The 46,135-nt window shown below is 61.6% G+C and carries 41 protein-coding genes, 2 tRNA genes, 1 pseudogene and 2 riboswitches (1 of these 46 running past the window's edge); of the genes and pseudogenes, 9 read left to right on the top strand and 35 right to left on the bottom strand.

The window, feature by feature from the left end:
- The 6 genes in view from ACR0LZ_RS17700 to ACR0LZ_RS17725 are tightly spaced (at most 7 nt apart) and all read right to left on the bottom strand, a layout consistent with a single transcriptional unit that may run on beyond the window.
- Positions 1–180, bottom strand: the 5' portion of a protein-coding gene (locus ACR0LZ_RS17700) for a Na+/H+ antiporter subunit G (RefSeq protein ID WP_480751259.1). The gene continues 207 nt to the left of window position 1, outside the view; 180 of the gene's 387 nt are visible here — the first part of the coding sequence; the start codon lies at positions 178–180; its stop codon lies off the left edge, out of view.
- Positions 181–187: 7 nt separating this feature from the next.
- Positions 188–457, bottom strand: coding sequence for a K+/H+ antiporter subunit F (locus ACR0LZ_RS17705; RefSeq protein ID WP_480751261.1), 270 nt, complete (start codon positions 455–457; stop codon positions 188–190).
- Complete coding sequence (locus ACR0LZ_RS17710) at positions 454–951, bottom strand: Na+/H+ antiporter subunit E (RefSeq protein WP_480751263.1); 498 nt, start codon at positions 949–951, stop codon at positions 454–456. The genes ACR0LZ_RS17705 and ACR0LZ_RS17710 overlap by 4 nt, the downstream gene beginning before the upstream one ends.
- Complete coding sequence (locus ACR0LZ_RS17715; RefSeq protein WP_480751265.1) at positions 948–2,489, bottom strand: monovalent cation/H+ antiporter subunit D; 1,542 nt, start codon at positions 2,487–2,489, stop codon at positions 948–950. The genes ACR0LZ_RS17710 and ACR0LZ_RS17715 overlap by 4 nt, the downstream gene beginning before the upstream one ends.
- Positions 2,486–2,845: a Na+/H+ antiporter subunit C gene (locus ACR0LZ_RS17720; RefSeq protein WP_480751267.1), complete on the bottom strand. Its 360-nt coding sequence runs from the start codon at positions 2,843–2,845 to the stop codon at positions 2,486–2,488. Before ACR0LZ_RS17720 ends, ACR0LZ_RS17715 begins: the two co-directional genes overlap by 4 nt.
- 1 nt (position 2,846) lies before the next feature.
- The gene (locus ACR0LZ_RS17725; protein ID WP_480751268.1) at positions 2,847–5,723 is read right to left on the bottom strand and encodes a monovalent cation/H+ antiporter subunit A; all 2,877 of its coding nucleotides are present in this window, start codon (positions 5,721–5,723) and stop codon (positions 2,847–2,849) included.
- A 251-nt stretch (positions 5,724–5,974) separates the two neighbouring features.
- Between ACR0LZ_RS17725 and ACR0LZ_RS17730 the strand changes: the two genes are divergently transcribed.
- Both ACR0LZ_RS17730 and ACR0LZ_RS17735 read left to right on the top strand, forming a co-directional pair.
- On the top strand, positions 5,975–6,427 hold the full coding sequence (locus ACR0LZ_RS17730) for a rhodanese-like domain-containing protein (RefSeq protein ID WP_480751270.1): 453 nt from the start codon (positions 5,975–5,977) through the stop codon (positions 6,425–6,427).
- Positions 6,424–7,248: a CE1 family esterase gene (locus ACR0LZ_RS17735; protein ID WP_480751271.1), complete on the top strand. Its 825-nt coding sequence runs from the start codon at positions 6,424–6,426 to the stop codon at positions 7,246–7,248. The genes ACR0LZ_RS17730 and ACR0LZ_RS17735 overlap by 4 nt, the downstream gene beginning before the upstream one ends.
- On the opposite strand, the gene mdoH is transcribed toward ACR0LZ_RS17735, so the two are convergent.
- The 7 genes from mdoH to ACR0LZ_RS17770 all read right to left on the bottom strand — a co-directional run bounded on the left by mdoH (position 7,249) and on the right by ACR0LZ_RS17770 (position 16,743).
- Positions 7,249–9,120: a glucans biosynthesis glucosyltransferase MdoH gene (gene mdoH, locus ACR0LZ_RS17740; protein ID WP_480751273.1), complete on the bottom strand. Its 1,872-nt coding sequence runs from the start codon at positions 9,118–9,120 to the stop codon at positions 7,249–7,251. It lies immediately after the preceding gene.
- A complete protein-coding gene (locus ACR0LZ_RS17745) occupies positions 9,117–10,616 on the bottom strand; it encodes an OpgD/OpgG family glucan biosynthesis protein (RefSeq protein WP_480751275.1) in 1,500 nt (499 codons plus the stop codon). The genes mdoH and ACR0LZ_RS17745 overlap by 4 nt, the downstream gene beginning before the upstream one ends.
- A complete protein-coding gene (locus ACR0LZ_RS17750; RefSeq protein ID WP_480751276.1) occupies positions 10,613–11,830 on the bottom strand; it encodes an OpgC family protein in 1,218 nt (405 codons plus the stop codon). Before ACR0LZ_RS17750 ends, ACR0LZ_RS17745 begins: the two co-directional genes overlap by 4 nt.
- Positions 11,831–11,859: 29 nt before the next feature.
- Complete coding sequence (locus ACR0LZ_RS17755; RefSeq protein ID WP_480751278.1) at positions 11,860–13,230, bottom strand: tetratricopeptide repeat protein; 1,371 nt, start codon at positions 13,228–13,230, stop codon at positions 11,860–11,862.
- A 180-nt stretch (positions 13,231–13,410) separates the two neighbouring features.
- On the bottom strand, positions 13,411–14,595 hold the full coding sequence (locus tag ACR0LZ_RS17760) for a CaiB/BaiF CoA transferase family protein (RefSeq protein ID WP_480751279.1): 1,185 nt from the start codon (positions 14,593–14,595) through the stop codon (positions 13,411–13,413).
- Positions 14,582–16,201 (bottom strand): thiamine pyrophosphate-binding protein, encoded by a 1,620-nt coding sequence (locus ACR0LZ_RS17765; protein WP_480751280.1) that lies wholly within the window; start codon positions 16,199–16,201, stop codon positions 14,582–14,584. Before ACR0LZ_RS17765 ends, ACR0LZ_RS17760 begins: the two co-directional genes overlap by 14 nt.
- 77 nt (positions 16,202–16,278) lie before the next feature.
- The gene (locus ACR0LZ_RS17770; RefSeq protein WP_480751282.1) at positions 16,279–16,743 is read right to left on the bottom strand and encodes a DUF302 domain-containing protein; all 465 of its coding nucleotides are present in this window, start codon (positions 16,741–16,743) and stop codon (positions 16,279–16,281) included.
- Positions 16,744–16,890: 147 nt separating this feature from the next.
- Between ACR0LZ_RS17770 and ACR0LZ_RS17775 the strand changes: the two genes are divergently transcribed.
- Complete coding sequence (locus tag ACR0LZ_RS17775; protein WP_480751284.1) at positions 16,891–17,250, top strand: DUF1636 family protein; 360 nt, start codon at positions 16,891–16,893, stop codon at positions 17,248–17,250.
- Here ACR0LZ_RS17775 and ACR0LZ_RS17780 read toward each other — a convergent pair.
- The 9 genes from ACR0LZ_RS17780 to cbiE form a co-directional block, all read right to left on the bottom strand.
- A complete protein-coding gene (locus ACR0LZ_RS17780; RefSeq protein ID WP_480751286.1) occupies positions 17,238–17,720 on the bottom strand; it encodes a hypothetical protein in 483 nt (160 codons plus the stop codon). The two genes, ACR0LZ_RS17775 and ACR0LZ_RS17780, sit on opposite strands and share 13 nt — an antisense overlap.
- Before the next feature lie 66 nt (positions 17,721–17,786).
- Positions 17,787–18,479 (bottom strand): CbtA family protein, encoded by a 693-nt coding sequence (locus ACR0LZ_RS17785; RefSeq protein ID WP_480751288.1) that lies wholly within the window; start codon positions 18,477–18,479, stop codon positions 17,787–17,789.
- A 3-nt stretch (positions 18,480–18,482) separates the two neighbouring features.
- Positions 18,483–18,653 (bottom strand): CbtB domain-containing protein, encoded by a 171-nt coding sequence (locus tag ACR0LZ_RS17790; protein ID WP_480751289.1) that lies wholly within the window; start codon positions 18,651–18,653, stop codon positions 18,483–18,485.
- A gap of 35 nt (positions 18,654–18,688) precedes the next feature.
- Positions 18,689–18,899, bottom strand: a riboswitch (cobalamin riboswitch).
- Positions 18,900–18,942: 43 nt separating this feature from the next.
- A complete protein-coding gene (gene cobF, locus ACR0LZ_RS17795; protein ID WP_480751290.1) occupies positions 18,943–19,686 on the bottom strand; it encodes a precorrin-6A synthase (deacetylating) in 744 nt (247 codons plus the stop codon).
- A complete protein-coding gene (gene cobA / locus ACR0LZ_RS17800) occupies positions 19,679–20,407 on the bottom strand; it encodes a uroporphyrinogen-III C-methyltransferase (RefSeq protein ID WP_480751291.1) in 729 nt (242 codons plus the stop codon). Before cobA ends, cobF begins: the two co-directional genes overlap by 8 nt.
- A complete protein-coding gene (locus tag ACR0LZ_RS17805) occupies positions 20,404–21,720 on the bottom strand; it encodes a cobyrinic acid a,c-diamide synthase CobB (RefSeq protein ID WP_480751293.1) in 1,317 nt (438 codons plus the stop codon). Before ACR0LZ_RS17805 ends, cobA begins: the two co-directional genes overlap by 4 nt.
- Entirely contained in the window at positions 21,713–22,507 is a 795-nt protein-coding gene (gene cobM / locus ACR0LZ_RS17810) for a precorrin-4 C(11)-methyltransferase (RefSeq protein WP_480751295.1), read from the bottom strand. The genes ACR0LZ_RS17805 and cobM overlap by 8 nt, the downstream gene beginning before the upstream one ends.
- The gene (locus ACR0LZ_RS17815) at positions 22,504–22,887 is read right to left on the bottom strand and encodes a cobalamin biosynthesis protein (RefSeq protein ID WP_480751296.1); all 384 of its coding nucleotides are present in this window, start codon (positions 22,885–22,887) and stop codon (positions 22,504–22,506) included. The genes cobM and ACR0LZ_RS17815 overlap by 4 nt, the downstream gene beginning before the upstream one ends.
- The gene (gene cbiE, locus ACR0LZ_RS17820; protein WP_480751298.1) at positions 22,869–24,068 is read right to left on the bottom strand and encodes a precorrin-6y C5,15-methyltransferase (decarboxylating) subunit CbiE; all 1,200 of its coding nucleotides are present in this window, start codon (positions 24,066–24,068) and stop codon (positions 22,869–22,871) included. Before cbiE ends, ACR0LZ_RS17815 begins: the two co-directional genes overlap by 19 nt.
- On the opposite strand from cbiE, the gene ACR0LZ_RS17825 reads away from it, so the two are divergent.
- Positions 24,067–24,816 carry a cobalt-precorrin-6A reductase gene (locus ACR0LZ_RS17825; RefSeq protein ID WP_480751299.1) on the top strand — a complete coding sequence of 250 codons (750 nt, stop codon included), beginning with the start codon at positions 24,067–24,069 and terminating at the stop codon, positions 24,814–24,816. The genes cbiE and ACR0LZ_RS17825 overlap by 2 nt on opposite strands.
- Here ACR0LZ_RS17825 and cobJ read toward each other — a convergent pair.
- The 8 genes from cobJ to ACR0LZ_RS17865 all read right to left on the bottom strand — a co-directional run bounded on the left by cobJ (position 24,789) and on the right by ACR0LZ_RS17865 (position 34,000).
- On the bottom strand, positions 24,789–25,541 hold the full coding sequence (gene cobJ / locus ACR0LZ_RS17830) for a precorrin-3B C(17)-methyltransferase (protein WP_480751300.1): 753 nt from the start codon (positions 25,539–25,541) through the stop codon (positions 24,789–24,791). The genes ACR0LZ_RS17825 and cobJ overlap by 28 nt on opposite strands.
- Positions 25,538–26,266: a precorrin-2 C(20)-methyltransferase gene (locus ACR0LZ_RS17835; RefSeq protein WP_480751302.1), complete on the bottom strand. Its 729-nt coding sequence runs from the start codon at positions 26,264–26,266 to the stop codon at positions 25,538–25,540. The genes cobJ and ACR0LZ_RS17835 overlap by 4 nt, the downstream gene beginning before the upstream one ends.
- A complete protein-coding gene (locus ACR0LZ_RS17840) occupies positions 26,263–26,892 on the bottom strand; it encodes a precorrin-8X methylmutase (protein WP_480751303.1) in 630 nt (209 codons plus the stop codon). Before ACR0LZ_RS17840 ends, ACR0LZ_RS17835 begins: the two co-directional genes overlap by 4 nt.
- The gene (cobG, locus tag ACR0LZ_RS17845; protein ID WP_480751305.1) at positions 26,892–28,019 is read right to left on the bottom strand and encodes a precorrin-3B synthase; all 1,128 of its coding nucleotides are present in this window, start codon (positions 28,017–28,019) and stop codon (positions 26,892–26,894) included. Before cobG ends, ACR0LZ_RS17840 begins: the two co-directional genes overlap by 1 nt.
- Complete coding sequence (gene cobN / locus ACR0LZ_RS17850) at positions 28,016–31,309, bottom strand: cobaltochelatase subunit CobN (protein WP_480751306.1); 3,294 nt, start codon at positions 31,307–31,309, stop codon at positions 28,016–28,018. The genes cobG and cobN overlap by 4 nt, the downstream gene beginning before the upstream one ends.
- Before the next feature lie 15 nt (positions 31,310–31,324).
- Complete coding sequence (gene cobW / locus ACR0LZ_RS17855) at positions 31,325–32,380, bottom strand: cobalamin biosynthesis protein CobW (protein WP_480751308.1); 1,056 nt, start codon at positions 32,378–32,380, stop codon at positions 31,325–31,327.
- A gap of 3 nt (positions 32,381–32,383) precedes the next feature.
- Positions 32,384–32,767 (bottom strand): DUF1636 family protein, encoded by a 384-nt coding sequence (locus ACR0LZ_RS17860; RefSeq protein WP_480751309.1) that lies wholly within the window; start codon positions 32,765–32,767, stop codon positions 32,384–32,386.
- 70 nt (positions 32,768–32,837) lie between these two features.
- A riboswitch (cobalamin riboswitch) is annotated at positions 32,838–33,044 on the bottom strand.
- Between the two features lie 71 nt (positions 33,045–33,115).
- Entirely contained in the window at positions 33,116–34,000 is an 885-nt protein-coding gene (locus tag ACR0LZ_RS17865; RefSeq protein WP_480751311.1) for a LysR family transcriptional regulator, read from the bottom strand.
- A 78-nt stretch (positions 34,001–34,078) separates the two neighbouring features.
- Between ACR0LZ_RS17865 and ACR0LZ_RS17870 the strand changes: the two genes are divergently transcribed.
- Positions 34,079–35,089 (top strand): NAD(P)-dependent oxidoreductase, encoded by a 1,011-nt coding sequence (locus ACR0LZ_RS17870; RefSeq protein ID WP_480751312.1) that lies wholly within the window; start codon positions 34,079–34,081, stop codon positions 35,087–35,089.
- A 71-nt stretch (positions 35,090–35,160) separates the two neighbouring features.
- On the opposite strand, the gene ACR0LZ_RS17875 is transcribed toward ACR0LZ_RS17870, so the two are convergent.
- Both ACR0LZ_RS17875 and ACR0LZ_RS17880 read right to left on the bottom strand, forming a co-directional pair.
- The gene (locus tag ACR0LZ_RS17875) at positions 35,161–37,050 is read right to left on the bottom strand and encodes a PhoX family protein (protein ID WP_480751314.1); all 1,890 of its coding nucleotides are present in this window, start codon (positions 37,048–37,050) and stop codon (positions 35,161–35,163) included.
- Positions 37,051–37,247: 197 nt separating this feature from the next.
- The gene (locus tag ACR0LZ_RS17880) at positions 37,248–38,891 is read right to left on the bottom strand and encodes a hypothetical protein (RefSeq protein ID WP_480751316.1); all 1,644 of its coding nucleotides are present in this window, start codon (positions 38,889–38,891) and stop codon (positions 37,248–37,250) included.
- Positions 38,892–39,410: 519 nt separating this feature from the next.
- On the opposite strand from ACR0LZ_RS17880, the gene ACR0LZ_RS17885 reads away from it, so the two are divergent.
- The 4 genes from ACR0LZ_RS17885 to ACR0LZ_RS17900 all read left to right on the top strand — a co-directional run bounded on the left by ACR0LZ_RS17885 (position 39,411) and on the right by ACR0LZ_RS17900 (position 44,415).
- Positions 39,411–39,484 (top strand) — tRNA-Gly (locus ACR0LZ_RS17885).
- Between the two features lie 135 nt (positions 39,485–39,619).
- Complete coding sequence (locus ACR0LZ_RS17890) at positions 39,620–41,440, top strand: ABC transporter transmembrane domain-containing protein (protein WP_480751318.1); 1,821 nt, start codon at positions 39,620–39,622, stop codon at positions 41,438–41,440.
- A 150-nt stretch (positions 41,441–41,590) separates the two neighbouring features.
- Positions 41,591–43,480 (top strand): acyl-CoA synthetase, encoded by a 1,890-nt coding sequence (locus tag ACR0LZ_RS17895; RefSeq protein ID WP_480751320.1) that lies wholly within the window; start codon positions 41,591–41,593, stop codon positions 43,478–43,480.
- Between the two features lie 11 nt (positions 43,481–43,491).
- Positions 43,492–44,415, top strand: a complete 924-nt coding sequence (locus ACR0LZ_RS17900; RefSeq protein ID WP_480751321.1) for an alpha/beta hydrolase — start codon at positions 43,492–43,494, stop codon at positions 44,413–44,415.
- Positions 44,416–44,851: 436 nt separating this feature from the next.
- On the opposite strand, the pseudogene ACR0LZ_RS17905 reads toward ACR0LZ_RS17900, so the two are convergent.
- From ACR0LZ_RS17905 to ACR0LZ_RS17915, 3 genes and pseudogenes are all read right to left on the bottom strand, one after another.
- Positions 44,852–45,174: pseudogene (locus ACR0LZ_RS17905) on the bottom strand (transposase); the annotation flags it as partial.
- Between the two features lie 127 nt (positions 45,175–45,301).
- Positions 45,302–45,377: transfer RNA gene (locus tag ACR0LZ_RS17910), tRNA-Thr, on the bottom strand.
- A 284-nt stretch (positions 45,378–45,661) separates the two neighbouring features.
- Positions 45,662–46,135 (bottom strand): hypothetical protein (locus ACR0LZ_RS17915; RefSeq protein WP_480751323.1); only part of this gene is annotated, 474 nt, incomplete at its 5' end.

Here is a 46,135-nt window from a genome sequence, read left to right on the forward strand (position 1 = left end):
GACGGAATGGCCTATCGAGGCAAGCAGAACGCCGCCAACCCCAAGCGTTGTTGCCTTGGTTGGGGCGTGCAGGCGCGACATCGGGTCCTTCAGCTTGATCATCCCGAACGAGCCGACAAAACCGAAAATACCCGAGACGATCAGAAAAAAGCTGATCAGGAGTTCGAACAGAATTTCCATGTCGCCCTCATTCGATGATGTTGCCGCGCAGCATGAAGCGCGCATAGGCCACGGTCGATACAAAGCCCAGCATGGCGATGATCATCGCGGCTTCGAAAAATATTTCGGTGCCGATGAACAGCCCGTAGAGTACCAGCAAGGCGATGGTGTTGATGACCATTGTGTCCAGCGCCAGAACCCGAGTTCCGACGCCGTCGGCGGTGATGATGCGCCATAGACACATGATGATGGCCGCTCCGAAACAGGCAAAGGTGAAATAGATCGCGTAGGTGATCATTCGAAAATCTCCTTCAGGCGGCGTTCGTACCGGTGCTTGATCTCGTCGCGCACAGCGTCCGGATCGGGCGCGTCAAGGCAGTGCACCAGCAAATAATGCCCCTGTGCCGACAGATCTGCGCTGACGGTGCCAGGGGTCATGGTAATGGTGCCGGCCAGAACAGTAATAGCTTCGGGCGTGCGCAGTTCCAGCGGAATGCTGATCCAGGCGGGCTGCCGGTCGGCATCGCGTTTGAACAGAACGATCCGGGCCACGGCGATATTGGCGACGATGATGTCGTATAGCGCGACCAGGATGTATTCCGCCACCATCGGCCAGTTCCGCAGCTTGGGACGGTCGGGCCAGTAGGGTTGGGTGACAAACGGGATGACAATCCCCAGGAACAAACCGAATACCAAAGAGTTCAGTGAAGGTGCGTTGGCCAGCAACAACCAGACGACAGTCAAAAGCACTGACATGTGAGGGTGCGGGAAAACCCGGCGTATCAGTTTCATCCCTGTCCTCCGCTCAGAACAGCATCAATATAGGTTTGCGGCGCAAAGAGTTGTGCCGCTGTGGCCGAAGCATACTCCAATGCCGGTCCCGAGAAGAGGGTCAGCAGGACCAGACCGGCCACAACCCCGAAGACGGCGGTGAAGGCCAGCCCGGATGGTGACGCGACCGGTGCAGGATCTTCCGGCTCAGCATCCGATGCAGGTTCCAAGGGGCTTTGCGCCTCGTAGCTTTTCCAGAAGATCAGCGACCCTGCCCGCGCCAGTCCCACGATGGTGACGAAGGAGCTGATCAGGATAACCGCCCAGATCAGCGCATAATCGGTGGCGTCGCGCACCGCATCCAGCACCAGAAGCTTACCCACGAAACCCGACAGCGGCGGCATCCCGGCAGCAGCAATTGCGCCGATAAAGAACAACGTGGCGATCAGGCCGTTTTGTGCCATCGGTGGTTTGCTCTCGATAGCGCCGCCGCGGCGCTCCATAACCAGATCGGCGACGAGGAAAAGCAGGGCGGTCGCAAAGGTCGAGTGCACGATATAATAAAGCGCCGAGGTCGCCGCCTCGACGTTGAACAGCGAAATCGCGATCAGCAACGTTCCCATGGACGCGATGGCCGCAAAAGCGACCAGACGGGCAATGTGCTGTGCGCCGAGAATGCCGATGGTGCCGACCGCCAGCGTCAGAACCGCCGCAGGCAACAGCCAATCCCCGACCAGCCCGTGCGATATCGCGACATCGGGACCAAAGACCAGCGTATACATCCGCAGGATCGAGTAGGCACCCACCTTGGTCATGATCGCAAAAAGTGCTGCAACCGGCAACGGCGCGTTGGCATAACTGGCGGGCAGCCAGAAATGCAGCGGCAGGACTGCGGCCTTGATGCAGAAAACCAGCAGCAGCAACACCGCGCCGACGCGCAACAAAGCGGTGTCCTCGGTAGGCAGTTCCGCAACTTTCACCGCCAGATCAGCCATGTTGAGCGTTCCGGTGATGGAATACAGCGTGCCCAGAGCAAAAAGGAACAGGGTGGATCCCAGCAGGTTATAGGTGACGTACTGCACGCCCGCCTTCAGCCGAACCGACCCACCACCGTGGATCATCAGGCCGTAGGAGGCGATCAGCAGAACCTCGAAAAACACAAACAGGTTGAAGGCATCCCCTGTCAGGAATGCGCCGCAGACCCCCATCAACTGGAATTGAAGCAATGGGTGGAAATGCCTGCCACGTTTGTCCCAGCCGGATCCGATGGCGTAAAGCAGGACCGGCAGCGCCAGAATCGCCGTCAGCAGCACCATCATGGCCGACATACGGTCGAGCACAAGAACAATGCCAAACGGTGCCGGCCAGTTTCCAAGTTCGTATATCTGTATGTCCCCGGTCGCGGCTTGCGCCGTCAGCGTCAGGGCGACGCCCAGCAAGCCGACCGCGCCTGCGACGGAAAAGATGCGCTGCAGGTCCAGATGATGGCGCAGGACCATGACGATGAACGGGGCCAGGATCGCGGGCAGAACGATCGGGGCGACGATCCAGTGGTTCATGCCTCTTCTCCTGCCTCATCCACGCTGTCGTGGGCGGTCATGTCTATGTGATCGTCCTTGGACGACAAATAGGCGCCGAGCGAGATGATCACGATCACCGCCGTCATCCCGAACGAGATCACGATGGCCGTCAACACCAGCGCCTGTGGTAGCGGATCGGTATAAGCGACCTCCTTGTACTTGTTCAGAACCGGAGGCGCGTTCGTGGCCAACCGCCCGGTGGCGAACAGAAACACGTTCACCGCATAGCTCAGGAACGACAACCCGAGGATCATGGGAAAGGTGCGGCGACGCAGGATCAGGAAAATCCCGGCGGCGGTCATGATGCCCACGGCGGATGCAACCAAAGCTTCCATATCAGGCCTCCTCCCTTTCGCCGGTTCCTTCGGCTTCATCCAGATAGTCGCGCATCGGGTTGATATCCATCGGGTATTTCTGGGCAATGCCCGGCTGCCAGGCAAATCTCGACAGGCTTTCAAGCGCCAGCATGACCGCACCCAGAACGGCGAGGAACACACCGGTGTCGAACAGCATCGCGGTGGCCCACTCGAACTCTTCCAGAGGCGGCCAATGGAGGTAGCCGAAGTCACTGGTCAGGAACGGCATGTCGTTGAACCAGGCGCCAAGGCCGGTGGCCGCCGCGATCAGCACGCCCCAGCCGATGGTGGCGTGGTAATAGAACCGCTGCCGCTCGGCGGCCCAGGTGAAACCGCTGGCCATGTATTGCATCAGGAAGGCTATGGCCACGATCAGGCCCGCGATGAACCCGCCGCCCGGCTGGTTGTGCCCGCGCACAAAGATATAGGCGCCGACCATAAGGGCAATGGGCATCATCACGCGGGTGACGACAACCATCATCAGCGGGTGCGAATCTCCCGACTGCGGCCAGTGCGGTTTGCGGTTCAGCAGATAGGCGCGAACCTTGGTCGCGAGAACAGCCTCGGTCAGGGCAAAGATCACCAGGGCCGCGATGCCAAGAACGATGATTTCTCCAAAGGTATCAAAGCCGCGGAAGTCCACGAGGATGACGTTTACCACGTTGGTGCCGCCACCGCCCTTGTAGGAGTTGGCGAGGTGGAAATCCGAGATGGTCGGAAAGGCGAAATCCCGCATCATCATCGCATAGATCAGGCCGCCGGTTCCCAATCCGGCCACGACAGAAATAGCTGCATCCCGCCATCGCCGCTGCGGAGAGCTGTCCCACGGTGTCACGGTCGGCATGAAGTTCAGTGACAGCAACAGCAGGATCATGGTCACCACTTCGACCGAGATCTGGGTCAGCGCCAGATCGGGGGCGGAAAGATAGTTGAAGGCCATCGACACGATCAGCCCGACAACGCCAATCAGGACCAGTGCCAGCAGGCGGTTTCGGTGGAAATACATGATCGCCATCGTCGCGCCGACCAGACAGATCCAGCCGATGATCGGGATGATCGGGGCGGGCAGGGGAACGCGCGTGGGGGCGCCGATGCTGCCGCTGGAATAGGCGTAATACCCAAGACCCACGGTGAACGCGACGAAAATGACGGCATAGCGGCTGAGTACACCGTTATGCAGACTGTCGGTGATCCAGCGGCTCATGGCAGTAAAGGCGCCGATAACCGCGTCGAAGATGGTCTTTGCTTCGGGGCGCGGCAGGCTGTTCCAGATCCGCTCGAGCGTTCCGTGCTGCCAAAGCAGGACAAGTCCGCCGACGGTTGCCACTGCCGACATGTACAGCGCAGGGGTGAAGCCGTGCCAGATCTTCAGCGAGTAATAGGGCAGGTGGTCGTCGCCAATGACGGCAGTCGAGGCAATTGCAACCAGCGGACCAACAATCGCTTTGGAAAAGAGACCGATGGCGATCACCAGCATCACCAGAAACGCCGGCGACAACCACATGCCGACGCCGGGATCATGCGGTGTGGCCGGGTAATCGTCGCGCTTGGGACCCAGGAATACATGCGCGATGAGGCGGAACGAATAGGCCGCCGAAAACAGCGAACCCAATAGCGCGAGGCCCGGAACCAGATAGTGTGAGTGGTTCCAGACGGTGTGCACAGTCTCTTCCAGCATCATCTCCTTGCTGAGAAAGCCGTTCAGCGGCGGCAGGCCCGCCATCGACAACGCGGCGATGGTGGCGATGGTAAACGTGATCGGCATCAGGTGCCGCAACCCGCCCAATCGTTTGATGTCGCGTGTATGCGCCTCGTGATCGACGATACCTGCGGTCATGAAGAGCGCGGCCTTGAACGTGGCGTGGTTGATGATGTGAAACACTGCCGCCACGGCGGCAATCTGGGTTCCAAAGCCCAAAAGCATGGTGATCAGGCCCAGATGGGAGACGGTGGAGAAAGCCAGAAGCGCCTTGAGGTCGTCCTTGAACAGCGCGATGACCGCGCCGATCACCATCGTCACCAACCCGGTGGTGGCGACGATGTAGAACCATTCGGAAGTGCCCGCCAGCGCAGGCCACATCCGCGCCATCAGAAACAGCCCCGCCTTGACCATCGTGGCCGAGTGCAGATAGGCGGAAACCGGTGTGGGTGCCGCCATCGCGTGCGGCAGCCAGAAATGAAACGGGAACTGCGCCGATTTGGTAAAGCAACCGAGCAGAATCAGAATCAGCGCAGGTAGGTATAGCGGCGAGGACTGGATGATGTCCTTGTTCTGCAGGATCGTACTCAGGTCATAGGACCCCACGATATTGCCCAGAATCAGCATGCCCGCGATCATCGCCAATCCACCCGACCCGGTCACCGCCAGGGCCATGCGCGCGCCTTGACGGCCTTCGGGCAGGTGCTTCCAGTACCCGATCAACAGGAAGGAGCTCAGCGAGGTAAGCTCCCAAAATACTATAAGTAACAATATGTTGTCGCTCAGAACGATGCCCACCATGGCGCCCTGAAACAGCAGAAGGTAGGAATAGAACTGTCCCATCGGGTCTTCGCGTGACAGGTAAAAACGTGCGTAGAGGATGATCAGAAGCCCGATTCCGAGAATGAGCGAGGCAAACAGCAATCCCAGCCCGTCCAGCATGAAATTCGCGTTCAGACCCAAACCCGGTATCCAGTCGAACCGGGCTGTCACCAACTCGCCTCTCATCACCGAAGGCACGTGAATCAACAACCCTGCGAGGGCCAGAAAACTGGTCAGTCCGGCGCTCGATGCAGCGGCGTTTCGGCCGGCGCGGATCAGCAGGGCGGGAAAGACAGCTCCGATAAAGGGAAGGGCCGCGATGAGGAAGAGTGACAACGGTAGCCTCCGGGTGTTGCGCGCAAATTAAAGGAAATCAGTAAGGATTTTTGCCCGAGTGTCCAGTTTCGAAGGGAATTTCCGGTTTTTCTAGGGCCAAGGAGGCAGGAAAATGAGTCCAAGCGCGTCTTGACGCATTCTTGATCGTGGCCCGGCAAAGTACGGGCGCGGGCGGCGTCAGGTTGTGGTAAAAGTGTTTTTGGAAAAGTCGAGTTTCATATATGGGTTTTGAGTTGAGCAGATCCCCAAAGTTGTCACGCCGCCTTGTATTGATGGCGGCCGCTGCACTGGCAGTCGGCTGGGGCGTCCGTGAATACAGGCTGATTCCCGAAGACTATGGCGGTGGGCGTCTCAGCGTATCCGAAGCTCACCAAAAAGCGACGGACAACGAGATATTGCTGATCGATATCCGAACACCGCAGGAGTGGCGCGCATCCGGCGTCGGGGAAGGTGCCAAACCACTCGACATGCGGCGCGAGGATTTCATCGACGCTCTGACAAGTATTGTCGGGGGCGACACCAGCCGCCCCATCGCGTTGATTTGCGCGCGCGGTGTGCGCTCGGCCCGGCTGAGCAACAAGCTGACCCAGGCCGGGTTTTCCGCTATTATCGACGTACCCGAGGGCATGCTTGGCTCTCGTGCCGGACCCGGTTGGGTCAGAACCGGATTGCCGGTGTTCAAGTATGACGGAGAGACGGGATGATCCGAGCCCTTGGTCTGGCCATGTGCCTTGCGACATCAGCCTCAGCGGTATCCGCCATGTGCGGCCCTGATGCGGGTGTATGTGAAACCGCCATGGGCGAATATCACATCGAACTGCCCGAGCAGACCAATCCGCCCTTGGTGATCTTCCTGCACGGCTATGGCGGCAGCGGCGAAAGCACAATGAAGAACCGGACCATGGTCGAGCCGCTGTTGGCACGAGGATATGCGGTGATGGCGCCCATGGGCGAGGTGCGGCCCAACCGGCGGCGCAGCTGGAACTTTTATCCCGGCCGCGACCGCGAAGGGCGCGACGAGACCGCCTTTCTGACCTCGGTTGTCGAGGATGCCGCACAACGGTTCGGTGTCGATGGGGAACGTGTGGTGCTGGCCGGGTTTTCCGCAGGCGGCTTTTTGGTCAACTACCTGGCCTGCGACGCGCCAGACGCGTTTTCGGCCTATGCACCGGTGTCCGGCGGATTCTGGCGTCCGCACCCGCAAAGCTGCAAAGGGCCGGTAAAGCTGTTTCACACCCACGGTTGGGCGGATAACGTGGTCCCGCTTGAGGGCAGGTTTCTGGGCGGCGGACGCTTTCAGCAGGGGGATATCTTTGCCGGGCTGGAGATCTGGCGTGCGGCAAACGGATGTGTCGACAACATCCCCGACAGCATCGGCAACAACGATCAGTTCATGCGCCGGAAATGGACCCGCTGTTCAGATGGCAGCGCGTTGGAATTTGCGCTGCATTCCGGTGGGCACAATGTTCCCAGTGGGTGGGCCGACATGATGGTCGATTGGTACGAAGGGCTGCCCGGCGGCTGATCATTCCGCCGGGGTCATGTTACCCTTGCCCTCCAGCAGCGCCTTGAGTTCGCCACGGTGGCGGCGAGCGGTGCGGGTGATTGCGGGTTCGCGGAACTCTTCACGCATGCCCAGCAAACGTCGCGCCGCGCCCGCCGAGACTCCGCTGAGCGCCGAAAGAGGCACGGCAAGCGCCAGGCTGATGGCGATGGGCGCCAGCCAAACCGAGACCAGACCAAAGAAAATTCCCGCGCCCAGTGCCAGACCACTGACGGTTTCCAGCGCATGGCAGACGACCAATGTCGTCAGGCTGTAACGTCCTCCGTCGCGAGCCTGGGGCGACCAGCCCTTTTGCAGGCCAAGCGCGGTACGAAACACGGCGATCATCTGTTGTACCATCAGGATCGGAGCATAGAGGATCGACAGGATCAATTCCGACACGAACGAAACGCCAAAACGCCAGCCGCCGCCAAAATCGGCATAGCGCGCTCCGCTCAGCGGCAGGGCGGCGATACCCAGCAGCTTGGGGGCAAGCAACATCGCATACATAACCAGAATGATCAGCACATGACGCGTCTCGGACATCTCGGGCCATTGCGGGAAAAGCGGATTGTCGGGACTGAAGTAGTGCAGGACAGACGCGTCCTTGCCCTCACCGATCAGCGCCCACATCAACAGCAGGGCAAACCACAGCGGCGACATCAGGTATCCGACCGCGCCGTGGAACATGTGAAAGCGTGAAATCGGGCGGAATCCGCGCGAGTTCAGCAGTTTCAGGTGTTGCAGGTTGCCCTGACACCAGCGGCGGTCACGCAGAATATGGTCGATCAGGGTCGGGGGCGTTTCTTCGTACGAGCCACGGATGCGCGGCAGAAAGCGTACGGTCCACCCGGCGCGGCGCAACAGGCCGGCCTCGACGAAATCGTGGCTCATGATTAGCTTTTCACCGCCGGTCAGCGAGCGCAGCTTTGGCAATCCGGCACTGCTGGCGAAGGCTTCGGTCCGGATAATCGCGTTGTGGCCCCAATAGTTGCCCTCTTGTCCGCACCAGCGCGACAGCCCCTCGGCAAAGGCCACGCCATAGACACCGTTGGCGAACTGCTGCATCCGGGCAAACATCGACTGTGCGCCGATCAGTTGCGGAAAGCTCTGGATGAGGCCTGCACCCGGATCGCGGGACAATGCATCGGTCAGCCGGGTGATTGCGCGGCCCGTCATCAGGCTGTCGGCATCCAGCACCAGCATCGCATCCCAGTCGCCACCCCAACGGCTGACCCAGTCGGCGATGTTGCCGACCTTGCGGTCGGTATTCTGTTCACGGCGGCGATAATAAAGCTCAAGATCGGGGGCGAGCGTAGTGCGCAGCGCTTCTACACTGGCCTGCTCTTCGGCGGCAATGGCGGGGTCGCGCGTGTCGGACAGGATGAACATCGCATAGCGATGTGCCCCGCCGCGTGCGTGCAATTCTTCCAGCATCGAGCGGGCATTGCCCAGCACATACCACGGAACCTCGTTGTAGACCGGCATCAGCAGCGCCACGCGAAGGCGCTGAGATTTGGCCTGACGCTCCGGTTTCCCCTGGCGCGACAGCGAAACCATGCCCAGGACGACGGTGCTGACGGTAAAGGCGATCCAGAAGAAATTGAACGAGATCAGAGCCAGCAGAACAGCCTCGATCACACTGAAACCGTCGCCTGAAAACCAGTCCTGCATCACCCACAACAACAACAGGGTTGCTGCCATCGCGGGCGAAAAAGCAAGCGCTCGCCACAGGGTAATAGACTGCGCGGGCTGCGTGCCGGGTGCCTTGGCATCCCGGAACTCACACCCGAAATCCTGCGCCGGCATCGCCAGCGGTGCTTCGGGCGGCATGATGTGCAGATCGCGGTTCATGCAGTCCACCTGTACAGCCAGACTTCGGAAGCAGGCTCGCCATCGCTGCGCAATTGCGCGCGCAGCTCCACATGGTCGCGTTCACCCGGTTCAAAGGAAAACGCCAGTCGTGCGCCGCCGGTATCGGGGTTGCGTTGCAGGACCGGGGGTGCGGTTTCGACATGGGGTGACTGAACGATGACGGTCAGCGCGTCCAGATCGTCGAACACTTCGTTGGCCTCGAAATCGATCACGACCAGCCGACCAGACCCGAATGTCTTGTCACCCATCGCGGTGTTGATGACGCGCGGCATCGGTGTGCGCTTGGGTTCCTCTCCCCAAAGCAGACGATAGGCCAGGTCGATCTGGCTGCCCGGTGTGTAAGCTTCCGCAGGGCGCCAATAGGCGACGATGTTGTCATAGATTTCCTGATCCGCCGGAATTTCGACCAGCGTCACGGTTCCCTTGCCCCAATCCCCCTTGGGTTCGACCCAGACACCGGGGCGTCTGTGATAATGCGCCTCAAGATCTGCGAAATCCGAGAACTCCCGCGCCCGCTGCATCAGGCCGAATCCACGCGGGTTTTGGTCGACAAAGGACGAAACCTGCAGGGTTTTCGGGTTGGCGAGCGGGCGCCAGATCACCTCTCCGGCACCGTTGCGGATCATCAGCCCGTCGCTGTCGTGAACGGCGGGGCGGAAATCGTCGAACCGCGTGCGGTTGGTCTGATCATATAGGAACATCGAGGTCAGAGGACCGATGCCCACGTGGGGCAGCTCCTCGCGCGGGAACAGCGTCGCCTGCACGTCCATTTCACAATCCTGCCCGGGCGTGATGTCGAACCTGTATGCCCCGGTCACGCTGGGGCTGTCCATCAGCGCATGCACGATCATGTTGCGCTGTCCCACGGCGGGGCGCTCCAGCCAGAACTGGATGAATTCAGGGAATTCCTCGCCATCCGGGTCACCAGTTTTCAGCGCAAGACCACGTGCGGACAGGCCGTACGCCTCGTGCAGGCCGATTGCGCGGAAATAGCTGGCGCCCTGAAACACGCAGAACTCATCGGTCTTGCCGGGCCGGTGCATTTCAGTGCGCAGGCGCAGGCCGGAAAAGCCGAGCGTATCGCCGACAGGCAGTTCAGGGACTTCGTCGGACTTGTCGAACATCGACAGATCGAACCCCACCGGCGTTGCCATTCCGCCTTGGACCGAAAACACCTGGACCGAGCGCGGGAAATAGAGCCCCGGCGCAAAGAAATCGATGGAATAGGGGGTTTCCGTGCCGTACCACAGGCCCTTTTCGATCCGGAACCGGATCGATCGATATTGCTCATAGGTCAGGTTGCGCCACGCTTCGGGCACCGACTCGCGTTCGGCATAGGGGCGGCTCGCCAGGTCACGGGCCTCGGCGATGACCATGTCATGGCTGAACGGAACTGCCGACCCGGTCGCAAATGCGGCGGGCGTCAATGCCAGGGCCGAAGTTGATGCAAGAAATGCGCGACGTGTGAATTTCATTTCTGAGACTTCCAGGGATGCGACTTGAACCAGCCCGCCACATAGGCAACGCCGATCAGCATGGCAAAGCCGATCATGTTAATGACAAAGACGGTGATGACATCGCGTTCGACATGTTCCAGAACCACCCCGATCAGGCGGGCGGCGGCCATGGAAAACACGAACACTGCAAGGGATTGCTGTCCAACCTTGGTGATGACGGTCAGCAAAAAGCGCCAGACCTGGGCTCCAAACCCTTCGCCCTCGGCAACGAGGCGCGAGCCATGCTCGCCCGCGACTACCCAGCCGATATAGGCCAGCGAAAGGAAATGCAGATAGCGCAACAAGCCGAATTCGGTCTTGCTACGCAGCTCCTCGGTCAGCGGCCAGGTCTTGCGGATCTGGTCTGCGACATCGCTGTTCCAGGCATCGACCCAAAGGAACACTTTCCACGACCCGAACGGAGCGGACAAGACCACAAACAGAACGCAGATCCACATGAGGGTTTTCGATACCGGGGGGGCTGGAATCCAGCCGCGCATGAAGGCAAAGCCGGTAAAGAACAGCAACTGCCAGGCGAAGGGATTGAAGAACCACTGACGGTCCGACCATGGCTCGGCTGGAAGCGCCAAGGCGCCGGTCTGAGCGATCATCCAGATGCCGAGGGACGCGGCTGCGACTGCCCAGAACCCGATCTGTTTCAGCCCCATCATCAGCGGCATCATCGCCAGAACCACCAGATACATCGGCAGGATGTCAAAATAGTTCGGCACATAAGTCAGGGTGAACATCCCGACAATCTGCGGCATCGGATCGTTGAAGAAATGCTGCAGATTCAGAGATGCAACATAACTTTTGTCAAAATATCCGGACATGTCCAGCGCGGCCATGGACATGGCGACAAAGAAGAACAGACCGATATGCGCCCAGTAGACCTGCCAGGTGCGGAACGCGACGCGCGCGGTTCCCATCCACCAACCCTTGCGTACGAACGCGCCACCAAAGGCGATGGCCGAGGCCATGCCTGAACAGAACACAAAGATCTCGGTGGCGTCCGAGAACCCGAACCGCGCCGGAATCCATTTTGCCCAAGGATCATTCGGCGTATGGGCAATCAGGATAATAAACATCGCGATGCCGCGATAGAAATCCAGTCGCGGATCGCGTGTTCCCACGGCGGCCTTGGATCTGGCCACCGCCGGTGCAAAATCAGTTGCGGGCGAAATTGTCGCCATGCGTTTTCTGTCCTTCCAGGTTCTTTGGTTTATTCGGCGGGAACGCTTTGCGCGCCTTCTCCGCCACGTGCCGCGTCGATCAAGGCGCGGCGGGCAAGGGCGTAATTGTCCTCACCCCCTGATCTTTTGGCGCGGCGGTCGTCAAGAATACGCTCGACCGCATCCAGTCTGCCTGCTCGAATTCCAGCGTCGATGGTGATCCGTTCGAACACATCCCGCTGAGCATGCGACCCGCCCGCAAGTATCATCGAACCACGGGCGGCCGCCAGATGATCGAAGGCAACCCCGTATTGGGCGTTACCAAAAGCTTCCAACCCATGCGCTGCCGCGACTCCCGGGTCTGCCATACGGCGTGTTGTATCATCATTGGCCAGCTTTGCATCTCGGTGGATTCGCTGAAGCATTTTCGAGATTGCGCTATCACGATTATCGCCTGTCAAAGCAAGCAAATAATGCAGGTCTGCGAAGATCAGGCAGCCATCTTCCGTTCTGGCGGCACTCAGGTCGGCCAATTCTTGCCAACGGTCGCCTACGTCGATGCCTTCCAGCTCCAGTCGGCTCAACAGCGAGGTCGCATTCGAGATATCGCGATAGTCGTCGGTCCGGTCCTTGCGAACCTCCTGATCATAAAGATCCAGGGCCTGGTCGATCTGGCCGAGATCCAGATGCATCAGCGCCTTGTGCCACCAGACGTGATAGCGGAAGTTGTTACAGTGCTTCCAGGCATCCTCGCGTCCGGATAACCATTCCAGACCCTGCGCTGCATTTCCTGTCATATCGTGGACATGGGCGACCGCATGCAGACCCCACGCATCGTCCGACACCATCCACAGCGCCTGACGGCCCGCGATTTCCGCCTTTTCGTAAGCGCCGGTTTCTTCCAGCGCAAAAGAGTGGCACCCCAGCAGATACCCACGGCCCCGATGATCCGGTTCATAGGCGGGCATCACACGCTCGATCGACCGCCGCATGCCTTCGGGATCGCCCAGAACGAATCTCACCGCGTGGCTGAGCTTCATCGCCAGCGTATCCTGCGGGTGATCGCGCAGGATGGCTTCGAACTCCTGAATCGATCGCGTCGGGCTGCCGGCCAGCCACAGACGCAGCGCCTCGACAAAATGGCGCTCGCGCTTCGAGATCGGTTGTTCTGCCATCGCCGCTTCGGCCGACGCCAGCGCATCGGAGGCGATGGAGAACAATTCGCGCCGCCCCAGAAGCAGCATGAACAGCCCTTTGACAGCATGCCCAAGGGCAAATCCGGGTTCCAGTTCCAGTACTTTGCCCAAATGTTGCGGCGTGACTGCGGAATGCGCCATGAACCCCAGCAGAACGCCATCCCACGCCTCGACACTGTCCGCGTGGTACAGGCTGTTCATTTGTCCGAATACGTCTTGTTTCATGCGTGGGTCCAATCCATTGGGTGTTAGGTCTGCGCTTGACTTAACAAACTCTATTGGACCCCCGTATCAGTATCGACGGTGCTCGCGAATTGGTGAAGGGACGTGTGCCGATTTCGCGAAATAATCCGCCGATTCAACGGCATGTTTCAGCAAACCCCTGCTTATCGGGCGTGATGTGTTTCAGTTTTTGAATGGGTCATCGGCACTCAGAACGCGATCTGTGTCAGCTCCGAAAACCGGCGGGGCGTGGCGATAGCTCACCGGTGTACGCGAAAACTTCAGAGGATTGCCAATCAGATGCACCTCGCCGGGCACCGCCTGCATGTCGATCTGCATGTCCCGGGCCGCAACCTGATCCGAGCTGAAAACCTGATCCAGCGACCGGACCGGACCAACCGGAACCTTCAATCCCTCAAGGCCGGTGATGACATCCGCGGTCTGCCGTTGCACCAAGGCAGGTCGCAAAAACGCGTTCAGCGCATCGCGGTTTTCCAGCCGCGCCGGATTGGTGGCAAAACGTGGGTCGTCGGGCAGGGCGTCCAGCCCGACATAACCGCAGAACCGTCTGAACTGACTGTCGTTCCCCACGGCAAGGATTACATGCCCGTCCGAAGTTTCGTACACGTCATAGGGTACGATGTTCGGATGCCCGTTTCCGCGCCGTTGCGGAACCTGGCCCGATGTCAGATAGTTCACGCCCTCGTTGATCAGCCAAGCAACCTGCGCGTCGACCAGCGCCAGATCGATCTGTTGTCCTTCACCGGTGCGTTCCTTGTGCCGCAGAGCTGCCAGAATGCCGACGGTGGCGTACATCCCGCACATCACGTCGGCGATTCCGACGCCCACTTTCATCGGGGCACCATCCGGTTCGCCGGTCAATGACATGATCCCGCCATAGCCTTGCGCCATCAGATCATATCCCGGCTTGGCCGAGTTCGGCCCGGTCTGCCCATAGCCGGAAATGGAACAGTAAACGAGACCGGGCAGATCTTTGGACAGCGTGTCATAGTCCAGACCGTATTTCCCCAGTCCGCCGGGTTTGAAATTCTCGATCAGGATATCGGCATGCGCTGCCAGCCGCCGGATCTCCGCCTGCCCCTCGGGTGTTGCTATGTCGATGGCCACGGATTTCTTGTTTCGGTTGGCGGACATGAAATAGGCGCTGAGGTCGCTGCGGTTTCCCTCGCCATCCTCGACATAGGGCGGCCCCCATTGACGGGTATCGTCGCCCCCGGTCGCGGGGTTTTCGATCTTGATGACGTTTGCGCCCAGATCCCCCAGCAACTGGGTGCAGGTAGGGCCGGCCAGAATGCGGCTGAGGTCCAGCACCTTGACGCCTGTCAGCGGTCCTTCAGATACGGTCATCGTAACCCCCCCGTTCGATTTCCGCCGCAATGACCGTAAACCGGTCCGCTTGCACGGCTTCCGCAAGCGCAATCCGCAACTCGGCCCGGTTACGCACGGTGTGGCCGTACCCGCCAAAGGCACGCGCCATCGCGGCATAGTCGTGGTGTTCGAAATCCACGCCCCGGTTCGTCATCTGACGGCCGCGCTGTTTCAACTCGATCAGTGCCAGCGACGCATCGACGAAGACCAGAAAGATCGGATTTCCACCCATTTCGCGGGCGGTTGCCAACTCCCCGGCCACCATCAGGAAACCGGCATCGCCGGAAAAGCTGATCACCGGTCGATCCGGTTCGGCCAGTTTCAGCCCGATCGCCATCGGCACGGCGCAGCCCATGGTGCACAGCGCCGAAGACTGGATCAGCCCGCGCGGCTCGAAGCATTCCCACATTTGGCTCAGCAGGATGCGATGCGCGCCGCTGTCGGCCGTGGCCAGCGTATTGCCGGGCATGACAGCGCGCGTCTCGGCGATGACGGCTGCAGGCCCCCATTCGTCGTCGAACGGGAAAGCCAGCGCAAGTGCCTTGCGCACCTGCTCCGGGTTGCCGTCCGGCCAAGTCTCTCGTGCCGGGACGCCCTTGGCCATTGCTTCCAGCGTCGCTGCGGTGTCGGCGACAAAACTCAGGCTCGCCTGATGCATATAGTGATCGTTCTGCACCGCCGAGATGTCGATGACGCGCTGTTCATTCGGGTCCCAAACTTCGCGCCAGCCGGGGCGCATTTCGATCGGGTCATAACCGATACAGAAAATCAGGTCGGATTTTTCCACCAGTGGCAGCAGATGTTTGTCCGCTAGCGGCGACAACCCGGCCCCGCCCAGACACAACGGGTGATCCTCAGGCAGAATGCCCTTGGCTTTGTAGGTGGTGACAAAAGGAATTCCGAAATGCTCAAGAAATGCCCTGAGTACCCGCTGCGACCCGTCATAAAGCGTGTCAAGACCGATGATCGCAACGGGGCGCTCGGCCTCGGCCATCCAGTGGCGGGCCTTTTCGAGGCAGGTTCCCTGCGGCGTCACCGGCGCGGCAGCGGCCAGCCGCCGCAATCTCGGAACCGAAACGCGCGCATCGGCCACCGAGATCGGCACGTCGATATGCACCGGGCCGGGGCGGGCCTGGGTTGCCAAGGAAACCGCCTTGTCGGCAACGATGTCGGCCCCGTTGGGCGTTAGCATGAAGGTTCCCTTGGTGATCGAGCGATAGACCTGCGCGTGATCCATCACCTGATGCGTATAGGTCAGCGCCTCATCCGCATCGACGCAACCGGTCAACACGATCATCGGCACCCGGTCCTGAAACGCATTTGCGACCACGTTGATGCCATTCATCGCGCCCGGACCCAATGTAGCAACCAGAATGGCGGGCGCGCCGTCGCGGTGGTGGACCCCCTCGGCCATGAACCCGGCAGCATTTTCATGCTTGGCCAGATGAAACTGAATCCCAGCCTGTTCCAGCGCGTCGACCAGGGTCAGAACCTCACCGCCCGGCATGCCAAAGGCGTGGCGGCAGCCGGCCTCGTATAGCCGTCTTGCCAAAAGATCCGCTGCGCGGGGCACGATTTCCTGCATCTCAAACGCTCCGTTCGTTTTCGACAGGCAGATTGCGGAGTGAGCAGGAAGGTGCAAGCGCCTTCACGCCGGTGTGACTATTTTACTGCCGATTCCGCCACGGATTGGAACTTTCCGTCCAATTCCTGTGCAATGGCGGCCAGTTCATCGCCGCCCTCATCCAGATAGGGCGCAAAGACGAAACTTGGCGTCTTGTAGGACAGCGTTGCGGTACCGTCCGCGTTTTCTGTGACGTAGAAACGGATCGGCGCCTCGATCATGGCTGCCGTCGATGTCTCCAGCACGCGCACGGCATAGTCGTTATTGAACGCCCCCATGACACGGTTGCCGGGGATGGTGATGCCGCGCGCCGCCGCAGCCTTGGTCGGCCCCGCCTGCGTCACTACGATCAGGCCGTTGCCCTTGATCGCCGCCGCGGTGTCGGAGACAAGATCTTCATAGGTCTTGGTAGATTGATGAACTTCCCATCCTTCGCGGGGTTCCAGATCACCGGCCCAAGCGGGCAGGGCGGCAAGGCAAAGGATTGTCCACAGACGTTTCATCGTTCCAGCTCCGGTTGGTTTGACAAGACTGTGATGCCAGATTTTGCATATGTCCGGTGTCACAATCCCGTGTCCATCCGATCAAACCCGGCTTGCGCATGCAGGTCGAAACCCGCAATAACGGCCCGACGCAAGCATGGGCCATACATGACCACCCAACGTATTCGATTGCTGATCTGTTCCAGCTGCCTTGGAGTGCGGGATCGCGAGGCCGAGCGTGATGCCGTGACAGATGCGCTTGCAAAGGCCGGGCTTTCCGATCGGGTCGAACTTACGCAACACGCCTGTTTCAGCGCATGCGAGCAACCGGTTGCCCTGGGGTTGCAGGGGCAGGGACTGGCCTCGTATGTCTTTTCCGACCTTGATCCGGTCAAGGATGCTGACGACATCGCCGCCACTTGCCAGACTTATCTGGACAGCGCCTCGGGCTGGATCGAAGACGCCCGACCATGCGGGCGGCTTCGCCTGTGCCTGCGCGCGCGGATACCGGCGATTCAGTCGACCTGAACCGCGACCGAGGCGGCGACGGGCACGTCATCCACAGTCAGCTGGCTGTGATCGTTGGCGTTCAGAGAGACTTCGATCTCGACTTCGCCTTTGGGCAATTCGTCGATATGCATCCACTCGCCATAAAGGCGCGCCAGCTTGGCACCATTGACATAGACATGCGCATGGCCTTCGCCCGGCCTGTCCGCAAGCGAGGCATTTTCCGGGGAAAAGCGGAAATTCCGCGGAATGACATGCAGATTCCAACCGGCCATCGGATCTTTGGCAAGCATGACCTCAAGGCCCGGTGCGTCCGCGCCCGATGAAAAATTTACGGTTGTGGCATGATCATGTGAAACGGCTTCGCCGTGTTGGGCCGGGTCGCCGTGATCGTGGCCTTCAAATGTCACGCCATAACCCGCCGCCGTCACGAAACCTGCGCCAGCGCCAAAGATCAGGCCGATGCCGAAAAGTGCGAGAGATCGGAACATCTCGTATCCTTTTGATATAAATAATCCCGCCGGGCGTCTGGCCCGGCGGGATGCATCAGCAAACGATTACGCGTTGGCTTCGGCGCGTTTTCCTTCGGCCTGCCAGAAATATCCGGCAAACGTGCCCACCAGAGCCCAGGCGGCCATACCGACACCAAAGGCGCGCGCCGCGAACAGGGCGCCCAGTTCGGTCGGAACCGGGCCGGTAAAGCTGTCGGGTTCGGGGGCTCCGATCAGGTGCGGCGCCAAAAGCAGCACGGTCGCGATCAGGTAGCTGATCAGATTGCCACCGAACGCGATCAGCCACATGGCGACACCTGCCGCTGCCACGGTTCCGGTCCACCAGATCTGGCGCGCGGTGATGTTGGAATAGGCCACACCGGGCACCTCAGGCGCTAAGGACAGTCCGGGCGCGAAGTGGAAAGTGATGAAGCCCGCCAACCCCCACAGGATGCCGGTGCGGGCATTGACCTCATGGCCCATCCGTTCTGCCATCGACATCAGGGCCACCAGCACCAGCGCATAGCCGGTATAGGTCAGCATGGTGAACACGATGCTCAGCCCATCGCGCATCAGGTCGAACCCCGGCAGATCCGGATGTGCCGAAACGGCGGCTGCTCCGAAATGCACCAATTCGCCGGACTCGTAGAGTTCAGCGTGAAGCAGGACGGGCTGCACAAATACGAGCTGCAGCAGGGCGGTGATCAGCCCTGCTGCAGCGCCAGCGAACAACGCGCTGGTCAGAATGCGACTGAACATGGGTCAGTGGCAGGGGAAGCCGGTTGAGTGGCGCACATCATGAGCGGCGTCGTGCAGGGCGGATGCCTGAACATGGCCGGTCAGGGTGATGATCCCCAGACCCAGAACAACAGCAAACAGAGCCGGAAGGATGGCCGAACCGGCAGCAGATGCCTTGAGCGTTTTGGTCGTCATTTTAGTCCTCCTGAGCCGCCGCACCCGACGGCCGGTGTTTCGTTTCTTGCCTGGCAGGTCTCCTGGCTTGCGGGTCGGTGCCTCTGTTCGCCTTCCCCCCGGGACAGTTCCGGGAGTGGCTGGTTGAACAGAAGCTCACCGCTTACAGTCGCGGGGGCGGCTTTGGATTTGACCACCGGGATGGCCGCACCAAATTCCCTCTTAGCACCGGAATTCTCCGGCAGGACCAGACCCTTTCATTTAGCCGCGATGCAGTCGTTCGCGCAATTCCCATTTGCGACCCATTCGGTCATTTTTCGCGCCTGCGCAGCAAATAGATGTCCATGATCCAGCCATGATCGGCGCGTGCCCGGGCACGGGTTTCAAGAATCTTGTCCGCAACGTCCGCCAGAGGGCCTTTGACCAGGATTTCTTCCTTCATGCCCACATACGCGCCCCACCAAATGTCGAACGCCATCATATCAAGGCTTTGAAACGAGCATTCGCCGTCCAGCATGACCGCAACCTTGTCGGCACCGTCAGGCCAGCCCTCGTCCCGGATGCGGCGGCCGGTCGTGACGACATAGGGTGCGCCGATGTCGTTGATCGGAATCGCATGGGCGGCCGTCAGTGCCTGCAGCGCGGTGATGCCGGGAATCACCCGTGTGACCGGCTGCGGGTCCAGCCGCGACGCAATTCGCAGCGAACTGTCATAAAGCGATGGATCACCCCAGATCAGCAGCGCCACCTGCCGGGCCTGCGGAAACCCGGCGATCGTCTCCTGCCAGCGCAGGGCGATAGCGTCATGCCATTCGTCCACGCCGCGTAAATAGCCGTTATCGGCGCGGCGCCTGGGGATATCGAAATAGGCGATCTGAGGTGCCGCGTCCGCCACCTGCGCGATGATCTCCTCCCGCAGTCCAGCCAGATCGGCCTTGTTCTCGCCCTTGCGGGGGATCAGGATCAGGTCCGCCGCCCGTATCGCGTTTGCCCCCTGGAACGTGACGTGATCGGGATTGCCGGTGCCGATGCCAATCAGGTTCAGCTCATACATCCCCGAACTCCGCCAACGGGCCGTAAAGGATCAGGGCGGGGGCGGTGCCGACCTCTGATTTCAGTTGCTCCGCCAATGCTCCGATCGTTGCGCGTTGCAGTTTCTGGTCCGGCGTCGACACGGATTCGGCCATCAGCGCCGGGGTGTCGAGCGGCAGCCCGTGGACATTCAGCGCCTCGACCAGCAATGGAAACGTGCGCTTGCCCATGAAAACGACGGTGGTCGCGCCAGCATCGGCCAAGGCAGGTAAATTCAGATCCTGAGGCAGCTTGCCGCTGACATCATGGCCGGTGACGAACTGCACCCGCCGCGCCGTCAGCCTGCGGGTCAGCGGAATGCCCGCCGCCGCCGCCGCCGCGATGGCCGACGGGATGCCGGGAATGATCTCATAGTCGATACCGGCCTCGCGCAGGGCGACGATTTCCTCCTCCAACCGACCGAACAGACCACCATCACCGGATTTCAGCCGCACGACACGCTGTCCGGTCTGGGCATAATCGACCAGCAGACGGCTGACATGGTCCTGCTTGGGCGAGGGGCGACCGGCGCGTTTGCCGACACCGACCAGATCGGCATCCTCGCGCGCATGTTTCAGGATCGGACCGCTGCTCAGATCATCGAACAGCACCGCGTCGGCCTTGCCGAGCCGGTCCACCGCCTTGAGCGTCAAAAGTTCCGGGTCGCCGGGACCGGAGCCGATGAAAGAGACAAAGCCGCTCATGCCGAAGCCTCCGCAATCAGATGGAAAAAGGTGCCGGTAACGTTGCCGCGTACCGAGCCGGTTTGAGGGCCTTCGACCCCTTCAGCGTCAAAGACCTGCGCCAGTGGCGCGTCCGGTTGGTCGACAATCGACGAATAGTGAAACTCGTGCCCGCGCAACATTGCGCCCGCGCCATGTCCGGGTATCGGCGCAATCAGACGCGCCTTGCGGTATCCCAGATTGAACTTGCGTTTTTCATAGGACGTGACCAGACCCAACAGCCCGGCCATCTTGTGGCCTACCCCATCCTTGTCGATCAGTGCTTCGCCCAGGGCCATGTAACCGCCGCATTCACCGTGTACAGGCTTTGTCTCGGCATGTTTGCGCAGACCGGTCAGGAACGTGTCGGCTGTTGCCAGCTTGCCAGCATGCAATTCGGGATAACCACCCGGCAGCCAGACCAGATCGGCATCCGCCGCCGGCGCCTCATCCGCCAGCGGAGAAAACGGGAGGATTTCGGCCCCCGCCGCGCGCCAGCCTTCCAATAAATGCGGATAGGTAAAGGAAAACGCTTCGTCCCGTGCCAAAGCGATGCGCTGCGCCGGGGGGAATGGCAGCGCCGACGCCGAGGACCCTTGCGGGCTTGATGAAGCCGCCGCCTTGATCGCCTCCAGATCCACATGCTCGCGCAAAAACGCCGCGTAACCGGCAATCGCGCTTTCCAGATCGGGGTGTTCAACCGCCTGTATCAGGCCCAGATGCCGTTCAGGCAAGGTCAGATCGCCCCGGCGCGGCAGTACGCCCAGCACCGGCAGACCCGCACGCTCCATCCCCAACCGGGTCAGGCGTTCATGTCGGGGGCTGGCGCAGCGGTTCAATATCACCCCGGCAAAGGGCAGGTCAGGGTTGTACATCCGGAACCCCAGCGCCGTGGCCGCCGCCGATTGCGCCTGACCGCCCACATCCAGAACCAGTACCACCGGCCAACCCATCCGCAGTGCGGTTTCGGCGCTCGACCCATGGCCCAGCTCGCCCGGTTTGGCAACGCCGTCGAACAGGCCCATCGACCCTTCGGCCACCACGATGTCCGCACCCTCGGCCTGGGCCGAGATCGCGCCCAGCAGCGGTTCGCCCATCGCCCAGCTGTCCAGGTTGAACGAGGAACGCCCCGCCGCCGCGCGGTGAAAGGCCGGGTCGATGTAATCCGGCCCGCTCTTGAACGGTTGAACGGTCAGCCCGTCCTCGGCCAGCGCTCTGAGCAGGCCCAGCATCACCGTCGTCTTGCCGGTACCCGACGAGGGCGCCGAAATCAGAACTCCCGGCAGGTTAGTCATCGCCATGACTCCAGCTCGACCACGGGCTGTCCGCGCTCTGCGGGCGATAGCGCCGGTCGTATTCCTTGGAATAGAGGCAGCTTTCGTCAAACCCTTCGCCGGCCAGCGCTGGCCCCACCAAGATCAGCGCGGTCCGCGAGATGCTCGCGTCCAGCGCTTCTTTCAGGGTGTCGAGCGTTGCGCGGATGATTCGCTCGTCCGGCCAGCTGGCGCGATAGACCACGGCCACCGGGCAATCCGCTCCGTAATGCGGGGCCAGATCGGCGATGACCTTGTCCAGATTGCCGATCGACAGATGAATGGCCAGCGTCGCGCCGGTGCGGGCAAAGTTTTCCAGCGTCTCGCCAGCGGGCATCGACGAGGCGCGGCCCGGCGTGCGGGTCAGCACCACCGATTGCGCCAGACCGGGCAGGGTCAGCTCGGTGCCCAAGGCCGCCGCCGCGGCTGCAAATGAAGGAACGCCGGGCGTCACGCTGACCGGAATGCCCATCTGTTTCAGGCGGCGGATCTGTTCGCCCATCGCGGACCAGACCGACAGATCGCCAGAATGCAGCCGCGCCACATCGTGGCCCGCCTGATGGGCGATTTCGATCTCGGCCATGATCTGATTCAGATCCATCGGCGCGGTGTTGACGATTTTTGCACCTTCGGGGCAGTGGCCCAGGATTTCTTCGGGCACCAGCGACCCGGCATAAAGGCAGACCGGGCACGAGGCGATGATATCGCGCCCGCGCAGGGTCAGCAGATCGGCGGCGCCCGGTCCGGCGCCAATGAAGTGAACGGTCATTTAGGCTCTCCAGTTGCAACCGCACAGGTGGCCAGGCGGTCGGTCGAGATCTGTCGGGGTGAAACCAGTCGGGCACCTGTCCCGGCGGCGACGAGGGCAGAAGCTTCGGCCACGCTTCCGGTGCCATAAGTGGCGCGGCTGCGGGACGAGCAGGTCAACGTGCGCTGGCCGCTCAGATCGGCAGGCGCAACGAAATAGAGGGGCAGGGCAGTGGTTGCGGCAAATTCGATCAGCGCAGGATGGCCCTCCTTGTCCGCCACCGTTGCCAAGGCTGCGACGGTTTGCCCTTTGGTGGCCCGGTCATAGGCGTCGCGCAGGCTTTGAGCCGTTGCCGTCGATGAAAATCCAAGCCCCGCAACGATCATAGCGTCACGCTCCATTGAACTACCGGATAGGCCGATTTCCAGCCCCGTCGCGGCCCGAGCGGGGCGGATTGCGCCAGTTCGATCCGCAGCAGATCGCCGCCCAGCTTGTCATGCCACTGCGCCAGCAGCGCCTCACTTTCCAGCGTCACCGCATTGGCGACCAGCCGAGTGCCCCTGGACAGGTTCGCGGCAAGCCAATCCAAAAGCGCGGTGCTCAGCCCTCCGCCGATGAAAACCACATCCGGTCTGGGCAATCCACTCAACGCATCCGGCGCGGTGCCATGCACCACGTTCAGGCGGTCCTGTCCCAGCGCGTCGGCGTTACGGCGAATGCGGTCGGCCCGGTCGGCGCGCGGTTCGATCGTGGTGGCGGTCAGCGTCTGATCGCACATCAGCCATTCGATGCTGATCGAGCCTGTGCCACCGCCAATATCCCACAGGTGTTCGCCCCGCTGTGGCGCCAGCGCCGACAGCGTCAGCGCCCGAACGGGGCGTTTGGTGATCTGCCCGTCGGTCTCGAAAATATCGTCTGGTTTTCCGGATGCCATGGGCACGCCCAAACCCGCGCCCGCCACCTCCAGCGCGACACATATCGGATGTGCGAATGTGCCAAGCAAGGCTTCGGTCAGCGTGGCTTTCTGCATGCGCTCGCGCGGGCCACCCAACGCTTCGAGGATGTGCAGCGTGGTGTCGGCAAAGCCGGTTTCGGTCAGGTAAGTCGCCAGTTCCGCCACCGCAGCGCCGTTGCGCAACAGGACAATCGCCCGCAACCCCCGCGCCAGATGCGGGCGCAGACGTGTCAGGGGCGCGGCATGCAGCCCGAATGTCAGGGTGTCTTCCAGGGGCCAGGCCAGACGCGCCGCTGCCAGGGAAAAGGTCGACTGGCCTGGAATGGCGGTCCATTCACCGGCATCGAAATGTCGGGCGATCACCGAACCGGCTCCAAACCAGAACGGATCGCCCGAGGCAAGCACCACGACGCGGCGCCCACGCAAGCCTTGCAGCAGCGGCAGGCCGGCGGAAAACGGCACCGGCCATTCAATTCGGTCGGCCCCGGATTCCGGGATCAGCGACAAATGGCGGGGCGGACCCATGACGACCTGCGCCGCATCCAGCACTTGACGGGTTGCCGGTGTCAGTCCATCCAGTCCATCTTCGCCCAAACCCAGAACGGTCAGCCACGGAGCGTCACTCATGTCCCAACTCCTGATCCTTGGCGGCACGACCGAGGCCAATGCGCTGGCCAAAGCCATCGCAGAACTCGGGTTGACCGCAACGTATTCTTACGCGGGCCGCGTGGAGACCCCCCGTCCGCAACCCCTGCCGACACGCGTCGGCGGTTTTGGCGGCTCTCAGGGGCTGGTTCGTTTTATCCACGATCATGGCATCACGCACGTGATCGACGCCACCCACCCATTTGCTGCGCAAATGAGCCGCAACGCAATTGCTGCCTGTGCCGAAACCAGTGCCGCCCTGGCGGCGTTGACCCGCCCTGAATGGCAATCTCAAGACGGCGATCATTGGCGCCACGTTCCCGATATCGCGGCGGCGGTTGGCGCTCTTTCGGGCGCCTCTCGACGGGTTTTTCTTGCCGTGGGCCGCATGCATCTGGAAGATTTCGCCGCCCAGCCCCAGCATCGCTATCTGTTGCGGCTGGTGGACCAACCCGGCGCTTTGCCATTGCCCGATTGCGACGTGGAGGTCTCGCGCGGCCCGTTCACGTTTGCGGATGACCTGGCCCTGATGCGGCGCCACGGCACCGAACTTGTTGTGTCCAAGAACGCCGGCGGCTCTGGCGCACGCGCCAAGCTCGACGCCGCGCGCGAACTGGGCCTGCCGGTGCTGATGATCGATCGTCCCGCTCTGCCGCAGCGGACCGAGTTTTCGAATGTGGCGCAGGTTGTGGACTGGTTGGCTCATTCCGGGGTGAACCTCGGCGTGTAAACGATTGGCGTGCCTTGCCTTTCGATGATCCGCGTGCGCGAAGATCCCACTATGACAACTGTCTGCATATCCGCCATCTCCGGTGTCGCCTCGGCCAAGGTCGAGATGCGCAGAGCTTCGTCTTTGCGTGATACGGCGCGGGCAAACAGGATCAGGCGTTCCGGCTCGCATTCCTGGCGCAGGATTTCCAGCGTCCTTACAAAACCTTCAGGCCGCGACTTCGAGCGTGGATTGTAGAATGCCATGGCAAAATCGGCCTGCGCCGCAAGACGCAGGCGCTTTTCGATCAATTCCCACGGCTTGAGGTTGTCGCTGAGGTTGATGGCGCAGAAATCGTGGCCCAAGGGCGCACCGGCGCGGGCCGAGGCTGCCAGCATCGCGGTGATGCCGGGCATTACCGAGACATCGAGATCGCGCCATTCCACAGGGCCATTTTCCATCGCCTCGAATACGGCCGCGGCCATTGCGAACACGCCGGGATCGCCCGAGGACACCACCACCACCCGCTTGCCTTCCGCCGCCATCTGCAACGCATGTTGCGAACGGTCGATTTCGACCCGGTTGTCGCTGGCGTGTAACGTCAGCCCTGCGCGCTCGGCCACGCGTGCGACATAAGGGATATAGCCCACCACATCGGTCGCTTCGGCCAGCGCCTCGGTCACTTCGGGCGTGATCAGCGCCTCGTTGCCCGGCCCAAGGCCTGCGATCTTGACCCAGCCGCTCATGGCCGCCGCCCGTGACCGTGGACGATGATGATCGAGAAATATGGCGTGATCCTGTCGCAGGCCTCGCTCAGCTTGGTCACCGTCTGGTTCGGCATCTGCGCGTATTCCACGATCCAGGCCCGGTCATAGAGCCCGGAGGTCTTGAGTGCCCGTGTCACCTTGTCGATATTGCGCCCGATCTTCATCACCACCAGCGCATCGGTCTGCGCCATGCGCTCGGCCAGCATCTCTTCGGGCAGGGTGCCGACCAGAACCGTCAGCACATCATCGCCCCAGGTGATCGGATCGCCCGTTGCGGTCCAGGCCCCTGACATGCCGGTGATCGCGGGCACAACCTCGACCGGGGCCTGATCACGCAAGCGATTGTAAAGATGCATGAAAGAGCCATAGAAGAACGGATCGCCCTCGCACAGAACAACCACATCCTCGCCCTGAGCAGACAGCTCCTTCAGCCGCTTGGTGCAATCCTCGTAGAACGCCGCCAAAAGCTCGTTGTAACGTGGATCGGTCACCGGGATTTCGGTGGTCACCGGGTATTCCATCGGAAATTCCACCGCATCGCCCGAAATCATGCCGTTGACGATCTTGCGCGCCTGCCCGGTACGGCCCGGCTTGCGGAAATAGGCGACGTGCCGTGCCCCGCGCAACAGGCGGTCGGCCTTGACGCTCATCAGGTCCGGGTCGCCGGGGCCCAGACCCACGCCATATATGGTTCCCATTTTCATTCTGCCCTGCTTGCGATGGCGTTTATGGCCGCAACCGTGATGGCGCTGCCGCCCAGACGGCCCTTGACGATACAGGACGGCACCGGCTGCGCCTCCCAAAGGGCATCTTTGGATTCGACCGCACCGACAAAACCCACTGGACAGCCGATGATGGCGGCAGGGCGGGGGCAGTCGGGATCTTCGAGCATGTTGAGCAGGTGGAAAAGCGCCGTGGGCGCGTTCCCGATTGCGACCAGCGCGCCTTCCAGCACGGGCCGCCACAGCTCCAGCGCCGCCGCCGAGCGGGTGTTCTGCATTTCCTCTGCCAGCGGGCGGACGCGCTCGTCGTGCAGCGTGCAGATCACCTCGTTTTCGGCGGGCAGGCGAAAGCGGGTGACACCTTCCGACACCATGCGCGCGTCGCACAGGATCGGCGCGCCGTTTTCCAGTGCGGCGCGCGCAGCCTGCACGAAGCCGGGCGAGAAATGTACAAATTCCTCAAGTCCGACCATACCGGCGGCGTGGATCATCCGCACCGCGACCTGTTCCTCGTCGGCGTCAAAACGGGCCAGGTCGGCCTCGGACCGGATCGTGGCGAAGGATTGCTTATAGATCGCCGCACCGTTGGTTTCGTATTCATAGGGCATCAGGTCAGGTCCATGCTCTTCAGTGTTTCGGGGCTGAGGCCACGCTGACAGGGCTCATCCCCCGCGCGGCCATGTTTTACGATATCGAATGTTCCGTCATTTCCGACCAGTGTCACATCCGCCGCGCTCATCCGGGCACAGCCCTTTGCGCAGCCCGAAACGTGCAGGCTGCCAGTGACGCGCGGGGCCAGCGCGCGGGCTATGGCGCGGGTCTCAGCCTGCGCTTGCGGGCAGAACGGCGCGCCGGGGCAGGCATCGGTTGTCAGTAACGGGTCATCGGCCCGGGTGACAAAGTCCGGAGCGCGGATCGCCTCCCCGCCTTCCAGCAGGATCAGTCGCCAAGGGGTGACGCGCAAGGCCGGGGCTTTGCTGTCCACGATCAGGCGGGCCAGTTCGGCTGCAGGCAGCTGACCAAAGACCGCGCCGCAAACCGGGCCAAGCGGGGTATTCCCCGGTTGCATCCGTTTGCCAACCGGACCCGGCCGCGCACCCTGCCATTTCTGTGGCAAAGGGATAGCTGCGACCAGCCGCGCCATGCGGCGGGTCTCCTGGCCGTGGTTGTCCGCGAACCAGCGGGCCAGTTCGATCAGCCTGTCGATGGCCTCACTTTCCGGCACCACACGCCCCGTATCGGCACCATCAGCGCGCAGGATCAGGCCGTCTGGTCCGGTCTCCAACCGAATATCCGCCGAGTCACCAGAAAGCAGGCGGTCCGGGCCGGTGTCCACGGCAAACCCGAATTTCGCAGGCAATCTGGGCAGGTCCGCCAACCAGTCGATCAATTTCCGGGTCAACCTTGCCGTCAGGTCTCCCTCACGGTAGAGCGGGGTGACAAGGATATTGCGCCGAACCTCAATGCCCGGTTCCGCATCCAGCAGGCCCAACGCCGCCAAGTCATCCAGCAAGGCCGAATGATCGGCCTCGGCCACGCCGCGCAGTTGCAGGTTGGCACGATTGGTCAGGTCGATCGTGCCGTTGCCATATCGGTCCGCCGCCTTGCACAAGCCCAGAACCTGCCCGGCCTCAAGACGCGCAAGTCGGGGCCGCACGCGCACCACCAACCCGTCCCCGGACATCATCGGCCGGTGCGCGCCGGGGCACCATCCCTGGACGATGGGCGCGCTCATCTCAGCCCCTCCAGATCCGCACGGATCGAGTTGCGCCGGGTGTTCCACAACCCGGCGTCGAAAAGCGCCCGGAACCGGTCATGCATCGCCTTGTGGGCCTGCGGATTGGCGTCCTGCAGAAAGGCATCGACTCCGGGGTCGCCCAGTGTCGCGTCGTGATACAGGTCGAACAGATGCGGCGCGACGGTGCCCGACAGATGCGCGAACGAGGCCATGTGATCCAATGTCGCCGCAATCTCGGCCGCGCCTCGGAACCCGTGTCGCTGCATCCCTGCGATCCAGCCGGGATTGGCGGCGCGGGCATGAACAACGCGGCTGATTTCCTCGGGCAGGGTTCGAGCCCGCGGGGTTTCGGGGTTGGTGTTGTCCAGATGATACAGCCGGGCGCTGCCACCGGTGACCTTCTTGGCCGCCGCGAACCCGGCCTCGTGCGTGGCATAGTCGTTGGCCAGCAGCAGATCGGTTTCGGTCAGGTCCTGCAGGTGAACGAAACTGTCGGCCTTTGCGACACGATCCGTGATGCCATCCCGATCGTGCGCGATATGCTCGCCCTCCAGCGCGAAGGAGCTTGCGTCAAGCCAGGCCTGCCCGGCCTCTGCGCGGGCCTCGTCCGTATAGGTCTCGGACAGATGCGTCATGTTCAGCCCGTAGCTGCCCGGCGCGGGGCCAAAGACACGGGCCGCAGGTTCCTGACCGGCATAGGGGTTCCAGTCCGGCGCCTCGTCCCTTGCGCACAGCGCACGCACCGCCTGACCGAACAGCGCCGAGAGCGTCGGGAAAACGTCGCGAAACAGCCCCGAAACACGCAGGGTCACATCCAGTCGCGGGCGGTCCAGATCGGTGATCGGCAGCACCTCGATGCCTGATACCCGTTCGGATCCCTGATCCCAGACCGGTTTGACGCCCAAAAGGTGCAAGGCCATGGCAAACTCTTCGCCGGCGGTGCGCATGGTGGCCGACCCCCACAGATCGACGATCAACCCTTTGGGGTAATCGCCTTCTTCCTGCAGATGCCGCCGCACCAGTTCTTCGGCCAGTTTCACCCCCTGCGCATAGGCCGCCCGCGTGGGCACCGAGCGTGGATCGGTAGTGTAGAGGTTGCGCCCGGTAGGCAGCACGTCCGAACGCCCGCGATAGGGTGATCCCGACGGGCCGGCCTCGATGCGTTTGCCCGCCAGCGCGGCCAGCAAGGCGGCGCGCTCGGCATGGGCAGACGGTGCGATATCGAAATTGCCTGCCACCTCGGGCACCCGGCCAAAGACGTGCAGCCCGTCGCCGAACTGGCTTTCCTTGATGTCACAGACAAAGCGGTCGATCCGGGTGATCGCTTCGGCGGTACTGGTGGCGCGATCAAGGCCCAGATCGTTCTCAAGCCCGATGGCCCGTGCCTCGTCGCGGATGTCCGATTGCAGACGGTCGCGGCGCTTTGGATCCAGCCCGTCGGCGTTGGAAAACTCGTCCAACAGCGACTCCAGCCGCACCATCCTATCCGGCGTGCCGCTTTCGCGCAGCGGCGGGGGTACGTGGCCCAGCGTGACGGCGCCGATGCGTCGCTTGGCCTGTGCCGCTTCGCCGGGGTCATTGACAATGAAGGGATAGATCACAGGCAAACCGCCGATCAGCGCCTCAGGCCAGCAGGCCTTGCACAGCGCGACCGACTTTCCTGGCAACCATTCCAGCGTTCCATGCGCGCCGATATGGATGAGCGCATCGGCCCCCGCCGCATGGCGCAGCCAAAGGTAGAAGGCAACATAGGAATGGCGCGGCGTCCGGCTGAGATCGTGATATTCATCGTCGCGCGTCTCGGGCGTGCCGCGCTCGGGTTGCAGGGCGACAATCGCCTTGCCGCGCCGCAGGGCAGTAAAATGAAAGGCGCCGTTGGCAAAAGCCGGGTCGTCTTCGGCCTTGCCCCACACGGTCTCCAGATCTTGCCGCAGCGAAGCGGGCAAGGTGGACAGGGCCGCGCGGTAATCTGTCAAAGACCAGCTTGTCCGCGCGTCAAGCAGGGTATCGGCGATGGGCTCTGCCGGCGCGGTGTCATACCCCTCGCCGCGCAGGTCCTCCAGCATCGCCTCGGCCGAAGCCAGAGCATCCAGTCCCACCGCGTGGGCCATCTGCCAGTCCTTGCCGGGATAGGTCGATAGCACCAGCACCGGCACTTGTTTTGCCTTGGGTTTCGACGTCAGGCAAAGCCAACCCGACACCCGATCCACCAGCGCCCCGATCCGGTCGGGTTCGGGTGCGTGCATTGCACGTGCGAATTGCAGATGCGCGTCGCGCTGCCCCGGCTCCTTGAACGAGATCACGCTGCCGGTGATGCGGCCATCCACTTCGGGCAGCACCACGTGCATGGCCAGGTCCGCAGGCGACAGACCCCGTTCCGCCTCGTCCCACGCCTTGCGGTTCGAGGTGGCGAGCATGGCCTGAAAAACCGGTACCCCCGCGGCATCCAGAGGCGATGTGCCTCCGCCGCCCTTGCCGGAAAAGGCGGTGGCGTTGACGAGGGCCGCAGGTGTCAGCGAAGCAACCTGCTCTGCCAGCCATTTGGCCGATGCGGGCGCTTTCAGCGACGGTGCAAACAGACCGACGGCATCATATCCGCGGGCTCGGAACGCGCGGATCACGGCGGCGATCGGCGCCGTGTCAGCCGCGCTGAGATAGGCGCGGTAAAACGTGACAAGGATGCGGGGCTTGCCATCTTCGAAGGCGGTCTCTGCCGCGATTACCCCCTGGTCCGGGCACCACGCGCCGCATTCGGGCAGCGCTTTGGACCCCATCACCGGTCCGGCATACAATCCCGTCGCCAGCGCCATCTGTGCCAGCGCGGCCTGGGCCGCCACCTCGCCGCCGGTATCACACAGATGCGCAAGGCGGCGCAGGGTCGAGACCGGCAGGGTGGAATAGTCGTCCAGCCGGGTATCCTCACGCCCGTCCGCTGGCAGAACAGCCAGCGCCAGCCCTTTCGATTGCGCCAGCGCATGAACCTGCTGCAGCCCGTAAGACCAGTACGGCACGCCGCCTATAAGCCGGATCAGGATGCCCTTGGCCCCCTCCAGCGTCTGTTCGACATAGGTATCGACCGACAGCGGATGCTTCAGCGCCGACAGATTTGCCAGCCGCAATGACGGCATCCGCCCCTCGGCTCCGCCGCCGCGATGCCAGCCCGCCGCGAACGCGCCAAGGTCGCTGTCGGAAAAGGACAGCACCACCAGATCGCCCGGGCTCTGGCCCAGATCGGTCGGTGTTTCGGTCTCTTCCAGACCGTGGCTTTCGCGAAAGACGACATGCATTGGCGTCTCGGTCCCTTATTCGGCGGCCTCGGCCACACCTTCGAGAATACCGCGAATTGCGGCTTCGTTGATGTCGTCATGCTCGGCAATCACCACCAGGCGCGAGCGGCGCTCTTCGCCCGGTTTCCAAGCCCGGTCGTATTGGTGGCGAACACGCGCGCCCACAGCCTGCACCAGCAGACGCATCGGTTTGTCGGATACGGCGGCGTACCCTTTGACGCGCAGGATGTTCAATTCGTTTGCCAGACGTTCGATCCGGGCCATCAGGTCGGCGGGATCGGATTGCTCGGGCAACTCGATCACGACGCTTTCGAAATCATCGTGTTCATGATCGTCCGCCCCGTCGTGGTGCGATGGGCGGGCATCCATGTCATCCTCGGCAGCGGCCTCCAGCCCCAGGATAACGCGCACGTCCACGGCCCCTTCGGCGACCTCGACCACCGGCAGCGGGCGCGGGGCCTCGGCAGCGATGATTTCCCTGGCCTTCGCAACGCCGTCGGGTCCGGCCAGGTCGGGCTTGGTCAGCAGGATGATATCGGCGCAGGAAATCTGGTCTTCGAACACCTCTGACAGCGGCGTTTCGTGGTCGATGGACTCGTCCGCCATGCGCTGGGCGTCCACCGCTTCGACGTTCGGCGCGAAGCGACCAGCGGCCACCGCCTCGGCATCGGCCAGCGCAATCACACCGTCCACGGTGATCTTCGACCGGATGTCGGGCCAGTCGAACGCCTTGAGCAACGGTTTCGGCAGCGCCAGACCCGAGGTTTCGATCAGGATGTGATCGGGGCGCGGCTCCAGCGCCATCAGCGCCTCGATGGTGGGGATGAAATCGTCGGCCACGGTGCAGCAGATACAGCCATTGGCAAGCTCCATGATGTTTTCCGCCGGGCAATCCGGAATGGCGCAACTTTTCAGGATCTCGCCATCGACGCCCACATCGCCGAATTCGTTGACCACCACGGCCAACCGCTTGCCCTGTGGGTTCTGCATCAGGTGGCGGATCAGCGTGGTCTTGCCCGAGCCCAGAAAGCCGGTAATCACGGTGACGGGAAGTTTTTCAAGGGTGCTCATGGCTCAGGCTCCAATCGGGGGAATGCGGGCGGCGCAGTTCTTGCGGAAATGTTCGGGGCGGTCGCGCCACTTTACCAGCCCGTCCTCGGTGGCCAGATACTTGGTCGCGCCTTCGACGATGATCGAGACATCGTCTGTTTCGCTCAGGTTCTCATAGACGAAGGTCCAGCGTGACGGCCCGCCACGCAGAACGATCGAACAGCCCTGATCGCAGTTCGACAGACACTCGACCGGTTTCAGCAGAACGCCATCGGGCAGTTCGACCTCGGTCAGCGCCTTGTGCAACAGCGCGCCCGGGCGCTGGGTGTCATCCTCGATGGGCAGACCCCGGCGGCAGGTGGTGCAGACCAGCAGTTCGACTGGTGCAGGCTCGGTCACGTCTCTCATCCCCCCATTCAGGTTTCGGGGAACGGGGTTTCATGCGGGCCACGGCCCGACACCGGAACACCCCGTCCGGTCTGGTCTTCGGGCGCTGGCAGGTCTCCCGGCTTACGGATGTCAGGGCTTGTCCCTGTCGGGTGTCCCGCCTTCCCGGCCTGTCGGCCAGTGGCATTTGGGCACCCTCTCCGGTCACGGTCGCGGGGGCGGCTGCGTTTGACGGTGAACCGCTGACGCATTCCCTTTTCATCTGCTCGCGCAGACACCAACAGCGCGGACATGCGGCAAGGGCAGGGGACTTGTCAAGCGCGGCGTCAGGCTTGTGAACCGTCAGGGTGAAAAAGCGACCCGCCATCGTTAACCAGCGGCATCGCCAGCCAACCTGTCCCGCAGCCATGCCTCGAAAAGGCGTGCTGAACCGGAAACCGATGTCGCCGCGTCGGATCGGATCAGGTAATGCGACTGCCCAAAGGGAATCGGTGGCCCGGCAATTTGCAGCGGTGCGCCCTGGGATATGGCATTGCGCGCAAAACGGCCGAGGATGGTGGCGTAACCCGCCCCTCCCATCACCAGTTGCAACGCCGCGACCGTGGTATCGACGGCGTGCCGGGTTGCCGATGGGTCGTGGTCAAGCCCATGCGCCTCAAGGTAGCGCGCCCAGTTGTCCTCGTAGCCGAGAATGTGGATCAACGGCCCGCTGTGCATCTGCCGGATGGTGGGAACGGGGTCACCGGCACGGCAGACCGGAACGATGGTTTCCTCGCTCAACTTCTCGGCCATGACGCCCGGCCAATCGCCATGTCCCAACCGGATCTCGATATCGACATCTGCAGGGGCGGCGCTGTCATTCCAGATATGCGACACCAGCCGCACAGGAATTTCCGGATATTGCGCGCTGAAATCAGGCAATTCCGCCGCGATCCAATAGGTGGCGGTCGAAATTGCTGCCCGTATTGTCAGGCTTTGGCGGGTGGCCGGGCCAAACAGGCTGTTGGTGCTGAGCGCGATATCCGACAGCGCCCGCCGCACGGTCAGCGCATAGGATTGGCCAAGTTCCGTCAATTCGATCCGACGCGCGGCGCGCAGAAACAGTTTTTCGCCCAAATCCTCTTCCAGCGAGCGGATATGCAGCGACACTGCCGTCTGGGTCAGCCCAAGTTCTTTCGCCGCCGTGGTAAAGTTCAGATGGCGAGCCGCCGCCTCAAACGTTCGCAACCAGGCCGGATTTGGAAGGCGGTCCATTTATCACCAAAATTTTTTGACCATTGCGATCATTATTATTCGTTTCTCTTGCCGGTTTCAAAGCTTCATAGTCACCGCATGAATCGTATACGCGGGCATACGCCCGCCGGGGAGGACAAATCCATGAAAGTTGGTTTCATCGGTCTAGGTAATGTGGGCCACAAACTGTCAGGCTCGCTCTTGCGGAACGGAATTGATCTGACGGTGCATGACCTGAATGAAAATCTGGTCGACATGTTCGTCGAGCGTGGCGCCAAACGCGCGGACGGTCCGGCACAGCTGATGCGCGAATGTGACGCCGTCATCACCTGCCTGCCATCGCCTGCGGCCTCGGACGCGGTGATGCAACAGATGTTGCCCGAAGTGAAGCCGGGCAAGATCTGGATGGAGATGTCGACCACCGACGAGGCCGAGGTCAAAAGGCTCGGCGCCATGGTGATCGAGCGCGGCGGCGCCGCGGTGGACTGCCCGGTTTCGGGCGGCTGCCATCGGGCGGATACCGGCAACATCTCGATTTTCGCGGGCTGCGACCGCGCGACGTTCGAACGTATCCTGCCCTTCCTCACCACGATGGGCCGCCGCATCCTGCACACTGGCGACCTCGGGTCGGCTTCGGTTCTGAAGGTTCTCACCAATTATCTGGCGACAGCAAACCTTGTGACCTGTTGCGAAGCATTGGTTGTTGCCAAGGCTGCGGGCATGGATCTGAACACCGCCTATGAGGCGATGAAAATCTCGTCCGGCACCTCGTTCGTGCATGAAACCGAAAGCCAGGTGATCCTGAACGGTTCGCGCGATATTTCCTTCACAATGGATCTGGTGAAAAAGGACATCGGCCTGTTCCAGGAAGTTGCGGATCGCGCCAACGTGCCGTTGGAGATCAACCCGGTTCTGATCGACATCTTCAACGACGGGATCGCGCGTTTTGGCCCCCGCGAGTTGTCTCCCAACATCATCAAGCGCCTCGAAGTAGCAACGGGCCTCGATATCCGCGCCCCGGGCTTCCCGCCCGAGATGGTCGATGATGAACCCGAAGAGCCCGGTTACGAGGTCATTCCGCAAGGCAAGGAACTGAAGGCCGCCGAATAATTTCAGTCACTCCGAAACAAAACGCCCCCGGAACCGCGTTTCGGGGGCGTTTCCTTTGGATGACGGTCAGGTCAGCCTATGGGTGAGTTGTCGTCGCGCTTGATCGCGACCACCGACGAACGCGGCGTGCCGCCATCGGGCCAGTTGCCGCCGGGATGCTGGATGCCCACGAACATCGTTCGCCGGTCGCTTGACCAGGCAAGGCCCGTGACCTCGCATCCATTCGGACCGGTCATGAACCGCGCGATCTCTCCGGTTACCGGATCACCCACCAGCATCTGGTTGTTGCCCATTCCGGCAAAATCGCCCTCGTTTTTGTCGTCGCCATCGGTTTGAATCCACACCAGCCCGGTCGTATCAAAGGCCATGCCGTCGGGCGAGTTGAACAGGTTGCCGGCGTTCACGTTGGGCGACCCGGCATAGGCATCACTGTGCACCGTCGGGTTGCCCGCCATCACATACAGATCCCATTCGAACGTATCGGCCGCGTGGTCGTCCTGTGCGGGCCGCCAGCGCACGATCTGTCCATAGAGGTTGGTGTCGCGCGGATTGGGGCCATTGGCCGAAGTATCATCGCCACCGGCATTTGGTTTGACGCCCCGATTCTTGTTGTTGGTCAGACAGCAATAGGCCTCGACCGCCACGGGGTTCGCCGCCACCCACTCAGGACGGTCCATCGTGGTGCCGCCCACGATGGACGCGGCCATTCGGGTAAAGACCGCGATCTCGGCGGCATTCATCCCGGTTGTATCCGGCGTCAGGGCCAGCCATTCGCCGGTCTGGTCGTCGTTGAACCTGGCAACAAAAAGCGTTCCGTCATCCAGCAGCCCTTCGGTGGTTCCGCCAGGCCGGTAGGTGCCGTTGGAGACAAAACGATACAGGTACTCGCCCCGCTCGTCATCGCCCATATAGACGACGACGCGACCGTCCGGCGCCACCACGACCTCGGCGTTTTCGTGCTTGAACCGGCCAAGGCCGGTATGCTTGACCGGCGTGCTTTGGGGATTGGCAGGGTCAATCTCGACAATCCATCCCGCGCGGTGCGGCTCGTTGGGGGTTTTCGACGTGTCAAACCGCGGATCGAAAAGCTCGTAGCCGTTCCGGCTTTCCGCCTTGATGCCATAGCGTTCATAGCCGCTTGCGACCTGCGGAGCATACCCGGCCTGCTCGTCAGACGATCCGAAGTATCCGTTGAAGTTTTCTTCACAGGTCAGGTACGTGCCCCACGGCGTCTTGCCTGCGCCACAGTTGTTCATCGTTCCCAGAGACCTGGTTCCGGTCGGGTCGGCCTTGGTCTTCAACAGGTCATGCCCGGCAGCGGGGCCAACGATCTTCATCGGCGTGTTGTGATGGATACGGCGGTTGAACGGGCTGTCCCTGACCACGATCCAACCGTCAGGGCCTTCGGCAATCTCCATCACGGTCACGCCCTGAATGTTCTGCAGCTTCAGAACATCCTGGGCACTGATCGGCTTGCCATCCTGCGCCGCGGGCAGATTGATATCCTCATTCGGGTATTCGTGATTGATGGCGATCAGGTCCCGCCCCTGAAACGAAAAGGTTTCCATCCCGTCGGTGTTCTCACCGAAAATCTTGTCCGAGTTCTCAAGCGGGCCGCCGTCGGTGATGTCATACCCGTCCGCTTCGGAAAACAGCGGGTCGCCCCAGCGCATCAGAACCTTCCAGGAATATCCCTCGGGCACGTGAACGGTTCCGTCGGTCTGTGCCGCAATCGGAGCAAAGGCAAAACGCGACCCCTGAACCGCATGGGCTGCCGTTGGCTTCAACAGCCCGGCGCCCATGGCCGCGGCACCAGACCCAAAGGCCAGTACGCCGCCCAGAAAGCCCCGGCGCGAAATCGCGCTTTCGACGACGCGGTCAAAGTCGTTCTTTTCGGGGCGAGAAAAATTTATCTCGTCCCAGTCGTCAGCAGACAGGTTTTTTGAAACGACTTCTTTCATGGATGCCTCCCAATTAGCGTAATATGTCGGTGAGCCAAGGATGTAGAGAGCGAATATGACAACTCGTTGAACGGGTGTAACAGGCAAGTGACAATTGCTTTGCCGGGCTCCACAGTTTTTTCAGTCGCCCGAAAAAGATACCGCCCCGAACACGGGGCGGCATTTCGGTCATTTCATATCGGAAGGCAGGAAGGCTCCTAGGCCGCTTTGGCTCGACTGCGGCAATAACACGAGGCATGCACCGGCACGGTCGCCCGTGCCGCGGCCTGATCAAGCTGCAGTTTGATATGCTTGGCCTCGGTCAGTTCGCCGCGCCGCACAAGGCATTCGTGCAAGCCGTGCAGGCTCCAGATGTTGCGCGGATGCTGGCAGGCGCGCGCAAGCGTGTCGTCCAGCCCCAGATCGGCACGGTAAACCGCCTCGGCTTCTTCGAACTTCTGGTCTTCCATCAACAGCGCGCCCAACGCATGCCGGGTCGGCTGCATCCAGCCCCACGGCTCGTCATAGACCAGGCTGTCGTCCAGCTTGACCGAGCGGCGCAGGTGCGCCAGCCCGCCTTCGCGGTCCCCGGCCTTGAACGCGATTTCGCCATCCATCATCGCTTCGCCGATCATCAGCACGTCCTCGGCGGTGTTGTTGAACACCAGACGTCCCTCGGGCACCGCCTTGCGTGCCTCTACCGCGCGTTCGCGCTCGGCCTTGGCTTCGTCCGCGCGGCCAAGATTGGCCAGCGCAATGGCCCGCGCCTGATGCATGGCGGCGGTGGTGTAACTGTAAAGCTCACGATCCTCGGGGAAGGGTTCGTCAAGGATGTCCTGCCATTGCCCGAACCGCACCATCACGTGAATCTTCTTGCCATAAAACGATTCGAACAGGTCCGGGAAAAACCGCACCACATTGTCCGGCAACATTCGCATCAACTCTTCGGACGCGGCCAACGCCTTATCCGGCTGTCCAAGAAACATCGCGCCATAAGCTTCGAAATGGACGTTGTGGATGCGGTAGACGGTATAGAAATTCTCACCCCCCGCCATCGCTTCGTATTTTCGATCCACTTGTGCCGCGCGGTGATTGCGCCAGACCACGTTCTGATAGTCACCGCACAGCACGTCGATATGGGTCGCCATATGCACCAGATGCCCGCTGTCGGGCACCAGATCGACCAGCCGGTCGCCATGACGCAGCGCCTTTTCGGGCGTGGGCGACATTTCCATCAGGTGAATGTACATGTGCAGCAGACCGGGGTGGTCCCAGGCGCCTGGCAGGGTGTCAAACGCGGTTTCCAGCGCCGCCAGCGCCTCGACGGTCGAGGCGCCTTCGGCGGGTTCGCCCTTGGCCAGATCCCAAAGCTGCCAGGGGGTCCGGTTCATCAGCGCCTCGGCAAAGATGCAGGCCACGTCGAGATCCTTGTTGTGCGCCGCGTAAACCTTGCGCATCGAATCCGAAAAGGCGTCGTTCCACGGGCCGTAATCCTCGATCTCCGGATCGGTCGGAAACCGGTCTGCCAGCGCTTCGATCAAGGCCGTCTCGACCGGGGAAACCTTGTCACGCGCCGCCATCGCGGCGGCAATCGCCTCATGTGCCCGCTTCAGCGTTGCAACACGCTCGTCCGGCTCGAAGAACTCCCACGGCTTGTTGTAGTTCGGGCCAATCGCATGAGCGACGCCCCAAAAGGCGATGCCGCAGCCGGGGTCAATATCGGCGGCCTTCTGAAAACACTCCGCCGCCGCTTCGTGATTGTACCCATACAGCCAGATCAGCCCCTGATCGAACAATCGCTGTGCTTCGGGTGATGAGGTGGTGATCTTGCGTGAATAGGTTCCCAAGTCAAAATCTGTCATGATATGCGCCCCCACAAAAGGCCAGTCTGCAAACGCGGCCTGTTGGCTGCGCGACCGGCGGATGGGCAAGGATACCACAAAACCGTGATCATTGCCGAAACGCCTGACCAGCCGTCAGAGGAACCCCTCACCGCCGCAGGTCACGCAACGTGTCATTTTCAGTCCAAAACATCCGGTGCAGCGGTCGTAGTGGGATTTGCCCTGAATATCCTTTCTTTTGAAAACCTGACCGGAACCGCTGCAGATCTGACAGGGTGACCGGCCCGAGCCGTGACATCGGTGGCACCGCCGTTTTGCCGGTTTCGGTTCAGGGGTCTTGCGCGGTAACGGCTTGCTCATGGAATTGCCCGCAGATCGACTTGGTGAGAAATCGTAGCTCCTTGGAAACCCATCTGAACACACGAGACCCGTTCTGTCATCTTAAGAGTGCCGCGCAAACCGGATCGAAAGAAGGCACGCGCGCGATGGATTTCCCGCTTGACGATCCCATGGCGGTGACATAATCAGCCAAGACGCTGAGCGGGTATAGCTTAATGGTAAAGCCCCTGCCTTCCAAGCAGGCTATGTCGGTTCGATTCCGTCTACCCGCTCCAACTCAGCCCATCTTTCCAGTTCGCTGCGGCAAAAACGGTCTTTGCATCGAGGATTCGCCCCCTTTGCCTTGACCCCATGCGGCGCTGCGGCCATGAAGCATGCGATTATGACGGACAAGACGACAAGGGCCTGACATGGCAAGGAACCGCGCGGCAAAATCGGCAGCAACCCCGGCACCCGGCGCCAGCGAAGAGCGGGCCGTCTCGAAAAAACTGGGCGTTCTGGCATCGCTCTGGCCGTTCATGAAGCCCTACAAGTTGCTGATGTTCGGTGCGACCGTGGCGCTTGTCGTCACCGCAAGCATGACATTGACGCTGCCATTGGCCGTACGGCGGGTCGTCGATCATTTCCGGATCGAAGACGGCGAATTGCTGGACCAGTATTTTCTGGCCGCGCTGGGAATCGCCGCGATTCTCGCGGTGGGCACCGGGGTCAGATACATGCTTGTCACCCGGCTGGGTGAGCGCGTCGTCGCCGACATCCGCAAGGCCGTTTTCGACCGGGTGATCGGGATGAGCCCCGAATTCTTCGAACGGATCATGACGGGCGAGGTGCTCAGCCGGATCACCACCGACACGACATTGATCCAGTCGGTTCTGGGGTCTTCCGTCTCCATCGCCCTGCGCAACATGCTGATGTTCCTGGGCGGTCTGGTGCTGATGCTGCTGACCTCGGCCAAGCTGACGGCGATGGTTCTGCTGCTGATCCCGGTCGTGGTGGTGCCGATCCTCGTTCTGGGCCGCCGCCTGCGCGGCATAAGCCGCGAAAACCAGGACTGGATCGCCGCCTCGTCGGGCAATGCCGGCGAGGCGCTGGGCGCAGTCCAGACGGTACAGGCCTTCACGCATGAAACCGCCAGCCGCAAACAGTTCTCGGACCTGACCGAAACCTCTTACTCGGTGTCGCTGCGCCGAATTCATACCAGAGCCGTGTTGACGGTCATCGTGATCTTTCTGGTCTTCACCGGCATCGTCGGCGTCCTTTGGATGGGTGCGAACGACGTGCGCGCCGGGATCATGACCGAAGGCACGCTGATCCAGTTCGTGATCTATTCGGTGATCATGGCCGGATCGGTCGGCGCGCTGTCCGAAATCTGGAGCGAGCTGCAACGCGCCGCCGGCGCGACGGAACGCCTTGTCGAACTGTTGAACGCGCAGGATGCCGTCACCGACCCTGCAAACCCGGTTTCGCTGACGCAACCTGTCAAAGGCGCCATCGGTTTTGACAATGTCAGCTTCCGCTATCCGTCACGACCCGAGGTGGCGGCGCTCGACGAGATGACCCTTGCCGTCAATCCCGGGGAAACCGTGGCCTTCGTCGGCCCATCCGGGGCTGGCAAGACCACCGTGATCCAGTTGATCCAGCGCTTCTATGATCCCGATCAGGGGGCGGTGACGCTGGATGGGGTTGACCTGCGCACGCTTGCACGATCGGATTTCCGCCGTCACATCGCCCTGGTGCCGCAAGACCCCGTCATATTTGCAACGTCGGCGCGCGAAAACATCCGCTTTGGCCGCCCCGAGGCAACCGATACCGAGGTCGAAGATGCCGCACGCGCAGCAGCAGCGCATGATTTCATCGCCGCCCTGCCGGAAGGTTATGACAGTTTCGTCGGCGAACGCGGGGTGATGCTGTCGGGCGGGCAAAAACAGCGCATCGCCATCGCGCGCGCCATCCTGCGCGACGCCCCGGTGCTGCTGCTGGACGAGGCGACCTCAGCCCTTGATGCCGAAAGCGAACGCGCGGTTCAGGGCGCGGTCGATGAACTCAGCGCGGGCCGGACCACGCTGATCGTCGCGCACCGTCTGGCCACCGTGAAAAAGGCGGACCGCATCGTTGTGATGGAGGAAGGCCGCATCGTGGCGCAGGGCACCCATGCCGATCTGGTGGCGCAGGACGGCCTCTATGCGCGACTGGCGCGGCTGCAATTCACCGATGGTGTCGCGGCTGAATAAGGTGACGCCCCGGCACTTTGCCAATCGCCGCAGCGTCATTCTATCCATCCCGAATCCCTCCCGTTAACCCTCGCTTGCACTGGCGGGAATTTGCTCTCATCTTGGGGTGGAAAACCCGCGCCAGGCTGGGACAATAAGGGGAGGAGCCGCATGGCATTCGTTGGGAAGGAAGACAAGGCACGTATTGAAAACGAGATGTCCTGGCAGGACCGTGATCTGCCGGTGACATTTCACCAGTTGCTGTCGCGGACAGCGGCCAAATTTCCCAATCACAAGGCGATCAGTTTCCAGATTCTGTCCGGCGCAAAGGACAAGGCCGAAACGCTGACCTGGTTCGATCTGCTGGGTAAGGTCAATCAGGCCGCCAACCTGTTCCGCACGCTCGGAGTGGGCGAAAAGGACGTGGTCGCCTATGTCCTGCCAAATTGCAACGAAACGCTGATCACCATGATGGGCGGCGCAGTGGCCGGGATCGTGAACCCGATCAATCCGCTGCTGGAACCCGAACAGATCGCCGCCATCCTGCGCGAAACCAATGCCAAGATCGTGGTCACGCTGAAACCCTTTCCGAAAACGGATGTGGCGCAAAAAGTGGCCGAGGCGGTGCGCCACGCCCCGCACGTCAATACGGTGCTGGAGATCGACCTGAACCGGTACCTGACGCCGCCGAAATCCTGGATCGTGCCTTTCATCCGCCCGAAACTGGAAGACAAGGAACATCTGGCCCACGCCGACTATCTGGATTTCAACAAGGAACTGGCGAAACAACCCACGACGCTCGGTTTTGCGGACAGCGCTCAGGATCGGGTGGCCTGCTATTTCCATACCGGCGGCACAACCGGCATGCCGAAAGTGGCGCAGCACACTTATTCGGGCATGATCTACAACGGCTGGCTTGGTCATACGCTTTTGTTCTCCGAAGAGGACATCATCATGTGCCCGCTGCCGATGTTCCACGTTTTTGCCTGCCACGTCATCGTCATGGCCGCCGTCGCCTCGGGTGCACATGTGGTATTCCCGACGCCCGCCGGGTATCGCGGCGATGGTGTGTTCGACAATTTCTGGAAGCTGATCGAACGCTGGAAGGTCAGTTTCATCATCACCGTCCCGACGGCGATCTCGGCCAAGATGCAACGCCCGGTCGATGCCGATATCTCCAGCGTGAAAACCGCTTTCTCCGGTTCGGCGCCGCTGCCGGTGGAACTTTTCCGCCGATTCGAACAGGCCACCGGCGTGACCATCGTCGAAGGCTATGGCCTGACCGAGGCAACATGCCTGGTCTCGTGCAACCCGGTGGATGGTGAAAAGAAAATCGGCTCGATCGGTATCCCGTTCCCCTACACGGATGTGAAGATCCTCAGGGACGGACCGGACGGGCCGGGCGAATGCGCTACGGACGAGGTGGGCGAGATCTGTGTGTCAAACCCCGGTGTCTATGCCGGAAACACCTATACCGAGGTCGACAAGAACAAGAACCTTTATCACTTCGACAAATACCTGCGCACCGGCGATCTGGGCCGGTTCGACGGGGACGGCTACCTGTGGATCACCGGCCGCGCCAAGGATCTGATCATTCGCGGCGGCCACAACATCGACCCCGCCGATATCGAAGAGGCGCTGCTGGGTCACGAAGCGGTGGCCTTTGCCGGCGCCATCGGACAGCCCGATGCGCATTCCGGCGAAGTGCCCTGCGCCTTTGTCGAGCTTGTCGAGGGCAAGACCGTGACCGAAGCGGAATTGCTGGAATACTGCAAGATCCACGTCCACGAACGCGCGGCGCATCCCAAGCACATGACCATCCTGCCTGAATTGCCCAAGACCGCCGTGGGCAAGGTGTTCAAGCCGGAACTGCGCAAACAGGCAATCACCCGCGTCTACAACGGTGCTCTCGAAAAGGCCGGTGTAGCCGCACGCGTCGTCTCCGTCGATGACGACAAGAAACGCGGCCTTGTCGCGCTGCTTGACGCGAACGGCTCCTCCGAGGACGATGTCAACAAGGTTCTGGGTACCTTTACCCGGCCTTGGGAATGGGCAGCCTGAGCGGAGGGGCAATGGACTATGAGCGTCTGATCGACGAAGAAACCTGGGCCTTCATTGCTCGAACGGCCGAGAGTTACCCGGAAGACGCGGCAACTCTGTCGATTGCCGAACAACGGCGCGTCTATGACGAGATGTGCCGCCAGTTCCGCCAGGAACGCCCCTATGGCGTCGAATCCGAGGACCGGGCGGCAAATGGCGTTCCGGTTCGCGTCTATTCGGCAGGTGATCCGACGAGGACAGTTGTCTATTTCCATGGCGGCGGGTTCGTTTTGGGCGGGCTGGACAGCCACGACGATACCTGCGCCGATATCTGCGCCCAGACCGGTTACCGGGTGGTCGCCGTGGACTATCGCCTGTGCCCGGAACACCGCCACCCGGCCCAGTTTCAGGACAGCTGGACCGCGGTGGAATGGGCCGCCTCCGAATTTGCAGAGCCGCTGATATTGGCCGGTGACAGCGCCGGGGGCACTCTGGCGGCTTGTGTCGCCCACCATGCGCGCGGGCGCCTGGACAGCATCCTGGGGCAGGTCCTGATCTATCCGCTTTTGGGCGGAGATGTTGAAAGCGGCTCCTACATCGAACATGCGCAAGCACCGATGCTGACGCGCGACGACGTGCTTTTCTACAAAAGAATCCGCCACGAAGACGCGGAACCGTCCGGTGATCCGACCTATGAACCGTTGCAGGATCAGGACTATTCCGGCCTGCCGTCCACGGTGATTTTCACCGCCGATTGCGACCCGCTCCGCGACGATGGAAAAGCCTATCGGGACCGGATCGAGGAAACGGACGGTTTGGTTCAGTGGATCAACGAAGCCGGGCTGGTTCACGGGTATCTGCGGGCGCGAACCTCCGTCGGGCGCGCCCGTGACAGTTTCGAACGGATCACCGTCGCCATCGAAGCGCTGGGGCAGGGGATCTGGTCCTACGATTGATCCCGTAAGGCAGGAGAAAGCCAGATGACTTTGACCTTCAGGTCATCTGACAAAAAAGGGCTGCGCATGCAAAAAACGTCTGGAAAAATGAAGGATTTTCGACGCGGGCCCTTGCGTGCGGGATTGGCTGGAACTGACCGCGGCTCGCGTTGACAAACCTCTCAGGGAGGAAGCCGCAGTGTTTTGGTTCTGCCAATGGGGAAAGAGCGCTGTCGGCTGGGGCTGTGAATGCGAAGGCGGCGATGGTGTTGGATCTTGAGGCAGCCGACTGCGATTTCCGCCTGTGGGTCTGGTCTGAATTTATGCGCGATAGAGGCGGGATGGCGCCTTCTGCGCGGCATTCCTCATCACCGCGGACAAGGGGGGTCGGCCGAGTTGACCGAAGCAACCGGTGAGCGGTGGATGGGATCGCCGGGCGTTTCATCATGCGGCCTGTTTCCTGCGCGGTCGCTTCCTCGCCCAGCAACGTGCGGATCTTCGCGATGTTGGCCTTGCGGGCGGCGCTTGCCAGCAGGCCGTAGCGGCGGATGCGGTGGTACCGATCGGGCAGGGCTGCATGTGGAACCGGTGGATGAACTCGCCCGTGTCGAGCCGCATGACCTTCATGCAATCACCCGATTTGATCCGGTAGCCTTTCCAGCGGAAGGCCACGGTATCATCGCCGGCGCAGACCAAGCGCTGAATTGAGATCGCCACCCGATGGGTGTATCGGCACAGACAGGCCAGCACCGCCTCGGGACCGGCGAAGAACGGCTTGGCGCAAGGGGTAGACGGAGACGTGCACCTCGTTGCCCTAGAACCTGCGCCACACCTCATTGTAGATACATTGAAACTTTCGCTCTATGAGCGTCACGCATTTTCTAAGTTATTGTTTTCAGGGAATAACTGGTGCCGCTGAAGGGACTCGAACCCCCGACCCCATCATTACGAATGACGTGCTCTACCAGCTGAGCTACAGCGGCAACCTTTTGTACGGCCTTCCCATCTTCACTGGCTGCTGAGCAGTGGCCCTGTCTCTCGGACAAAATCTGTCCTTGGCGAGTCGGGCGTTGATCATGTGCAGTTTCTTGTTCCAAGTCGGATGCGATCGCGCCGGGCCTCTCTATAGTACTGGCCCGTAACAGAGACAAGCGGTTTCATGTTGGTCTCCCGCATATTCGCGACGCTAGCTGATATTTGGGTCGTGTGGCGCTGCATGCCCTTGAGGCTGCAAGCGTGGGCGCGGGTGAATTTGAGCCAGGCCCGATTAACGAAAGAACGAATGGGTCGGGCGCCAGAGAGAATATCCTCGATGTTGTTGAACGGCTTTGATCTGCGGATTCATGCCTTTTGAATTGCCATGCTCGCTACAGGTATATTGACAATCAGCACCGGTGAGCGTGCTGCGGCAACGCAAAAAGCCGATATGCGCGAGGCACCGTATTCCGCCTTTGCGTGGCCGAGTCGGCGCTGGCTTTCCTTTTTTCATCAAGTTTCGCGCTTTATTGCCGGCGTCAGGTTTCTGAAGTTCTTTTACCTGATTGAAAAATAATGATTTTAACTGAGGTTGCGATGTTTTGTGTTTTTTTTGAAAAGAGGGGTTGCAAGGTTCGATGGGAGTACGTAAATAGCCCCTCACCGGCGGCGCTGAGGTGCTGTTGGGGGGCTGGATGGAGCGGCTGGGACGGATTGAGTTCTGGATTGGCTGCGAAGCGAGGCGACAAACTGAGGCGATGATGGG

This window comes from Ruegeria sp. CI1, from assembly GCF_056536925.1.

Excerpts from the sequence above, each read along its gene's own strand:
- ACR0LZ_RS17705 (WP_480751261.1), bottom strand. The coding sequence starts at position 457 with ATGATCACCTACGCGATCTATTTCACCTTTGCCTGTTTCGGAGCGGCC.
- ACR0LZ_RS17710 (WP_480751263.1), bottom strand. The coding sequence starts at position 951 with ATGAAACTGATACGCCGGGTTTTCCCGCACCCTCACATGTCAGTGCTT.
- ACR0LZ_RS17715 (WP_480751265.1), bottom strand. The coding sequence starts at position 2,489 with ATGAACCACTGGATCGTCGCCCCGATCGTTCTGCCCGCGATCCTGGCC.
- ACR0LZ_RS17720 (WP_480751267.1), bottom strand. The coding sequence starts at position 2,845 with ATGGAAGCTTTGGTTGCATCCGCCGTGGGCATCATGACCGCCGCCGGG.
- ACR0LZ_RS17735 (WP_480751271.1), top strand. The coding sequence starts at position 6,424 with ATGATCCGAGCCCTTGGTCTGGCCATGTGCCTTGCGACATCAGCCTCA.
- mdoH (WP_480751273.1), bottom strand. The coding sequence starts at position 9,120 with ATGAACCGCGATCTGCACATCATGCCGCCCGAAGCACCGCTGGCGATG.
- ACR0LZ_RS17745 (WP_480751275.1), bottom strand. The coding sequence starts at position 10,616 with ATGAAATTCACACGTCGCGCATTTCTTGCATCAACTTCGGCCCTGGCA.
- ACR0LZ_RS17750 (WP_480751276.1), bottom strand. The coding sequence starts at position 11,830 with ATGGCGACAATTTCGCCCGCAACTGATTTTGCACCGGCGGTGGCCAGA.
- ACR0LZ_RS17755 (WP_480751278.1), bottom strand. The coding sequence starts at position 13,230 with ATGAAACAAGACGTATTCGGACAAATGAACAGCCTGTACCACGCGGAC.
- ACR0LZ_RS17760 (WP_480751279.1), bottom strand. The coding sequence starts at position 14,595 with ATGACCGTATCTGAAGGACCGCTGACAGGCGTCAAGGTGCTGGACCTC.
- ACR0LZ_RS17765 (WP_480751280.1), bottom strand. The coding sequence starts at position 16,201 with ATGCAGGAAATCGTGCCCCGCGCAGCGGATCTTTTGGCAAGACGGCTA.
- ACR0LZ_RS17770 (WP_480751282.1), bottom strand. The coding sequence starts at position 16,743 with ATGAAACGTCTGTGGACAATCCTTTGCCTTGCCGCCCTGCCCGCTTGG.
- ACR0LZ_RS17775 (WP_480751284.1), top strand. The coding sequence starts at position 16,891 with ATGACCACCCAACGTATTCGATTGCTGATCTGTTCCAGCTGCCTTGGA.
- ACR0LZ_RS17780 (WP_480751286.1), bottom strand. The coding sequence starts at position 17,720 with ATGTTCCGATCTCTCGCACTTTTCGGCATCGGCCTGATCTTTGGCGCT.
- ACR0LZ_RS17785 (WP_480751288.1), bottom strand. The coding sequence starts at position 18,479 with ATGTTCAGTCGCATTCTGACCAGCGCGTTGTTCGCTGGCGCTGCAGCA.
- ACR0LZ_RS17790 (WP_480751289.1), bottom strand. The coding sequence starts at position 18,653 with ATGACGACCAAAACGCTCAAGGCATCTGCTGCCGGTTCGGCCATCCTT.
- cobF (WP_480751290.1), bottom strand. The coding sequence starts at position 19,686 with ATGTATGAGCTGAACCTGATTGGCATCGGCACCGGCAATCCCGATCAC.
- cobA (WP_480751291.1), bottom strand. The coding sequence starts at position 20,407 with ATGAGCGGCTTTGTCTCTTTCATCGGCTCCGGTCCCGGCGACCCGGAA.
- ACR0LZ_RS17805 (WP_480751293.1), bottom strand. The coding sequence starts at position 21,720 with ATGACTAACCTGCCGGGAGTTCTGATTTCGGCGCCCTCGTCGGGTACC.
- cobM (WP_480751295.1), bottom strand. The coding sequence starts at position 22,507 with ATGACCGTTCACTTCATTGGCGCCGGACCGGGCGCCGCCGATCTGCTG.
- ACR0LZ_RS17815 (WP_480751296.1), bottom strand. The coding sequence starts at position 22,887 with ATGGAGCGTGACGCTATGATCGTTGCGGGGCTTGGATTTTCATCGACG.
- ACR0LZ_RS17825 (WP_480751299.1), top strand. The coding sequence starts at position 24,067 with ATGTCCCAACTCCTGATCCTTGGCGGCACGACCGAGGCCAATGCGCTG.
- cbiE (WP_480751298.1), bottom strand. The coding sequence starts at position 24,068 with ATGAGTGACGCTCCGTGGCTGACCGTTCTGGGTTTGGGCGAAGATGGA.
- cobJ (WP_480751300.1), bottom strand. The coding sequence starts at position 25,541 with ATGAGCGGCTGGGTCAAGATCGCAGGCCTTGGGCCGGGCAACGAGGCG.
- ACR0LZ_RS17835 (WP_480751302.1), bottom strand. The coding sequence starts at position 26,266 with ATGAAAATGGGAACCATATATGGCGTGGGTCTGGGCCCCGGCGACCCG.
- ACR0LZ_RS17840 (WP_480751303.1), bottom strand. The coding sequence starts at position 26,892 with ATGCCCTATGAATACGAAACCAACGGTGCGGCGATCTATAAGCAATCC.
- cobG (WP_480751305.1), bottom strand. The coding sequence starts at position 28,019 with ATGAGCGCGCCCATCGTCCAGGGATGGTGCCCCGGCGCGCACCGGCCG.
- cobN (WP_480751306.1), bottom strand. The coding sequence starts at position 31,309 with ATGCATGTCGTCTTTCGCGAAAGCCACGGTCTGGAAGAGACCGAAACA.
- cobW (WP_480751308.1), bottom strand. The coding sequence starts at position 32,380 with ATGAGCACCCTTGAAAAACTTCCCGTCACCGTGATTACCGGCTTTCTG.
- ACR0LZ_RS17860 (WP_480751309.1), bottom strand. The coding sequence starts at position 32,767 with ATGAGAGACGTGACCGAGCCTGCACCAGTCGAACTGCTGGTCTGCACC.
- ACR0LZ_RS17865 (WP_480751311.1), bottom strand. The coding sequence starts at position 34,000 with ATGGACCGCCTTCCAAATCCGGCCTGGTTGCGAACGTTTGAGGCGGCG.
- ACR0LZ_RS17870 (WP_480751312.1), top strand. The coding sequence starts at position 34,079 with ATGAATCGTATACGCGGGCATACGCCCGCCGGGGAGGACAAATCCATG.
- ACR0LZ_RS17875 (WP_480751314.1), bottom strand. The coding sequence starts at position 37,050 with ATGAAAGAAGTCGTTTCAAAAAACCTGTCTGCTGACGACTGGGACGAG.
- ACR0LZ_RS17880 (WP_480751316.1), bottom strand. The coding sequence starts at position 38,891 with ATGACAGATTTTGACTTGGGAACCTATTCACGCAAGATCACCACCTCA.
- ACR0LZ_RS17890 (WP_480751318.1), top strand. The coding sequence starts at position 39,620 with ATGGCAAGGAACCGCGCGGCAAAATCGGCAGCAACCCCGGCACCCGGC.
- ACR0LZ_RS17895 (WP_480751320.1), top strand. The coding sequence starts at position 41,591 with ATGGCATTCGTTGGGAAGGAAGACAAGGCACGTATTGAAAACGAGATG.
- ACR0LZ_RS17900 (WP_480751321.1), top strand. The coding sequence starts at position 43,492 with ATGGACTATGAGCGTCTGATCGACGAAGAAACCTGGGCCTTCATTGCT.